Source organism: uncultured Thiothrix sp., assembly GCF_937876535.1.
In the GTDB taxonomy this organism is placed as follows: Bacteria; Pseudomonadota; Gammaproteobacteria; order Thiotrichales; family Thiotrichaceae; genus Thiolinea.
In genome coordinates this window covers 57,672-108,942 of sequence record NZ_CALFHZ010000023.1, presented here as the reverse complement: position 1 = coordinate 108,942, position 51,271 = coordinate 57,672, and the positions used below count along the sequence as shown (strand labels likewise).

General features: G+C 43.7%; 45 protein-coding genes (1 of these 45 running past the window's edge). 29 read left to right on the top strand and 16 right to left on the bottom strand.

All coding sequences use genetic code 11. The features are described 5' to 3' along the window. The 4 genes from xdhB to Q0230_RS18230 form a co-directional block, all read right to left on the bottom strand. The coding region (gene xdhB / locus Q0230_RS18245; protein ID WP_298612731.1) for a xanthine dehydrogenase molybdopterin binding subunit at positions 1–1,799 on the bottom strand (1,799 nt) is incomplete at its 3' end. After that, complete coding sequence (xdhA, locus tag Q0230_RS18240) at positions 1,796–3,268, bottom strand: xanthine dehydrogenase small subunit (RefSeq protein WP_298612726.1); 1,473 nt, start codon at positions 3,266–3,268, stop codon at positions 1,796–1,798. The genes xdhA and xdhB, both read right to left, overlap by 4 nt. Positions 3,269–3,271: 3 nt before the next feature. Beyond that, positions 3,272–3,628 (bottom strand): hydroxyisourate hydrolase, encoded by a 357-nt coding sequence (gene uraH / locus Q0230_RS18235; protein ID WP_298612722.1) that lies wholly within the window; start codon positions 3,626–3,628, stop codon positions 3,272–3,274. A gap of 140 nt (positions 3,629–3,768) precedes the next feature. Next, on the bottom strand, positions 3,769–5,517 hold the full coding sequence (locus Q0230_RS18230) for a hypothetical protein (protein ID WP_298612719.1): 1,749 nt from the start codon (positions 5,515–5,517) through the stop codon (positions 3,769–3,771). Between the two features lie 77 nt (positions 5,518–5,594). Between Q0230_RS18230 and Q0230_RS18225 the strand changes: the two genes are divergently transcribed. Beyond that, positions 5,595–6,521 carry a DMT family transporter gene (locus Q0230_RS18225; protein ID WP_298612716.1) on the top strand — a complete coding sequence of 309 codons (927 nt, stop codon included), beginning with the start codon at positions 5,595–5,597 and terminating at the stop codon, positions 6,519–6,521. A gap of 25 nt (positions 6,522–6,546) precedes the next feature. Beyond that, positions 6,547–7,374, top strand: a complete 828-nt coding sequence (locus Q0230_RS18220) for a dienelactone hydrolase family protein (protein ID WP_298612711.1) — start codon at positions 6,547–6,549, stop codon at positions 7,372–7,374. A gap of 46 nt (positions 7,375–7,420) precedes the next feature. Here Q0230_RS18220 and Q0230_RS18215 read toward each other — a convergent pair whose 3' ends face one another. From Q0230_RS18215 to Q0230_RS18185, 7 genes are all read right to left on the bottom strand, one after another. Then, entirely contained in the window at positions 7,421–7,978 is a 558-nt protein-coding gene (locus Q0230_RS18215; protein WP_298612706.1) for an ankyrin repeat domain-containing protein, read from the bottom strand. A gap of 231 nt (positions 7,979–8,209) precedes the next feature. Beyond that, positions 8,210–9,124, bottom strand: coding sequence for a glutaminase (locus Q0230_RS18210; protein WP_298612699.1), 915 nt, complete (start codon positions 9,122–9,124; stop codon positions 8,210–8,212). Between the two features lie 116 nt (positions 9,125–9,240). Next, entirely contained in the window at positions 9,241–11,433 is a 2,193-nt protein-coding gene (locus Q0230_RS18205; RefSeq protein ID WP_298612692.1) for an exonuclease domain-containing protein, read from the bottom strand. Further along, on the bottom strand, positions 11,430–11,804 hold the full coding sequence (locus Q0230_RS18200) for a response regulator transcription factor (protein WP_298612689.1): 375 nt from the start codon (positions 11,802–11,804) through the stop codon (positions 11,430–11,432). Before Q0230_RS18200 ends, Q0230_RS18205 begins: the two co-directional genes overlap by 4 nt. A 20-nt stretch (positions 11,805–11,824) precedes the next feature. Further along, positions 11,825–14,566: a sensor histidine kinase gene (locus Q0230_RS18195; RefSeq protein WP_298612685.1), complete on the bottom strand. Its 2,742-nt coding sequence runs from the start codon at positions 14,564–14,566 to the stop codon at positions 11,825–11,827. Between the two features lie 11 nt (positions 14,567–14,577). Next, the gene (locus tag Q0230_RS18190) at positions 14,578–14,775 is read right to left on the bottom strand and encodes a hypothetical protein (protein WP_298612681.1); all 198 of its coding nucleotides are present in this window, start codon (positions 14,773–14,775) and stop codon (positions 14,578–14,580) included. Between the two features lie 27 nt (positions 14,776–14,802). Beyond that, positions 14,803–16,254, bottom strand: a complete 1,452-nt coding sequence (locus Q0230_RS18185; RefSeq protein ID WP_298612679.1) for a putative nucleotidyltransferase substrate binding domain-containing protein — start codon at positions 16,252–16,254, stop codon at positions 14,803–14,805. 308 nt (positions 16,255–16,562) lie between these two features. On the opposite strand from Q0230_RS18185, the gene ung reads away from it, so the two are divergent. The 7 genes from ung (at position 16,563) to Q0230_RS18150 (ending at position 25,378) form a co-directional block, all read left to right on the top strand. After that, positions 16,563–17,261 (top strand): uracil-DNA glycosylase, encoded by a 699-nt coding sequence (gene ung, locus Q0230_RS18180; RefSeq protein ID WP_298612747.1) that lies wholly within the window; start codon positions 16,563–16,565, stop codon positions 17,259–17,261. 173 nt (positions 17,262–17,434) lie between these two features. Further along, the gene (locus tag Q0230_RS18175) at positions 17,435–19,075 is read left to right on the top strand and encodes an efflux RND transporter periplasmic adaptor subunit (RefSeq protein WP_298612676.1); all 1,641 of its coding nucleotides are present in this window, start codon (positions 17,435–17,437) and stop codon (positions 19,073–19,075) included. Then, on the top strand, positions 19,072–22,203 hold the full coding sequence (locus tag Q0230_RS18170) for an efflux RND transporter permease subunit (protein ID WP_298612673.1): 3,132 nt from the start codon (positions 19,072–19,074) through the stop codon (positions 22,201–22,203). The genes Q0230_RS18175 and Q0230_RS18170 overlap by 4 nt, the downstream gene beginning before the upstream one ends. Positions 22,204–22,291: 88 nt before the next feature. Beyond that, positions 22,292–23,641, top strand: a complete 1,350-nt coding sequence (locus tag Q0230_RS18165; RefSeq protein WP_298612670.1) for an FAD-dependent oxidoreductase — start codon at positions 22,292–22,294, stop codon at positions 23,639–23,641. 40 nt (positions 23,642–23,681) lie between these two features. Beyond that, complete coding sequence (locus Q0230_RS18160; RefSeq protein ID WP_298612667.1) at positions 23,682–23,996, top strand: hypothetical protein; 315 nt, start codon at positions 23,682–23,684, stop codon at positions 23,994–23,996. Positions 23,997–24,157: 161 nt separating this feature from the next. Next, a complete protein-coding gene (locus Q0230_RS18155; protein WP_367274151.1) occupies positions 24,158–24,463 on the top strand; it encodes a type II toxin-antitoxin system VapC family toxin in 306 nt (101 codons plus the stop codon). A gap of 480 nt (positions 24,464–24,943) precedes the next feature. Next, a complete protein-coding gene (locus Q0230_RS18150) occupies positions 24,944–25,378 on the top strand; it encodes a hypothetical protein (RefSeq protein WP_298612664.1) in 435 nt (144 codons plus the stop codon). Between the two features lie 113 nt (positions 25,379–25,491). Here Q0230_RS18150 and Q0230_RS18145 read toward each other — a convergent pair whose 3' ends face one another. Together Q0230_RS18145 and Q0230_RS18140 are read right to left on the bottom strand one after the other, a co-directional pair. Further along, entirely contained in the window at positions 25,492–25,884 is a 393-nt protein-coding gene (locus Q0230_RS18145) for a PIN domain-containing protein (RefSeq protein WP_298612661.1), read from the bottom strand. Then, positions 25,871–26,113 carry an AbrB/MazE/SpoVT family DNA-binding domain-containing protein gene (locus Q0230_RS18140; RefSeq protein WP_298612658.1) on the bottom strand — a complete coding sequence of 81 codons (243 nt, stop codon included), beginning with the start codon at positions 26,111–26,113 and terminating at the stop codon, positions 25,871–25,873. Before Q0230_RS18140 ends, Q0230_RS18145 begins: the two co-directional genes overlap by 14 nt. Positions 26,114–26,278: 165 nt before the next feature. On the opposite strand from Q0230_RS18140, the gene metH reads away from it, so the two are divergent. From metH to Q0230_RS18120, 4 genes are all read left to right on the top strand, one after another. Next, entirely contained in the window at positions 26,279–30,154 is a 3,876-nt protein-coding gene (metH, locus tag Q0230_RS18135; protein WP_298612654.1) for a methionine synthase, read from the top strand. A gap of 42 nt (positions 30,155–30,196) precedes the next feature. Continuing rightward, positions 30,197–30,673, top strand: coding sequence for a Uma2 family endonuclease (locus tag Q0230_RS18130; protein ID WP_298612650.1), 477 nt, complete (start codon positions 30,197–30,199; stop codon positions 30,671–30,673). 200 nt (positions 30,674–30,873) lie between these two features. After that, entirely contained in the window at positions 30,874–31,896 is a 1,023-nt protein-coding gene (locus tag Q0230_RS18125; protein ID WP_298612647.1) for an MBL fold metallo-hydrolase, read from the top strand. A 1-nt stretch (position 31,897) separates the two neighbouring features. Next, positions 31,898–33,976, top strand: coding sequence for a hypothetical protein (locus Q0230_RS18120; protein WP_298612645.1), 2,079 nt, complete (start codon positions 31,898–31,900; stop codon positions 33,974–33,976). A 24-nt stretch (positions 33,977–34,000) separates the two neighbouring features. On the opposite strand, the gene Q0230_RS18115 is transcribed toward Q0230_RS18120, so the two are convergent. Next, positions 34,001–35,002 (bottom strand): LLM class flavin-dependent oxidoreductase, encoded by a 1,002-nt coding sequence (locus Q0230_RS18115; protein WP_298612643.1) that lies wholly within the window; start codon positions 35,000–35,002, stop codon positions 34,001–34,003. Positions 35,003–35,201: 199 nt separating this feature from the next. Between Q0230_RS18115 and yidD the strand changes: the two genes are divergently transcribed. Next, complete coding sequence (gene yidD / locus Q0230_RS19705; RefSeq protein ID WP_367274150.1) at positions 35,202–35,603, top strand: membrane protein insertion efficiency factor YidD; 402 nt, start codon at positions 35,202–35,204, stop codon at positions 35,601–35,603. Positions 35,604–35,685: 82 nt separating this feature from the next. Next, positions 35,686–36,153 carry a hypothetical protein gene (locus Q0230_RS18110; RefSeq protein ID WP_298612641.1) on the top strand — a complete coding sequence of 156 codons (468 nt, stop codon included), beginning with the start codon at positions 35,686–35,688 and terminating at the stop codon, positions 36,151–36,153. A gap of 85 nt (positions 36,154–36,238) precedes the next feature. Here the strand turns inward: Q0230_RS18110 and hflC are convergent, their stop codons facing one another. Both hflC and hflK read right to left on the bottom strand, forming a co-directional pair. Further along, positions 36,239–37,207 (bottom strand): protease modulator HflC, encoded by a 969-nt coding sequence (gene hflC, locus Q0230_RS18105; protein ID WP_298612639.1) that lies wholly within the window; start codon positions 37,205–37,207, stop codon positions 36,239–36,241. Then, complete coding sequence (gene hflK, locus Q0230_RS18100) at positions 37,204–38,256, bottom strand: FtsH protease activity modulator HflK (RefSeq protein WP_298612638.1); 1,053 nt, start codon at positions 38,254–38,256, stop codon at positions 37,204–37,206. The genes hflC and hflK overlap by 4 nt, the downstream gene beginning before the upstream one ends. A 219-nt stretch (positions 38,257–38,475) precedes the next feature. On the opposite strand from hflK, the gene Q0230_RS18095 reads away from it, so the two are divergent. From Q0230_RS18095 to Q0230_RS18030, 14 genes are all read left to right on the top strand, one after another. Beyond that, on the top strand, positions 38,476–40,179 hold the full coding sequence (locus Q0230_RS18095; protein WP_298612636.1) for a molecular chaperone HscC: 1,704 nt from the start codon (positions 38,476–38,478) through the stop codon (positions 40,177–40,179). 2 nt (positions 40,180–40,181) lie between these two features. Then, positions 40,182–41,474 (top strand): RDD family protein, encoded by a 1,293-nt coding sequence (locus Q0230_RS18090; RefSeq protein ID WP_298612634.1) that lies wholly within the window; start codon positions 40,182–40,184, stop codon positions 41,472–41,474. A gap of 314 nt (positions 41,475–41,788) precedes the next feature. Continuing rightward, positions 41,789–42,664 carry a glucose-1-phosphate thymidylyltransferase RfbA gene (gene rfbA / locus Q0230_RS18085; RefSeq protein ID WP_298612632.1) on the top strand — a complete coding sequence of 292 codons (876 nt, stop codon included), beginning with the start codon at positions 41,789–41,791 and terminating at the stop codon, positions 42,662–42,664. Continuing rightward, positions 42,661–43,209, top strand: coding sequence for a dTDP-4-dehydrorhamnose 3,5-epimerase (gene rfbC / locus Q0230_RS18080; RefSeq protein ID WP_298612630.1), 549 nt, complete (start codon positions 42,661–42,663; stop codon positions 43,207–43,209). The genes rfbA and rfbC overlap by 4 nt, the downstream gene beginning before the upstream one ends. Further along, positions 43,206–44,102 (top strand): dTDP-4-dehydrorhamnose reductase, encoded by an 897-nt coding sequence (gene rfbD, locus Q0230_RS18075; RefSeq protein ID WP_298612628.1) that lies wholly within the window; start codon positions 43,206–43,208, stop codon positions 44,100–44,102. The genes rfbC and rfbD overlap by 4 nt, the downstream gene beginning before the upstream one ends. Before the next feature lie 2 nt (positions 44,103–44,104). Next, positions 44,105–45,178 carry a dTDP-glucose 4,6-dehydratase gene (gene rfbB / locus Q0230_RS18070; protein WP_298612626.1) on the top strand — a complete coding sequence of 358 codons (1,074 nt, stop codon included), beginning with the start codon at positions 44,105–44,107 and terminating at the stop codon, positions 45,176–45,178. Continuing rightward, positions 45,178–46,131, top strand: coding sequence for a class I SAM-dependent methyltransferase (locus Q0230_RS18065; protein WP_298612624.1), 954 nt, complete (start codon positions 45,178–45,180; stop codon positions 46,129–46,131). The genes rfbB and Q0230_RS18065 overlap by 1 nt, the downstream gene beginning before the upstream one ends. Further along, positions 46,128–46,583 (top strand): oligosaccharide biosynthesis protein Alg14, encoded by a 456-nt coding sequence (locus tag Q0230_RS18060; RefSeq protein ID WP_298612622.1) that lies wholly within the window; start codon positions 46,128–46,130, stop codon positions 46,581–46,583. The genes Q0230_RS18065 and Q0230_RS18060 overlap by 4 nt, the downstream gene beginning before the upstream one ends. Further along, on the top strand, positions 46,580–47,053 hold the full coding sequence (locus tag Q0230_RS18055; RefSeq protein ID WP_298612620.1) for a glycosyltransferase: 474 nt from the start codon (positions 46,580–46,582) through the stop codon (positions 47,051–47,053). Before Q0230_RS18060 ends, Q0230_RS18055 begins: the two co-directional genes overlap by 4 nt. Positions 47,054–47,056: 3 nt before the next feature. Then, complete coding sequence (locus tag Q0230_RS18050) at positions 47,057–48,331, top strand: oligosaccharide flippase family protein (RefSeq protein WP_298612618.1); 1,275 nt, start codon at positions 47,057–47,059, stop codon at positions 48,329–48,331. 6 nt (positions 48,332–48,337) lie between these two features. Further along, complete coding sequence (locus tag Q0230_RS18045; RefSeq protein WP_298612616.1) at positions 48,338–49,624, top strand: O-antigen ligase; 1,287 nt, start codon at positions 48,338–48,340, stop codon at positions 49,622–49,624. Beyond that, on the top strand, positions 49,621–50,157 hold the full coding sequence (locus tag Q0230_RS18040; RefSeq protein ID WP_298612614.1) for a DapH/DapD/GlmU-related protein: 537 nt from the start codon (positions 49,621–49,623) through the stop codon (positions 50,155–50,157). Before Q0230_RS18045 ends, Q0230_RS18040 begins: the two co-directional genes overlap by 4 nt. Further along, positions 50,141–51,064, top strand: coding sequence for a glycosyltransferase family 2 protein (locus tag Q0230_RS18035; RefSeq protein WP_298612612.1), 924 nt, complete (start codon positions 50,141–50,143; stop codon positions 51,062–51,064). The genes Q0230_RS18040 and Q0230_RS18035 overlap by 17 nt, the downstream gene beginning before the upstream one ends. Next, positions 51,065–51,271 carry the 5' portion of a glycosyltransferase family 2 protein gene (locus Q0230_RS18030; protein WP_298612611.1) on the top strand. The gene runs 633 nt beyond the window's last position, so only the first 207 of its 840 coding nucleotides appear in the window; its start codon is at positions 51,065–51,067; its stop codon lies off the right edge, out of view. It abuts the gene before it with no gap.

Below are 51,271 nucleotides of genomic sequence, written 5' to 3'. Positions count from 1 at the left end.
GTTTGCGGGTCATAATGAATTTTCGGGGTTTTATAAAAGCCGGTGGCTGACAGCGAAATGCGGTTAAACCAGGCTAAATGTGCCAGCTCCGCAAAACTCATTTCCACTTGATTACCAAGGCGCACCTGCCCTGCTTGGAAGCTAATTTCATTAGCAGGCAGTTGATAGCGTTCAGCCAGAAACTCCACTAACCGTTGCTTTAAAATCTGTGCAGCCGCTTGTGCAGCCATACCGTTCATATCCGAACCCGCAGAAGCAGCTGTTGCAGAAGCATTTGGGACTTTTTCAGTACTGGAAGCGGTACAACGAATTTGCTCTATAGGAATCTGCAGCTCTTCAGCAACCACTTGAGCAATTTTTGTGAATAAGCCCTGCCCCATTTCCGTACCGCCATGATTGAGCTGGACAGTACCATCATTATAAATATGTAGCAGTGCACCCGCTTGATTCAGGAAAGTAGCGGTAAAAGAAATTCCGAACTTAACGGGCGTCAGTGCAATGCCTTTTTTCACCCACTGATGCGTTTGATTAAAAGCACGAATCGCCTCACACCTCTGTTGATACTCCGCAGTTGAGGCCAATTCAGCGACTAGCTCATGGATAATATTATCCTCGACTTGCATACCGTATTGGGTGAGATCACGCACACCATCTTTGCCATAGAAATTCGCTTGGCGCACTGTGAGCGGATCGACTTGTAAATAGCGGGCAATTTCATCGATGACATATTCAATGCCCATCATGCCTTGCGGGCCACCAAAACCACGGAAGGCAGTATTTGATTGCGAATTGGTTTTGCAGCGATAAGAGACAATCGCGACATTTTCGAGAAAATAGGCATTATCCGCATGGAACATAGTGCGATCATTCACTGGGCCTGATAAGTCCGCCGAAATGCCACAACGTGAAGCGTAATCTAGCTCAATCCCTTGAATAAGACCTTGCTCATTAAAACCCACTCGATAACCAATATCAAAGCAATGACGCTTGCCGGTGAGCATCATGTCATCATCACGATCCACCCGATATTTAACAGGTTTACCTGTTTTTTGGGCTAATAAACCCGCTATACAGGCAAAGAAACTCGCCTGGCTTTCCTTACCGCCAAAACCGCCCCCCATACGCCGACATTCGATCACAATATCTTTTTGCGTACATTTAAGCACCGTCGCAACCACTTCCTGTACATGATGCGGATGCTGAGTGCTGCTATGAATTAAAAAATGCCCATCTTCTTGCGGTAAAGCAAAAGCGATTTGCCCCTCTAAATAAAATTGCTCCTGCCCACCTAAAGCAAAACGTCCCTTTAATTCATGGGCTGCCTGCTCGATGGCTGTCTTTGCCGCACCCCGCTCTAAACGTTTAGTAGGGAGTACAAATTGCTCAGCTGCAACCGCCGCACGAATATCCAGATTATGCGGCAGAACGTCATAGTCAATATCCGCAAACAGCACCGCACGACGTGCAGCTTCGACAGAAGTCGCTGCAACTGCAAAGATGGCTTGACCAATATATTCAACCTTGTCTACCGCTAAAACCGGCTCGTCCTTTAGCGAACCACCCAGATGATTTTCACCTGGAATATCTTTAGCAGTGATAACCGCAACTACGCCAGGGGCTTGGCACACTCGTGTTAAATCGACTTGTTTTAAAATGGCATGAGCCTGTTTACTAAGTCCAACAGCAGCATAGATCGTGCCTTTCGGCTCAGGTAAATCATCAATGTAACGCGCTTCGCCACTGACATGCAGATGGGCGCTTTCATGTGGCTGATCTTTACCAACATAGTGAGGACTCATAACATAGCCCCCACTTCTAGGAACAACTTGCGTAGTAAATTCGCTGCTACTACAGAACGATACTCAGCACTAGCGCGCATATCGGTTAATGGCTGAAAATCTTGCTGTAAGGCTTGAACGGCCTGCTCAATAGTACTTTCACTCCAAACCTGCCCTAATAAAGCCTGCTCAGTTTGCAGTGCACGCTTAGGTGTAGCGGCCATTCCACCAAACGCTATCCGCACTGAACTGACTTGGTTTTGCTCTAACTCCACAGCAAAAGCAGCACAAACCGCTGAAATATCCTGCCCAAAGCGTTTGGAAATTTTCCAAGTTCGGAAAATTTGTTTGGACTTAGCCAAAGGTAGACGTACTGCATGGACAAACTCACCGGCCTGCAAATCTTTCTTTTGATAGCCTAGATAAAAATCCTCTAAAGCTAGGCTTCGGGTTTGCGCTCCCTGCTGTAAAACGACTTGCGCACCTAAAGCTATCAAGGCTGGCATGGAATCACCAATCGGCGAACCATTCGCCACATTGCCAACCAAAGTACCCGCATTGCGAATCGGTAATGAGGCAAAGCGCTCGTATAAATCGCGTAGTTCTGGATACTCCACGACTAAGGCTTGATAAGCATTCTCAAGACTGACTGCCGCACCAAGCTCTAAATAAGTGCTTGTTTTGCAGAGCTTATGCAGCTCTGCAACGGCACCAAGATACACCAATTGTTTTAAATCGCAATGCTGCTTAGTAACCCATAAGCCTATATCGGTGCCACCGGCCAGAAGGCGTGCTTGTGGATTAGTCATTAAATAATCGGCTAGTGCTTGCAGAGTTTTCGGCGCGTAAAAACTAGCATCTTGATCAGTCAAATAAAGGCTTTGGTTTGAAGCTAAGGTTTGTAACTGCTGAATTAATTCAGCCTCTCCTAGCGTATTGCCAAAAGCTGCTGACACTACTGTTTGCTGCTCACTAGGGATTTGCTCCGCGTAGGCATGCATCTTTTGCCCTGCCTCTAAAATCGGACGGTAGCCTGTACAGCGGCATAAATTCCCAGAAAGTGCCATGCATAAACGTTCCCGACTTGGCTGTGCTTCGGTTTTATACAGAGCAAACAAAGACATGACAAAACCGGGAGTGCAAAACCCACATTGAGAGGCATGGCAAGCCACCATTGCTTGTTGGATAGGATGTAAACCGTACTGCGTTTTGAGGCTTTCGACGGTATATAAAACTTTACCATCTAGCACTGGCAAAAATTGTACACAGGCATTCACCGCGCGATAACGTAATTGCCCCTGCTGCAAATCAGCAACTACCACCGTACAAGCACCACAATCCCCTTCGGCACAGCCTTCTTTCGTACCCGTTCGATTTAAGTGTTCACGCAAAAAATTCAGTACAGTCGTAGTCGGTGGAATATTCGTAAGATCAATACGCTCACCATCAAGGATAAAGCTTAAAGTATTTCGAGTCGTATCTGCTTGCATCCTTTAGCTCCCTCGATAAGTTGAATAACTCCACGGTGAAGCTAGCAGTGGCACATGGTAATGCGCATGCGGATCAGCAATCCCAAAACGCAGTGGAATCACATCTAAAAAGGGTGGATCTATTAGTGTGCCCGTTTTAGACCAGAAATAATTGCCCATTTGGAACTCCAATTCCCAAATACCCACTTCTAGTTCTGCATCGACCAATAAGGGCTGATCACAACGGCCATCGTGATTGGTCATTACGGTTTTAATCAGGGTGCGTGAGCCATCAGTGGCACAACGATATAAGTGGATTTGAACACCAGCTGCCGGACAACCGTTCGCAGTGTCCAAAATATGAGTCGTTAGTTTGCCCATGCAGAGACTCCCTATCGTATTGAGGTGCTTTGCAGTATACCGTGTATTTTTGCTTTACCACTATTGGGCGAGAATTACTTAGGCTTTTATAGACAGCTTAAAAACTAAGAGCGCCCTAGAGCGCTCTTAAGCTTGATGACTTAATTCGTTGGTGAGATTGTGAAGGTATATTCAGTCGGCTGATCGGGCGAGATATTGATCACTTCAGTACCACTCATACTTTGATAATTAATACGTACTTGCACTGGTTGGGGCGGTACGCGAATCTCTGCCGAGGAGACATTAGTAAAGGACTGAATCGGTTGGCCTTGCAGGGTCATCACTGTGAAATTCACACGCATTGGCTTACGATCAATGCCGGAAATCGCATACAGATTCAAGCGTCCACCATTCTGCTGAGCGGGGGCTTGTTGAGGGGATTCTTGTTGTGGCACTTGCCCCCCTTGTTGAACAGGCTCCACTAGGGGAGGAACTGGTAAGGGCATCGAATTTTGGCCAATAATCTCGGTCGCATCAAAAGAAATCTCACTCACACGCCCATTGCCAATTTCAATCATCCGACTTTGACGTAAACCTTGAATCCCCGCAGTGACCTCATAAGTACCCGCTGGCAAATTGATTTCACCATTCGGTGCTGGCCCTACCGTCGCTACTCGTTCACCCGCACGATTGCGAATCACAAAGCGCGCTTGATCAGGCAAACCCTCACCGGTATTTAAGCGCAAGCGTAACAGACCTTGTTGTACTTGTTGCTGAGGTGGAGGCTGTACTTGGACGGTTTGCTGAGCTTGTTGAGGCGGAACTGGTACATTGCCGACCGCATTCAAGACAATATTCTCCCGCACAATACCATTGGCAGAAACTTGAATATTTCGCGTTGCCTCTTGGCGACCTTCTGATTTAACCGTAATTTTGTAAGAACCCGGCTCTAACGAAAACTCGGCACCATCGACATAATTACTTTTAGCCACATGCTGGCCGTTTTGTTTTTGCACATAAATATTTGAGCGAATGGAACGATTACCTTCCGCAGCACGTACTGAAATAAAAATTTGCCCATTAGCATTGCTAGCCACAGGATTAGTCTGGGCTTGCTGTTGTGGTGTGGTCGTTGTACTGGCGGACGATGTAGGCATTTCAAAGCGTGCATTGGTTAACTTATCTGCATAGACCTCTAATAGCCGTGAAGCCTCTTTGCCATTCGCTTTCACCTTAGCTAAATACTTACCCGGTGGCAGCGAGAAATTGGTGGTTTCACTGCCCGAATAAGATGCAACTTGTACACCGTCCGTGTCATAAACTAAAAACTCACCATCAATTTCACCATTAGGGCTGGACAGATCGACTATCGTTAAGCCTAACTTACCAAAAGCAGTCGGGGTAGGCTCTGTCATCGTCGTGGTCGTGGTGCTATCCGCTGGAACCGTCGTTGTGGTAGAGGTAGGCGTATTAGTTGGCGTTGGCGTGCCAGTTGTAGCCGTTACATTAGTGCTAGTACCTGTCGATGAGGCAGTTGTACCAGCGTTCAATTGACCTGCAGGGGCTTGGGTAGTTGACGTATTCGGATTCGTTGGTGTTTCTTGCTGCTCACCCTCTAGAGTAATCGTCTCAGAAGGGTTGGTAGTATTCCCCGGTAAGGCAATATCCTGAGTCGTTAAATTAGGGTTAGTTGAAGGCGAAGTGGTATTAGGCAAAGTGCCTGTACCTGTGGCTGTGTCAGCTCCAGTGCCTGTAATGGGTGTACCAGTTCCTTCTGGCAAAATTGGGGCATAGCCAGTATCTTGAGTCACCAATTTACGGTCACCCAACATGCTTTTCACCCCAATGAAAGCAAAAATCGCCAGTATTCCAAATACTACCCCTACTATGAGCAGTTTGCCTTTACCCATGTTCCTAATCACTCCTGAAATTTTGTTTATTCGGCTATGATAGCCGAAATTCGTAGCCACACACAGAATGTCCCCTCATGAATAATAGTTTTCTCGACCGCTTTTCACCCTATCTCTTATTAATACTTGCTGCGAGCTTCTGGGGGGGCAACTTCAATATTGCGCGTGCGTTTAATATGGAAATCCCCCCTATGGGCTTATCCTTCTGGCGTTGGACAGTAGCTGGTTTAGTATTACTCCCCTTTGTTTGGCATCCTATGCGCGCACAATGGCCTGTTTTTAAGCAGCATCTTGGCTTAGTACTGGCTCTAGGTATTTTGGGGGTAACAGGGTTTAATACCCTAGTTTATTTAGGTTTACAGACGACGACTGCAACTAATGGCGTGTTAATGCAGTCGGTTAATCCTATCTTTATTATTGCTTTATCCAGCTTGCTCTTAGGCGAATTTGCTACTAAGCGCCAATGGCTTGGCATTATTCTATCTTTGCTCGGTGTTTTGGTTATTCTGGTTCAAGGGCAAATAGCGAACTTACTAAAGCTGGATTTTCATGCAGGCGATTTAATTATCTTACTCGCCGTCTTGGACTGGGGCTTATATACCGTCCTCTTGCGCAAGTTGCCGAATGACCTCAAAGGTTTGCCAATTTTAGGTTATACCATCGCGATTGGTGTCTTAGGTATCCTACCCTTGTACCTAGCAGAAATTTTCTTAACTAGTCGTGTTATGCCTGTTAATTGGATCAGCATTAGCAGCGTGCTTTATGTGGCGATTTTCCCTTCGGTGCTGTCTTATCTATTCTGGAATCATGGTACTCAACGAATCGGTGCCAATCGAGCGGGTCAATTTGCGCATGTGGTGCCGATTTCAGGGATTTTAATCGCGGTTTTATTGCTTGGCGAACAACTTCATCTTTACCACTTACTAGGCATTGCTTTAGTAGCCGCTGGGATTGTACTTGCCAACTACCGGCAAAAAACCACTAAACTAGTTAAATCAGCCTAATGCTTATCAAGCGAGGAGAAACCCCATGTGTGATTTAAAAGGTTGCGGAACTCAAACCGACTTGCCCCCCATTCAGCTCGATTCCCAACAGCGCCGCTTGTTTTTACAAGGTTTAGCCTGTTTACCTTTAGCCACAGTCTTATCCTATCCAGAGCTAGCCAAAGCAGCCGCTGCTAAAACTGAAGAGGTCTCGATCACGCTAGAGATGGATAACAAAGTTAACGCCTCGCTTGCCTTACCAGCGGCTGATAAAGCACCTGCGGTCATTCTGATTCACGAATGGTGGGGATTAAATGATCAGATCAAAGCCGTCGCTGCTGAGCTAGCCAATTTGGGCTATGTGGCTTTAGCAGTCGATTTATACGCTGGCAAAGTCGCCAAAACACCCGAAGAGGCCAAAACCCTCATGGGTGACTTAGACCCTGAAATTGCTAAAGAAACCATGGTCGGCTGGGTCGATTATTTGAAAAAGCATGAGCGTGCTAATGGCAAAGTCGCCACACTAGGCTGGTGCTTTGGAGGGGGTTGGTCATTGAATACCTCAATCGCCGCACCCGTAGATGCCACCATCATCTACTATGGCAATGTTGCAAAAGGTGCTGAAGACCTTAAAACCTTAAAAGGCCCAGTCCAAGGTCATTTTGGCAAGCTAGATAAAAATATTAATCAAGCAATGGTCAGTGGTTTTGAGCAAGCGATGGAACAAGCCGGCAAGAAAGATAGCCTCACTGTGTATTGGTATGAAGCTGACCATGCCTTTGCCAATCCTACCGGTGCTCGCTATGACGAAGCAAATGCCAAACTTGCTTGGGAACGCACCACAGAATTCTTAAAGAAAAATCTAGCAGGTTAAATGTTTAAACTGGCCTGCAAGCTATTGAGTTTGCAGGCTAGGCGTTTTAATCCTTTTCAGCCTGTTTCAGCACACTACTAATCGCTTCAAGTAATTGGATACCTTGTTGGGCTAAATCACGCGGGGTTTGTCCATCTTCATTTTTAATTTTTGGATCAGCACCACGTGCCACTAATAATTCAGTTACATCCACATAACCTGAGCGTACTGCCAAATGCAATAAAGTATCTTGAGTTTCACCTGTCAGTAAATCTGGACTTTTCCCACGATCTAAAAACATTGCCGCAATTTCGGCATGACCATTTGCCACAGCACTGATCAAACAACTATCCAAGAGTTTAGCACCATGCTCAATCAAGACTTTTACCGCATTCTCTTTCCCTAACATACTGGCTGCACACAGGATAGTTTGCCCTGTTCCAGTCACTTGATTGACATTAGCACCTTTTTTTAAAAACTCCAGAATCGGCTCTGTTTGATCATCTAAAACTATTCTGATAAAGGCTTCTTCTTGTGCTCTTTGCTCATCAGCAACGGACTGAGGGAAAGCAGGCTCACAGAGAACTAATATTAGCACTAGCGCTGAACGTATGGATGGCATCATCTTTACAAACCTATTCCCTAAACCTTTCTTGCTTAAAAAACTTCCTTATCTGCTCTAAGCATAGATGGCTAACCCTAAAATACAGGGGTTTATTCAGTTAAAAAGCAGGAAAAGCAGGATAAAAGGAAACTGCTCTTGACCACTTAGAGCTGTGCTTGACAAGAAAAGAAAAATAAGATAAGCGACTGATTTTCAATACATAAAACTATAATTTTCTATTGATCGCTATTATTAAAAAATAGAATCACCTAATTGAGTGGTGATTTTCTCCAGCACACTTAAACCACGAACTGAATTTCCTTTTGCATTTAGCGGGGGACTCCAAACAACCACTGCAAACTTACCCGGATAGACAGCAACCATCCCACCACCTACCCCACTTTTTCCGGGTAAGCCCACTCGAAACGCAAAATCACCCGATTCATCATAAAAGCCACAAACCTGCATTAAGGCGTTAATTCGTTTGACTTGTCTGGCTGACAAAATATTCTGCTTAGTTGTTATATCTCTGCCGCCATTACTAAAAACCAAAAAGGCGCGAGCCAATTCTCGACAAGTCATTTCTACTGAACACAGATGAAAGTAGACATCCAAGACGCTAAAAAAGTCATTGTTAATATTACCGAAAGACTTCATTAGGGCAACTGAAGCCCCATTCCGATAGCCTGTGGTGGCCTCTGAACTAGCAACAGCTTCGTTAAAACCGATTTGGGGTTCATTCGCTAATTTGCGAATAAAAGCTAAGACTGCTTGTTTAGGGTCTTCCCACTTCGAAATTAAAATATCGGTTAGAACTAAAGCACCGGCATTAATAAAAGGATTACGAGGAATGCCCTGCTCAAACTCTAATAAAGCCAAAGAATTGAAGGGTCCACCAGAAGGTTCGACGCCTACTCGTGTCCATAAGAGTTCATCAACCTTTTGATACACCATTGCTAAAGCAAATACTTTAACAATACTTTGAATGGAAAATTTGGTGCTGGCATCCCCCACATAATACTCTTTACCATCGACTGTCGCTAAACAGATACCGAATTGCGAGCCATCGACTTTGGCTAGCTCAGGGATATAACTGGCAACTTTACCCTCATCCGCTTCGCGTTGGCATTGTTTATAGACATTATGAATTAAGGCGGAATAGTCCAAAAAAAGCTCCCAAATAACGAAAACTGAGTCAATTACTCAAGCATTTTTAATAGCTAGAGAATACCGCCTAACAGAAGCGTAACAGAGGTGTTAGGCGATAGTTTTGCAAGAATTTTTTAATACTTTAAACGCGCATAGAAAGTTTTTTGGGCAGCAGCACGTGCTTCCCCAAGCGTATGAATCCCTTTCTCGGCTAATAGGGGAATCATTTTCATGAAGATTTCTGCTGTCACCATCGCATCACCCATCGCTGTATGCCGCCCAATAATATTCACATTAAACCGCTCAGCAATCGCTTCTAAGCGATGTGATTCTTGATTAGGGTGAACCACTGCTGAGAGCAACAAAGTATCTAAAACCGGATGGTCAAAGACCACACCCGTCGCTTGCTCTTTGACTTGAAAACAACGCATATCAAAAGCTGCATTATGCGCGACCAAGACAGTTTCCTGCGCAAAGGTGTGGAAAGCAGGTAACACCGACTCAATCGTCGGTTGCCCTTTGACCATTTCTGGGGTGATGCCATGAATTGGAATGGTTTCGGGGGGTATAGGTCGCTTGGGATCAATCAACTGCTCGAAAAACTCATTATGCAGCAACTTATTATTGACAATTCGCACTGCCCCAATTTGAATGGTTTCATCGCCTCCAGCAGGATTAAGCCCGGTAGCTTCGGTGTCAAACACCGTATAAGTCAACTCAGTCAGGCGGCTATCGTCTAAAGAACGTGAATGCTCAGAGCTTTTGAATAAGTCAAAATCATAATATTCCGGACGGCTTTCACTACGCAAATAAGTACCAGAAGATAATTCTTCCTGCGGTGCTGCTAAAGGCAGCAATAAGCGGAAGAAAGCACGCCCCGTTTCGGCCTCACGTTCAACCCACGAGTCACCACTATGCCGAGTTAAGACATCTTGCACTGTAAGCGACATGGTTTCAGCACCCACTTTAATCTGCTCCATCTCCCAGCCAATGACTGCTTTAGTACCCTCGCCTAAAGGTGACCACAGCATATCTAAACAAGCCCGTTGTCCACTGGTTTGTAGGCGTAACTGCACCGCTTGTACTTGGCATTCTGCTTGTAATTTACCAGCTAAATGCACCAAAGCTTGTAATAGAGAAAAACTTTCTACTTTCAACCATAAACTAGCATCCACATTATCTGAGCTAGCCTTCACGGGTAAAGATGCTTCGATCCGACGCATAGCCGCCTCAATTAAGTCAGCACCATGCATTTCTTCTAAAGGCCAGCGCGAACGCAAGGTATTTGCTGAAGAGGTTTGCATTTCCTCAATACGTTTACCAAGGCTATGGATTTCATCGCGTACCACGCTCAATAAACGCTCGCGCATATCTGGCTCTAAATCCGGATACTCCAAAACCTCTACAGCGGCTTGGGCATTGGCAATCGCCGCACGACTCCCCTCTGTTAAGGAGTACAGCACACGATCTTTTTCTGAGTCATCCTCAAAATCACGGGTGATATTGTCCAGCATGAGCACAAAACCCGTTAATTCATTGGTTTGAGTAGGTGCCTCATCTGAACCTGCTGCGGGCATTTGCACTGCTCGCACTGGTGTCATTTGTACGCGTAATAACTGACCTGCTTGTGTCGTCGTCACGAATTGCGCAGACGGCATCGCTGCTCCACGCTGTAAACGATGCTGAATATTCTCTAGTGCATGTGCCACTAATTTGCGATCAAACACACTGTAAATCGAACGCCCTAAGCCAATTAATTCAACCCCTCCTGCAACCGAAGGAGCTTTCGATAAAGCACGGAATTGAGTACGAGCACGGTTGTTATATAGCAAAATCCGCCCATCTAAATTACATACCACTACGCTTTGAGTGAGCTCAGACATTAAAGCTGCTAAACGATTCTTTTCTAATTCTGTATTGCGACTTGCTTCTTGTACGCGCTGATCCATTTCCTCGCGTAGGCTTTCACGTTGATCCACTAGCTGATTAATTAACTCGGTCAATTTCTTATTTTCTGGGCTACCATCGGGTACTAATTTGCGTTTAACATCAGTACCTAATAATACTTGGGCATTTTCTAATAAACGTGCTGGGGCAGTCATAAAGTAACGGACTAAATAGCCCAGCACCACCCATACCGCAATTAAAGAAGCCGCCCACATTAGAAATAAAAGAGCAATACGTGGCCCAATCGCTGCTACTGCAGCAGCACGTTCATTTTCCTCTAAAGCAGCCCAAATCAGACCACCTGAAACAAATAACCAAATCAAACAGACTAAACCAACAATGGCTGTACCCGCTATAATCCGCCAATCTGTTTTTCTCATGCCGCAGCACCTAATAATTCCCGAACTTTCTGTGCTAATTCTTTAGTAGAAAAGGGTTTGACCATATAAGCATTCGCGCCCAAAGCCATACCTTTAGCCATATCAGTATCACGGCCTTTAGCGGTGAGCATTAAAATAATAATGTCAGCATTTTCGGGATTAGCGCGAATCTCCTGGCAAACTTCAAAACCAGTTTTCTTCGGCATCATGGCATCTAACAGCATTAAATTTGGCTTTTCTTGCGCCACTGCATCCACCGCTTCTTGTCCATCATGGGCGACACGCACTTGATAGCCTTCACGCTTCATTAAAAACTCTAGGGAAATTAAAATATTCTGCTCATCATCGGCAATTAATACCTTTGCACTCATGCATGCTCCTCCTCTGTTAACTATAAGGTTTGAGCCTCATTTAAACGTGGCAAGAAAAAGCTAAACCGCGCCCCTGCCCCCAAATCAGACTCTAACCACATTCGTCCACCAAAATGTTCAACAATTTGGCGACTAATCGGCAAACCTAAACCCGTCCCTTGCGGACGATCCGAAAATTCACCCGCTTGCCGAAACTTTTCAAACACCTGCTCTTGTTCATGCTGGGCAATACCTTTGCCATTATCTTGCACCGCTACCGTTACTCCATCTGGTGCATCTGTGATATATACATCCACTTGTCCCCCCGGATGCGGAACAAATTTCGCAGCATTGGATAATAAATTCAGCATTACTTGCATTAAACGATCCGGATCAGCCCGAATTGGGGCGATCACTTCATGGCTCTCATGCAAATTTAAACTCAACCCGTTCTCTAAATACATGCCTGAAATACTATTGACGGCTTGTTTCACTACGGCCTGAATATCTACATCACTGTTATGCCATTCAGCATGTCCTGCTTCAATCTTAGCCATGTCTAAGACCTGATTGACTAAGCGCCCTAAGCGTTCCGCTTCGCCCACTACAATTTCTAAGAATTGCCGACGTTGATCAGTTTCCATTTCATCATCGTCCAGCATCATTTCAGTGAAAGCGCGAATCGAAGTTAAGGGAGTACGTAATTCGTGAGTGACGGAAGACATGAAATCGTCTTTAAGTTTACCAAGACTTTTTAGTTGCTCATTGGCGGCACGTAATTCACTGGTAGCCTTTTCTAAAGATAAAGACTTTTCTTCTAAAGCTTTGGAGTAAGCACGCAGTTGTGAGGCCTCTTCCAAAATGCGCATGACATCATCTAAGTCGAGCTGTTCTTCTTCAACTACTGAAGCGACCATCATACGCGCAGAACCAGTACCAATCGCCCCTGCTAATTGCGTTTCTACATATTGCACCAGTTGCGCATTCGCCGGAATGTCTTTGGTCTGACTTAAGCCTAAGCGCCGCGCATAATCAGTAAATAACCGTTCCGCTTTATCTATTCCTAAAAAGCGTTCCGTCAGATTGCGCAAATCGGCCAGCTTAGCACGCCCTTGCCAAAAGACAGGGTGGCTGCTCGCAGTGCGCTCAAATACATCAACAAACAATAAAGCTTGGCTAGCTTCGCGTGCTTCCGGCTTCGTCCACAAAGACACTAAAACATAAGCACTAATATTCGCAAATAAGCTCCAAAACAAAGCATGGGTGAGATTATCCAAGCCCTCTAAACCGAATAGTTGCTCTGGGCGTAGCCAAGCTAAGCCAAATAAACCTTCGTGCATAAAGCCAGCATCAATCCAGCCAGATTTAACTAAAGAGGGTAAAAGTAAGGTGTAAATCCATAAAGCAAAGCCCAGTATTAACCCCACTAAAGCACCTTGGCGATTGCCAACTTTCCAATACATGCCGCCCAACATTGCCGGAGCAAATTGTGCCACAGCAGCAAAGCTAATTAGCCCAATACTGACTAAAGCATAAGCCTCACCTGCCATGCGGAAATACAAATAACCGAGCAGCAGAATCCCTAAGATAGCCACCCGCCGAATCATTAACAGTAAACCTGTTAAATCCCCACTCGAACGACTCCCAAAGCGTTCCGTGCGCAATAAAAAGGGCATGACTAAGTCATTGCAGACCATCGTCGAAACTGCGATGGCCTCAACAATCACCATACCAGTCGCCGCGGAAAGTCCACCCACAAACACAAATAAAGCCAGCCACTCATAGCCATAGGCTAGCGGCAAAGACAACACAAAATAATCTGGATCAGCTTGACCTTGACCAAAAAACAGCAAGCCACCAATAGCAATCGGCAAAACAAAAATATTAATCAGCAATAAATAGAGCGGAAATACCCAACTGGCACGTTTAATATGGCGCTCGTCGACATTCTCTACCACCATGACTTGAAATTGCCGTGGTAAAAAAATTACTGACAACATAGCGAGTAAAATTAAGGCAAACCATTGTGGATAAGCAAACGCATATTCGCCTTGCCCCAGCATCAATAGCGGTTTGAGTTTTTCATCGGCTAAGGCTTGGGCAAATAAATCACCCATGCCATTAAATACACCGTAAACAACAAAAATACCTACTGCTAAAAAGGCGACTAATTTCACAATCGACTCAAAGGCAATGGCAGCCACCATGCCTTCATGGCGCTCCGTGGTATCTAAATGCCGAGTACCAAAGACAATCGTGAAACCAGCAAGGGCTAGAGCAATATACAAAGTACTATCTCCCAGCCATAAACCCATTTCTGGGCGGGGTTGGCCTAAGGGAGTCGTCAGGATCGCATAGCCACTGGAAATTGCTTTTAGCTGTAAAGCAATATAAGGCACAATTCCAACCACAGTAATGAGGGTAACTAAACTAGCCAGTGTGCGACTTTTGCCATAGCGACTGGCAATAAAGTCAGCGATAGAAGTAATCCGGTAGGTTTTAGCAATGCGGATCATTTTACGCAAAACAATCCAGGCTAGAATCATGGCAAGCATCGGGCCTAAATAAATGGGTAAAAACCACATTCCTGTATTCGCGGCGCGCCCAACACTGCCGAAATAAGTCCAAGCAGTACAATAAACGGCCATTGACAAAGCATAAACCCAAGGGCTAGCAATAATGGAGCGACCTTCAGCGGCACGCTTATCCCCAAACCAGGCCACCGCAAATAAAATTAAGACATAAAGGAAGGAAGCTGCAATCACAAGACTATTTGAAATCACCCTACCCCTCCTTATCTTTCATCGGTTTCCATGAGCCAAGCTAAGACTGCAATCATCCCCGCCCAGATAATAAATAAAGCCGCAGGGAATAAAGGCACGCCTAGCACAGTTGCATCTTTATCCCAAAGTGCCAACAATGGAAAGTTTAATAAGGCACAGCCAAAGGCAAATAGAGCAGTTAATCGTGCTGATGTCATTCCACGTAACATAAAACCTTCCTCCATTTAGGCGCTGTTTTAGCGTAGCGCATTGGCTTGATAACGCTGGGCGAGTGCTTCTTGAAAGTGGCTAGCCACTTCAAAAGCATTTTTTAAGTGCCGCTGTTCGAAATCGGATAGTTCATCAGGCGCTACTTGGTTATCCGCTAATTGCCCTGCCTCAATCTGGCGTGCTTGATGGCGTAAACGGGTTAAACTAATAAACTCAAAGGCATCCAAGACATTAGCTAACACCTCATTACTGACCTGATTTGCCTGCCCTAAAGCTTGCAGACGCTCACGCGTATTCGTGACCGGTAAACCGGCTGCCAAGGTATAAACCCGTGCTACATCAATCACCGGTACCACCCCACGCTTTTTCATATCTAAGGTTTTTTCCCCATTGGCCTGCTTTTCTAGCACAAAGCCTTTGAAAAAACCTAACGGTGGACGGAAATTTAAAGCATTCGCTGCCATATGCGTCAAGAATAAGGTGCTTTTTTGCGTGCGGCGTAAAATGCTCTGATGCAAATCCTCAAATAAAGCCGCCTCACCATATAAACAGCGTAAATCAAAGAAAATCGTCGAATACAACAAAGCTTGCGGGTCAGGCGTTTCAATCCATTTAGCAAAATAATGACGCCAGACTGATAAAGGCTGCCGCCATTGGGGATTGGAGGCCATAATGCCGCCTTTGCAATATTCATAACCGCAAGCATCTAAACCATCACAAACAAAATCAGCGAGCTTCCGAAAATACTCGCCATGCTCCGCTTCTTGATAATCATCAGAGAGAATTAAGCCATTATCCTGATCAGAATAAGCGGTTTGCTCAAAACGAGCTAACGAGCCAGCGACTAAAAAAGCATAAGGGACAGGGGGAGCACCCAGTTGGTGTTCGGCTAATTGTAGCAGACGACGAGTCAGCGCTTGTCCAATCGAACTAATCGCATGCGAGACATGATAACTGGTGAGGCTTTTTACCATACTAACCAAGGCTTTAGGGCGATGTAGACTGAGTTGCTTTAAAGTCTCCACATCTTTAGCTAGATAAATATCGCCGATTAAATAAATGGCATTATGGCTATGACTACGCAGTAAATCAGTACCAGCTACTACACCCAAAATTGTTTGCTTATGTGGATCGACCACTGGGATATGTCGAATATTATGATGAGCCATTAAGAGCATCGCTTCAGTAGCCGGTGCTTGCGGCGGCAGTGTCATGGGTTGCGGACTCATAATGCTGGCAATTCGATCTTGGGGGTCATGTTGACTCGCTACCACCCGAACTCGAAAATTTTGATCAGTCACAATACCCGTTAATTTTGCATCACGCACGACCAGAGCGGTGTGGCTATTAGCTGCTGTCATTTGTGCAGCGGTAACTTGAATACTAGTCTCCTCATCCACAGTGACAGCGGGACGCACCAAATCCTTTACTTGCACTGTTAATAAAGAATAATCAGCTGCACGCTTTTCAGCCTCCATCCTCTCCTCCTCAGATGTCTGCTTATCGAAATAGGTTTTTGCTGTGGTGCTTTCGCGCTGCTTCAGGCGCTCTGCTAAAATAAAAAAGCGTGGCTTAACTTGACTAATTTACTCTGACTAAACACACGCTTGCCTTGACGTTTAGCAAAAGACACTCTATCAGCAACTCTTTGTTGTCTAGATAGTTTCGCTAAAATTCAATGCTTTTAGTCGCTGTTATTAAGTTTAGCAGTATAGTCTTTTTTAATAGTGAATACTGCCCCAGTGGGCAGGAGTTTGTTCTAAATATTTGAGGTTAATTTATGTCAATGGCTTTTAATGTGCAATTCCAAACCCTTGATCCTTCTTGGCAAACTGCATTAGCAGCTGAGTTTAATAAACCCTATTTAAGCACATTAGAGACCTTTCTGCAGGCTGAAACCGCAGCAGGCAAAACAATTTTACCACCTGCCGAAGTCCGTTTTTTAGCATTAGAAGCTACGCCTTTACAGGCAGTTAAAGTCGTCATTCTCGGTCAAGACCCTTATCCGACGTTAGGGCATGCACACGGGCTATCTTTCTCTGTTTTGCCAAGCGTTAAACCTTTACCACGCTCTTTAAATAATATTCATAAAGAAATGCTCACAGATTTAGGCATTGATAATAAAAATGCGGGTTATTTATTAGCGTGGGCACAGCAAGGCGTTTTACTTCTCAATAGCGTATTAACAGTGGAAGCAGGGAATGCGGGTAGTCACCAGAAAAAAGGCTGGGAGCCATTCACCGATGCAGTGATTCAAGCAGTTAATCAGCAGGCACAACCCGTAGTATTTATTCTTTGGGGTGCACATGCACAGAAGAAAGCTGCTTTAATTGATCAATCTAAGCATCATATTCTCAGCAGCGCACACCCGTCGCCCCTATCAGCCAAACAAGGTTTCTTTGGGAGCCAACCTTTTTCCCAAGCCAATAATTTCTTACAACAGCAGGGGCGTTCAAGTATTAATTGGGAGCTGCCTAAAAACTAAAAGTTACTTAGCAAACGATGCAGTGGGTTAGAAGTCAAGTTTGTAGGGTTAAAACGTAAATTTTTGTAAGGAAACTACCGCTAAGCAGAGGCTTCCGTTATTCTACTGACCCATAGTCATTTTGATAGTAGCAACTACCATCATTAATTAATTTTTGAGCCAACAGAATTATTATGAAATCAGTCAGACGCACACTTCGGACTACAATCTGCAGTCTTCTTGGGCTAGCTGTAGCACTGAATCCGATCCTGATTAGTCAGGCACAAACTACTCCGAGCCAAGCCCCGGCTGGTTCTACCCCTGTAGCTACTACTGAAGCAGCACCTACTGCCGCTCCAGCCAGTGGAGAGGCTAAACCTGTAGCAACGCAAGGTGGCAAACCAGCCGGTGGCGCTTCAAAACCTGCGCTCACGGTCACCAGTGTTAGCCCACAAAAAGATTCTTGGGATACCACTATTCAAGCGGATGGTGTGATCAATCCTTGGCAGGAAGCGATTATTGCCGCAGAAATTGGCGGTTTGCGCATTACCGAAGTGTTGGTCGATGTGGGAGAAACGGTAAAGAAAGGCCAGCCTTTAGCTAAACTTTCGCAAGAAACTGTGCAAGCAGATATTGCACAACAACAAGCCGTCATTAATCAAGCCAAAGCAGAAGTCTTAAAAGCTCAAGCGGGTGTTGCGCAATCTGAGGCGGGTGTTGTGCAAGCTCAAGCAGGCGTTACCCAAGCAGAAGCAGGTTTAGTTCAAGCCAATGCATCCATTAGCCAAGCTCAAGCCGCGTTAGGTCAAGCAGAAGCCGGTGTATCACAAGCCAATGCCGGCCTAGTGCAAGCGAATGCTAGTTTTACTGAAGCTAAAGCTAATGCAGACCGCGCACGCCAATTGAAAACCAGCGGTGCCTTGCCGATGCAACAAGTCGATCAATATATTACTGGTGAGGCCACTGCACGTGCGGGTATTGATAGCCAAAAAGCCACTATTTCTGCGCAAAAAGCCGCATTAGATGCACAAAAAGCCGGTGTAACTGCACAAAAAGCTGGGTTATCTGCAAAGCAAGCAGAAGTGAAATCGCAAGAGGCTGCTGTTGAATCAAGTCGCTTAGCGGTGAAAGCTCAGGAAGCAGTTTTAGAAGCACAAAATGCTGCTCTCAAAGTTCAACAAGCGGCGTTAAAGAGCCAAGAAATTCGCCTTGGTCAAACCACGATTGTAGCCGCTGATGACGGTGTGATTAGCTCACGCACGGCTGCTTTAGGTAGCGTCGTACAAACCGGTGCTGAACTATTTCGTATTATTCGCCAAAACAAACTGGAGTGGCGCGCCGAAGTGTCGAGTAATGATCTAGGGCAAATTCGCGAAGATCAAACCGCTAGCGTCACCATTAATACGGGTGAAGTAATTGAAGGCCAAGTGCGTTTGATTTCACCACAGTTAGATGCGAATACCCGACGTGCTTTAGTCTATGTGACCTTACCTTCCGGCAGCAGTGCACGGGCTGGTATGTTCGTCCAAGGCACGATTCGCCAAGGCCAAACCGAAGCTCTCACCGTGCCACAAGCAGTAGTGATTTTGCGTGATGGTCGCCATATTGTATTTGAAATTGGTGCTGATAATCGTGTGATTCAGCATGAGGTAAAAATTGGTCGGCGTGTACAAGATCGGGTTGAAATCCTCAGTGACTTACCGGCTGAGATTAAACTAGTCGCTACCGGTGGGGCTTTCCTCAATGATGGCGATTTAGTGCAAATTGCAGGTGCAGGTGCAGGTGCAGGTGCAGGTGCAGGTGCAGGTGCAGGTGCAGGTGAGAAGAAACCATGAATATTTCCGCGTGGTCAATACGCAACCCTGTCCCTGCTCTCTTACTCTTTATGGTGCTGAGTATTCTCGGCATTCATGGCTTCCGCTCGCTTACTATTCAGCAATTCCCTGATATTGAATTACCAGTTATTACCGTCAGTGCGGGTCTTGAAGGTGCTTCCCCTTCGCAATTAGAGACTGAAGTCACGCGTAAAGTTGAAGATGCGGTCGCATCTTTAGATGGGATTAAGCATATTCAATCCACCCTCACGGATGGCTCTTCGGTGACTGCGATTGAATTTATTATCGATAAGAATATCGAGACTGCGTTAAGCGAAGTGCGTAATGCGGTAGATGGCATTCGTGCAGATTTGCCAGGGAGTATGTCTGACCCCGTTGTTGGCAAAGTCACTACCTCTGGTAATCCGATTGTAACCTTTACAGTAGCCTCAGACCGGATGGATGAAGAAGCTCTGTCATGGTTTGTGGACAATGAAGTTTCTAAAGCGATGATGGCTGTACCCGGAGTGGGTAAAAGTAGCCGCATTGGTGGGGTTGATCGTGAAGTTCAAGTGAACCTCAATCCTGCTTTAATGGCAGGACTAGGCATTACTGCTGATGCTGTTTCACAAGCTCTTGGGCAAATGCAAAAAGACGCTTCTGGTGGACGCGGGGATGTAGGTGGTTCTGTCCAATCGGTACGAACTTTGGGCGCAGTAAAAACTGCCGATGATTTAGCGGCTCTACCCATTCCACTAGCAGGTGGGCGTTATGTGCGCTTAGATCAAATCGCTAAAGTGCAAGATACCTACTCTGAACGCTCTATGTATGCGCTTTGGGATGGCACTCCGGTAGTTGGCTTCCAGATTACCCGTGTCAAAGGTGCGGGTGAAGTGGATACGGCAGATCGTGTGCGGGCGGCTGTCCAAAAGCTCAATGAACAGCATCCGCAAGTACAAATCGTTGAGGCCTTTGACCGCGTTACTCCAGTTAAAGATAACTATGAAGGCTCGATGCTCCTGATGTATGAGGGGGCTGCTTTAGCGATTTTAGTCGTTTGGTTATTTTTGAGAGACTTCCGCTCTACTTTAGTTTCAGCTATTGCACTCCCTTTAGCCATTCTACCAACCTTTGCCGCTTTATATTACATGGGTTACACCATGAATATTCTGACGTTATTGGCTTTGGCTTTGGTGGTCGGGGTCTTGGTCGACGATGCGATTGTGGAAGTAGAAAATATTGTTCGCCACTTGAATATGGGTAAAACACCCTTTCAAGCAGCGATGGAAGCAGCCGATGAAATTGGCTTGGCCGTTATTGCAACAACCGCTACTTTGATTGCTGTTTTCCTACCTACCGCCTTTATGGGTGGCATTGTTGGTAAGTTCTTTGAGCCTTTTGGAATGACTGCTGCTATTTCGGTGTTCTTCTCACTGGTGGTCGCACGGATGCTCACGCCGATGATGGCTGCTTATATTCTCAAAGCGCCTAAAGAACATAAGCAAGAAGATGGTTGGATTATGACCAACTATCTGCGTTTGATGAAATGGTGTTTGCGGCATCGATTTATCACTATCATTTTGGCTATTGCCTTCTTTATTGGCTCAATCATGTTGATCCCCTTACTACCTAAAGGCTTTATTCCAGCCGGTGACGAGGGGGTTACGGGTGTGACGGTTGAATTGCAACCCGGCAGTACCTTAGAGGAAACCCGCGTAGTTGCAGAAGAAGCACGCCAGAAGCTGACCTCCGTTCCCCACATTCAACATGTGTTTTCTATTGTGGGTTATGAAGCGAGTCAACAAGGTCCCTTTGGTGGTGGTGGTGGTACAGATGCACGTAAAGCGACTTTAACCATTGTTCTAACTCACCGTACCGAGCGTTCACTCACTCAGCAAGACATCGAGAACTTGATCCGTAAAGCGGTTCAGGATTTACCAGGTGCTCGAATTAAGGTGGGTTTAGGTGGCAATGGTGAGCAATTACAAGTCACCCTAGCTAGTGACGACGCGAATGCGCTTAATTCCAGTGTCACCGCGGTAGAAAAAGATCTGCGTACCCTCAAAGGTCTGGGCAATATCACCTCGAATGCTAGTTTGCAACGTCCGGAAATTCATATTACGCCGAATTTTGCGCGTGCTGCAGAGTTGGGTGTGAGTACTCAAGCCTTAGCTTCGGTAGTTCAAATTGCTACAACGGGCGATTTTGAGAGTCGTTTACCCAAGCTCAATCTGCCACAACGGCAAATTCCAGTGCGTGTCCGTTTGGATAAACAGGTACGGACTGATCTGCAAGCGATTCAGCAGTTACGTATCCCTGGGCGCAATGGTGAGGTACCGTTATCAGCAGTAGCCGATGTAGAGCTTAGTAGTGGCCCGACGCAAATCCAACGCTTAGAGCGGAGACGAAATGTAACTATTGATGTGGAATTGAATGGGCGTGGTTTAGGAGATGTCGCTGCTGAAGTCGAACAACTACCCAGTATCCAAACTTTACCGCCAAGCGTTTCTCGTCCACCTGCAGGTGATGTGGAAAATATGCAGGAGTTATTTGGTAGTTTTGGTGGCGCCATGTTAATTGGGGTGATGATTATCTATGTTGTCTTAGTCCTGCTATTCCATGACTTCATGCAACCCATCACCATTTTAATGGCTCTACCCTTGTCTTTGGGCGGTGCCTTTGTGGCCTTATTGGTCACACACAGTAGCTTCTCGATGCCTTCAGTCATTGGTTTTATTATGTTGATGGGGATTGTGACGAAAAACTCGATCCTCTTGGTTGAATACGCGATTGTGGATATTCACGAGCGCGGCATGAAACGCTTCGAAGCCTTAGTAGATGCTTGTCATAAGCGGGCACGCCCCATTGTGATGACTACCATAGCAATGGGCGCAGGGATGTTACCAACTGCTTTAGGTTTAGGGGTTGATCCAAGCTTCCGCTCGCCGATGGCAATTGTGGTGATTGGTGGTTTACTTGCCTCGACCTTGCTGAGCTTGCTAGTAATTCCGGTAGTCTTTACCTTTATTGATGATCTGCGGCGTGGTTTACGCTGGATTTTCATGCGTGGCAAACCAGAAGTATATGGATCCCATCAAGAACCAGTACCAGAACTCCCTGTGATTACCGCTCCTCCTGTAAATCATTAGTCTAAATAATAAGAGGCCAGTATCAACTGGCCTCTCTGTTATTCTACGTTTAGAATTTCCTCTACTTACTACTACCACAGGCTTTGCTATGAGTCTTTCACGCCGCCGTTTTCTTACAGGTTTAGCCGCTTCATCTTTAATCATGCATACCCCACTCTCCGCTACTAATCCACCGACTATCCTAGTCATTGGGGCAGGGATAGCTGGCCTGGCTGCTGCTCGTAGTTTAAGTAAGCAAGGCTTGAAAGTGACCCTTATTGAGGGGCGTCAACGCTTGGGTGGGCGGATTCATACTAGTCAGGTCTGGCCTGAGTTACCGATGGATTTAGGTGCTTCATGGATTCATGGTCAAAAACAAAACCCCATCACTGAACTCGCAAACGCAGCTCAAGCCAAGCGTATTGCTACCAGTTATGATAGTGCTGAGTTATACATTGATGCTCGTCTTAAGCAGTTAGGGGTACAGGGCACCAATGAAGCTACACTTGAAAAATTAGTCCATAAAGCACTCAAGCAAGCCGCTAATTTGGATACTGATATTTCCTTACAAGCCGCTGTTGATCGTGTGGTCAACAAGCCGCTGAGTGCTGCTTATCAAGCACAATTAAATTTTTACCTGAATAGTACTTATGAACAAGAATACTCCGGTGCAAGCCATGAATTATCTGCACAAACGCTGGATGACAATGAGGAATTCGATGGAGCTGATGTTCTTTTCCCTCAAGGCTATGCACAAATCCCTAATTATCTGGCACAAGGTTTAGATCTACGTTTAGGGCAAATTGTCTCTAAAATAACTTACACCAATACAGGTGTCACCGTTAAAGCTCAAGATCAAACATACCAAGCTGACTATGTGATTATCACGGTGCCTTTGGGTGTTTTAAAACGCAAAACTATTCAATTTAATCCGCCTTTGCCCGCTAATAAACAAGCTGCTATTCAGCGTTTGGGCATGGGTTTACTAAACAAAGCCTATTTAAGATTCGATAAAGTGTTCTGGCCAAAAGATATTGATTGGTTGGAGTACCTGTCACCTGATGCTGGACACTGGGCGGAATGGGTCAGTTTGGCCAAAATCGGTGCTCCTGTTTTGTTAGGATTTAATGCAGCAGATCGCGCACGTGAATTAGAAGCTTGGAATGATCAAGCGCTAATTGCTGATGCGACGCAAGCACTCAAAGCCATGTTTGGAAACCATATTCCGCAACCTGTGAGTACACAAATTACCCGTTGGGCACAAGATCCTTTTGCTTATGGCTCTTACTCATTCAATGCGGTGGGCAGTACTAACAATGACCGTGCAGCTTTAGCAAAAACCACCAATGGTCGTTTATTCTGGGCAGGTGAAGCAACTCATAGCAACTATCCGGGTACCGTACACGGTGCTTATTTAAGCGGCACACGTGCGGCTAAATCTTTATTAGCAATACTTTGAAAAAATGATTATGGCTGACAACAATACCAAAGATACTTCAATGAACCACGACATCCGCGATTTTCGCCAACCGATGGTTACCTCGATTGGCATTATGCTGGGTTTCTTAATGAATTTTTTAGCACAGTGGGCAATTTCGGATGATGAGCACCCCGCAATTCAAAGCCTAGCGGATGGCTTAGTCGCCGGTACTTTATTAATCGGCATTGGTTTAATGATTTTCGTGCTATTTAAACTACTCACCAACCGCTACGACACTGCCAATGCAGGGCTTTATTATCAAAGTATTTTTAAGTGGTATATGGCAGCGATTATTGTGTCGTTTGGCGGCTTGGCGGCAGCTTTGTTTGTTTAACCTCTAAGCTTGTGAAGCACAATCAACCCTCCTGGAAGGATAGCACTGCTATCATTTTAGGAGCCAAACATGGCTAATCTCATCGCTCGCACTCTCGAACCCGAACTCATTGATGCTCTAAAACAACCTGCAGCATGTCATGGAAGCAGTGCTGATCTGTTATTACTATTGGCGAGCTAAGACGCGGTATTGAACGTGTAAGCCACCGCCATGACCTTACCCAAGCCGAACAATTAGAACATTGGCTTCAAAGTATTTTGCAAGATTACCAAGACAATATTCTTACGATTGATTCTGATACAGCTCAAATCTGGGGAAAGCTTAGAGTTCCTTATCCAGAAAATGAGCTAGATAAACTGATTTCTGCAACTGCTCTTATTTATGATTTAATCTTAGTCACTCGCAATATAAGCGATTTTCAAAAGACAGGCGTGAAACTACTAAGCCCTTTTCAGAATACCTTTTAGCTTTTTACTAATTTCCTCTCTGGCTTGAGTATTGATCTGCTTGGTACTCTTAATCTTTTTATTTTTACCAATCATAATCCAAGTTGCGTGATTCGACTGAGCAATAATTTGAAACTAAGCGCTAACATAAAGGATATAAGCTTAATCTCAAAGCATCTTCCTATAGAGGTGTGAGTAGATATGAGCATGCTCTATCGCGAGGACCGAGGTGATTTAACAGATCGTCACATACGCAATAGTGCGTTATGATAGTCGTGTTCATAAATATCCTCATTTAAAGTGTTTGCTTTGGTTAACTACACCTTAAATATTCCTCTTGGGATTCGCTTTAGCTCGTACAACTTGGGTTAATTATAGAAAATCGTTAAGAAACCCTATTAAAAACACCCTTAAGTATTGATCACCATCAATCCTAGATGGTATTTTCAGCAATTATTTATTTTTTAATGATTCCTAAATGAATAGCTAGGGTTTATCCAAGTGGCACGAAAGAAAAAAGACGACTCGTTGGGGCTTATCATCATTGGTGCTTTAATTGCTGCATGGCAGTGGTTTGTACACAACATCAACCTTGCGCTTATGATTGCTGGTGGATTTTTAGCTCTTTTCATTGCCTTTAAAGTCATTACAGCCTTGCTAAAAAAGAAACGCTATAACGAACGTCGCGCCTATCTAATGCAAAAATACCGAAATAACACCGAGTTAGTGGACATGATCATGGATGGCCAGTTTTGGAAGCAACAAACGGCTGACCAATTATTAGATTCATTAGGTACTCCTGTTGCTGTTGATAAGGAGGTTCAGAGGAATAAAAGGCGCGAGGTATGGAAGTATGATCATGTGAGAACTGATCAGTACCTTTTACGTATTACGCTGGATAATGACTTAGTAACAGGGTGGACGCAGCGCACATGAATTTATTTCAATCTCTTAAGCAAGGTGTTTTAATAGGAATAATGGTCGCGATTATTGCTTATTACAGTAGCCTCACTTGCAGCGCTTTTAGTGTGTTTTACTCACCCTACCCCCTACAACAACCTAAACAAACTCCCCTTACCTGCTTTCTGATCTAAAGTTGCTGTATAATTTGCTCCCGCTTGATGGTGTACACGCGCTAATAAATAATCCGAATAATCCGCATTGCCTTGTTGATAATCTTGCAGCGCTAAAATGGCTAATTCTGGATATTGAATCATAAACTCGCGACAACTTAATAAAGCATTGATAACCCCAGTAATTTGCTCGCGTGAATACTTATAAGCTCGGGTCAAAACCCAAACCACTTCCACTAAAACAATTTGACTAATATAAGCTGGCTTATCAGTAGAAAGGCTCTCTATCAACTTATTTACTTTGGCGCTTTGCAGCTCATCATCTTGAATGAGATAGCGTACCAATACATTGGTATCAAGTCCGATCACGAGCCGCTCCTGTCGCAATAGCTTGATCCATTTCCTCCAAACTAACTGCTTTTTTAGGTTTAGGCAGCATACCTTTTAAACTTTTTACCGAACGAGTCACAGGCAATAAAAACAAGCGGCCATCATCGCCAAATACAAACTCAATCCTATCACCCACATTGAGTTGCAAAGCATCGCGTGCTTGTTTAGGGATAGTGACCTGACCTTTTGCAGTGAGGGTTGCTAACATTATTCCTTACTCCAAATAATATTTCTTACTTAACTTTAGTCGTTAATTTGGTAAGAATCCATTTAACTTTATTGAATTATATTCAATTTTCAATTGAAAAACTTGAAATTGCTTTAATCTTGCAGTGCAGCAACAATAACTAGTTTTGTATTCTGGACGCTGCTCATGCCTACTTCACTGCAAACCGCCCTAACCCAACGCATTCTGATTCTGGATGGTGCAATGGGGACGATGATTCAAACTTATTACTTACAAGAATCAGATTATCGGGGTGAGCGTTTTAAGGATTGGCATAAGGAAGTCAAAGGCAATAATGATTTATTGGTGCTGACGAATCCGAGTGTGATTCGCGAGATTCATGGACAATATCTCGCTGCGGGTGCGGATATTTTAGAAACCTGTACCTTCAATGCCACACGTGTGTCCATGCACGATTATGATATGCAGGACTATGCGTATGAGATCAATGTCGAAGCGGCCAAGTTAGCTAAATCAGTTGCGCAAGAATACAGCACAGCGGATAAACCGCGTTATGTGGCTGGCGTTCTAGGCCCTACTTCGCGTACTTGCTCGATTTCACCGGATGTGAATGATCCGGGCTTCCGTAATATTACTTTTGATGAATTGGTCGATAACTATAAAGAATCAACACGCGGTTTAATTGCTGGTGGCGCGGATATTCTTCTGATTGAAACCATCTTCGACACGCTCAATGCTAAAGCCGCTGTGTTTGCGGTCAAGCAAGTATTTGACGAAGATGGTATCACGCTGCCGATTATGATTTCCGGCACGATTACTGATGAATCAGGGCGTACCTTAACAGGGCAAACTACCGAAGCGTTTTATAACTCTTTAGCGCATGCCGATGCCTTGAGCTTTGGTTTGAACTGTGCGCTTGGGCCTGACAAATTACGTCAATATGTGGAAGAAATGGCGCGTGTTTCTGCGACTTTCGTCTCAGCACATCCGAATGCAGGTTTGCCGAATGAGATGGGCGCGTATGATATGACGCCTGCGGAAATGGCTGCCTTAATTAAGGAATGGGCAGAACAGGGTTTTGTCAATATTGTGGGCGGTTGCTGTGGTTCTTCGCCTGCGCACATTAAAGCCATTGCTGAAGCAGTCAAGGGTATTGCACCTCGCCCATTGCCTACACTCAATGCCGAATTACGTCTGTCTGGCTTAGAACCCTTCAATGTGGGCAAAGATAGCCTATTCGTGAATGTGGGCGAGCGTACCAATGTCACTGGTTCAGCCAAATTCAAGCGTTTAATCAAAGATGGTCAATATACTGAAGCCTTAGCCGTGGCACTCGAACAGGTCGAAGGCGGCGCACAAGTCATCGACGTGAATATGGACGAAGGCTTGCTGGATGCGGAAAAAGAAATGCACCGCTTCCTGAATTTGATAGCCTCTGAACCGGATATTGCACGCGTACCGGTGATGGTCGATTCGTCCAAATGGGAGGTGATCGAAGCAGGCTTGAAGTGCATTCAAGGCAAAGGCATTGTCAACTCGATCTCGATGAAAGAAGGCGAAGACAAGTTCATTCAACAAGCCAAATTAGTACGTCGCTACGGTGCAGCCGTGATTGTGATGGCCTTTGATGAACAAGGTCAGGCAGATACTAAAGCGCGTAAAATCGAAATTTGTAGCCGCGCGTATAAGATTCTTACCGAACAAGTCGGTTTCCCACCCGAAGACATTATCTTCGACCCGAATATCTTCGCGGTGGCAACAGGCATTGATGAGCACAATAATTATGCGGTGGATTTCATTGAAGCCACGCGCTGGATTCGCCAAAACCTACCCCACGCACATGTTTCCGGTGGAGTCTCCAACGTATCCTTCTCCTTCCGTGGCAATAATCCGGTGCGGGAAGCGATTCACAGCGTATTCCTGTATCACGCCATTCAAGCGGGTATGGACATGGGGATTGTTAATGCTTCACAAATGGAAGTGTATGACGACATCCCCAAAGAATTACGCGATGCGGTCGAAGATGTGATCCTCAATCGCGATGCGGGTGCGACCGAACGCTTATTAGACATCGCCCCCAGATACAAAGGCGATGGCAAGGCGGAAGAGAAAAAAGAAGATTTGGAATGGCGTTCGTGGGCGGTGGAAAAACGTCTGGAACATGCTTTGGTAAAAGGTATTGACGCTTATGTGGATCAAGACACCGAAGAAGCGCGCGTCAAATTAGGTCGCCCGCTGTTAGTAATCGAAGGTCCACTCATGGACGGCATGAATGTGGTTGGCGACTTGTTCGGCGCGGGCAAAATGTTCCTGCCACAAGTGGTCAAATCCGCGCGCGTGATGAAAAAAGCCGTGGCTTATCTCGATCCGTTCATGGCTGCCGAAAAAGAAGGGGCAGACGTACAAGCCAATGGCAAAATCCTGATGGCAACCGTGAAAGGCGATGTGCATGACATTGGTAAGAATATTGTCGGCGTGGTGCTGCAATGTAATAACTATGAAGTCATCGACTTAGGCGTGATGGTTTCGGCTGAAAAAATCCTGCAAGTCGCACGCGAACAGAACGTGGACATTATTGGTTTATCAGGTTTGATAACGCCCTCCTTGGATGAAATGGTACACGTCGCTAAAGAAATGCAGCGTCAGGATTTCCATATTCCACTGCTAATTGGTGGTGCAACCACGTCCAAAATTCATACTGCTGTCAAGATCGAACCGCAGTATCAAAATGATGTAGTAGTTTATGTGCCGGATGCGTCGCGCGCGGTGGGCGTGGCAAGTGCTTTATTATCCAAAGAACAAAAGCCAGCCTATGTGCAAAGTATTCGTGAGGAATATCAGCAAGTGCGCATTAAACGTGCAGCAAATCAAACCGAGCGCAAATTGATTTCGATTGCCGATGCGCGCGCGAATAGCTTTAAGGCGGATTGGGCAAACTATACACCACCGAAACCAAAGTTAATTGAAGCCGCTACCCTCACCCCTAACCCCTCTCCCATAAAAGGAGAGGGGAATAAACAATATTGCTGTACGGCACACAAGCTGCAAGCCGAGCGTAATGCGCAAAAAACCGCGCAAATTATTCCTGAGAATGCCGAGCTGATTCACAGTGGCGCAGGCTTGATTCTCAATTTTGCGGATTATCCGCTGGCTGAATTAGTCGAGCGCATTGACTGGACTCCGTTCTTCCGTAGCTGGGAATTGGCAGGTCATTTCCCTGATATTTTGAGTGATGAAGTGGTCGGGACTGAGGCGAAAAAATTATTCGCTGATGCAGAAACCCTATTGCAGAAACTGGTAAGCGAACGCTGGATTAAAGCCAAGGCTATTGTCGGTTTCTTCCCTGCTAATAGCGTGGGGGATGATATTGAATTGTATCAAGATGCGGCACGCACACAGGTGCAAACCACCTTGCATCATTTGCGCATGCAGATGGATAGGAATGGACAGCAACCGAATTATTGTTTAAGCGATTTCATCGCTCCTAAAAACCCCTCTCATTCTCCCCTTATCAGGGGAGAAGCAAATGCGCCAGCGCCAGCTGACTGGTTGGGCGCATTTGCGGTCAGCGCAGGTTTTGGTATTGAATCACACTTGCAAGCCTTCCGTGCCGCCAATGATGACTACAGCGCGATTATGTTAGAAGCCTTGTGTGATCGTTTAGCCGAAGCTTTGGCAGAACGGATTCATGAACGGGTGCGCAAAGAGTTTTGGGCGTATGCGAGCCATGAAGTCTTGGAAAACAATGATTTAATCGCGGAAAAATACCAAGGCATCCGCCCTGCCCCTGGTTATCCCGCCTGCCCTGATCACACCGAAAAAGGCACACTGTGGCAATTGTTGGAGGTGGAAAAACATACGGGCATGATTATCACCGAATCCTATGCCATGTACCCTGCTGCCTCCGTATCAGGCTGGTATTTCAGTCACCCTGACTCGCGCTATTTCGGTATTGGGCGCGTGGCACGCGATCAGGTGGAGGATTTTGCAGCGCGGAAGGGAATGAGTGTGGTTGAGGCGGAAAAGTGGCTGGCTCCGGTGTTGGGGTATGAGGTGGGTTAGCTGCTATACTATGCCTAAAGCCATTAACAGTAAGGTGTCAGTATGGAATGGGCAGAAGTTATTAATAACCCTGTTTTACAAAATCTCCCTTTCAAAATTGAGCTAAATAAATTTGGCAAGCTCCTGATGAGTCCAGCGTCCAATAGTCATGGGCGCTATCAGGGGCGGATTGCAGGTGCTTTGTCCCAACACCAGCCTGAAGGTGAAGTCATTACTGAATGCTCCATTCAAACCTCAGATGGTGTAAAAGTTGCTGATGTTGCTTGGGCATCGGCGGCTTTTATTGCTGAATTTGGTTATGCCACTCCCTATCCCAAAGCGCCCGAACTCTGCGTTGAGATTGTTTCACCTTCTAATTCTAAGCAAGAAATTAGTGAAAAGGTTGAGCTTTATTTAGCGAAGGGGGCACAAGAAGTTTGGGTGGTTTATGAAAATAATCGACTGGAAATGTTTACGCATGTGGGTGCGATTGAGCAAAGCCAGTTTGCACCGGATATTAGATTGAGAGTTTTTAGATAACTTGAATAATTAGTATTCACTCAGTTGTACTTGTATAGAGCTAAGCTCAGACCATCTTTTATTTTTATTAGCATCTATTCTATAAGCTTTTGATTTTATATTTGCATATAAAACCAATCAACGCTTGCACAAAAAGCAATCAATTGTTATAAAATATATTCATTATTCTCAATGCCTCATAGCTTATGAGTAGTTAATTAATGTCTATCAAATTTAGCTTTTTACCTGCAGGAAGTGGCGATTGTATCTTAGTTCAATCAGATGATTTTACTATGCTTATAGATAGTGGTGATGCTGAAGAGGCTTTTAATATAAGAGAAAAACTAGAAGAAGCTTTAAAAGATCAAAAAATAGATCTAGTTATTCTGACACATATAGATGATGATCATATAGGAGGAATAAAAATCCTTCTTAATGATCCGATATTTTTAACCATGCTTCATAGTAAGTCTCAAATATGGATGAACTACCCAAATGGGCAAGAAGTAGTTTTTGAGTCTTTCAATGAAAATAGCTATATTAGTTATAAGGGTGGAGATTTATTAAAAAAACTTGCGAATGAAAAGAGAATTATACTTAAGGACTATATTTCTATAGAAAATACACCCCCACTAATATCGTTAGGTGAATTTATCAAAATAGAATTATTATCTCCTAATCTAAAAAAACTAAATACTCTATACAAAAAATGGAATCCTTCTTTATTCCAAGGTAATATTAATGACCATATCAATCAAACAGACTATAGGCACTCATTAAAGGCTCTTGGAAACATGAAAGAGAGCCTTTGCACTTCAGTGCCTAACGGTTCAAGTCTAGCTTTCATCTTACATTATAAAAATTATAAGTTTCTTTTTCTAGCTGATGCTCACACGGGTATTATTAGAAAATCCCTACAAAACTTAGGTTATAGTTCAATCTCACCTATAGAGGTAGATTTTGTGAAGGTATCTCATCACGGATCAAAATACAATATAAGTAAAAAACTATTAGATTTAATTAAGTCTAATAGCTTTGTATTTTTAACTAACTCTGAGTATTTTCTACCACATAAGCAAACATTAGAGCGAATTTTAAATAGAAGGCATTATTTTAACAATGTTAATTTAAATCGTCTTATTTTTAATTACGAAGAACCTATTGCTAAAATACAGCAAGATCTTTGCATAAAATGCTATAACACAGAGCTTATTCATCAACAAACTATATCTTATGGTGATTAGTATGGACTTTGCAGAAAAGGAAAAAGAAAGCTTAATTTTAGAACAAATTAGAAAAATTACAGTACATATTGCATATGAGGAACAAAGAGGAACAGGTTTTATTTTAAGGCAAAATGATGAAGATAAAGTTGCTTATCTTTTTACAGCTAAGCACGTACTTTTTGGTGAGGGCTTTCAGCAAAAAAATACTTACAATGAAAACTATCAAATAAATATTAACTCAGATAAATTATCTTTAACATTAAAACACCCCATAATTAGAAATTTAATTGTAACCGGAATAGTTTATCATATAAAAACACATGATGATTTCTGCTTTTTTTCTCTAGATCTGGAAAGTAATAAAATATTAGACGTACCTAGTCTCAAGATTTCAGAATATATTACTGCTTTTGATAGAGGGTATGATTTTTATACTTTTGGCTATCCAAAAATATCCACTATTGAGGGGGATAATTTTGGAGAGTATTTTAAGGTAATAAACCCCTCAAAATCACTCAAAAAGATAAATTTAGGCGATCAAGAGCCATTCGAGCAGAAAACAATCTCATTCAATGCAAAAAATATACATGGAGTCGTTAATCAGAAAGGAGAAAGTAGCTTACCTACAAGTTTGAGAGGGTTATCTGGGTCTGGAATTTTTTATTTTGATAATAGCATTTTGTATATAACTGCCATAGTCATAAGAGCGCATTCAATCAATAGCATACATACTATTGATTTATATAACAATATTGATTTAATTAATGAATGTATTAGAAATCAAGAAAATATTAATCTTTCAGAAATAAAAGGCAATACATATTTTAGCTTTGATAAAAACCTAATAGATTTAGAAAATATAAATTATAATAAGCTTTTGGAGCATATAGGATCAGTAGATGAAGATGATTGCAAAAACTATGAAAAGAATAGAGACATAAAACTCAAGAGAGAAGCAATAGAGCGGGATATAGTAAAAATAGCTCAATATTGTGCTTATTGGGGTGTAAAGGTTAATCAAGAAAATCAATATGATAAAGCAAGAATGTACTTCCGGCATGCAATTGCGCTCGATTCAAGGTATAAGCAGTTTTTTCTACTTGTGAAAAGTGAAAGGCGATCAAAAGCTGAGAATAATCAAATTATTGCCACTAGTGAAGAAATTATATCTAATCCTAATTCAACTTCAGAAAGGCAGTATGAAGCCTTAAAGCAGAAAATACAAATTTTACAAGAAGAAAGTAATAATTCTGAATTATATAATACGCTTTATGACCTCTTAAAAATCTCTAAAAATATAGAAAAAACTGAAAGTACGATTACTGAAATCGGAGCTTATATAGACCAGTTGCTTCAATTAACCAACTTGGAAACAGAAGCAGCTCTAAAAAAAGGTGAAAGCATTAGTGCGACTAAATATATTGATATAAATGAGTTAGCTATAGAAAACAACCAAATTAATATTGCACAAAATTCTATAGAAACCTTGAAAAATTACCTTAACCGTGAAGCAGAGGTTCTTTTAAATAGCGGCAAACAAGTAAACGTTAACAGATATATTGAGATAAGCGATATTGCTATTTCTAACAAACAACCTGAAACTGCAATTTATCTACTTTACTGTGCAAAAGAACTCAGTAAATTATCTCTTTCAAGACGAGATAGTTTAGAAACTAATAAGGATATCAATAATAAGATTAGCACAATAGTGAATGATTTTGATCTAGAAAGGAATATTGTATTTCAGACACAGTCATCAGCTGAGTCTCTAGGTAGTAGTTTAGAGAAAATAAAAGAACAAGCTGATGTCCAGCTTTTTTCAGATGTCAAATCTATTCTGGCAAAAATTAATGATATTTATGACAAATCAAATAATTCTGGGATTTTAAATGAAATAGAAAACAATATTAAAAACCTTAATTCAAGATTCACTTCTAATAACACAGATACTTTAGAAGAGCCTAAAGCATCAAGCTATCCAGCTAATAGCAACCTCTCCACCAATATAAAATCCTCTATTCATGGTTTTTTCATCAATATTATCCTGTTTAGTGCCGTTTCAGTATTTATTTCAGGAAGTAGTATAAGCAATCTTTGAGGAATAATATTCATTAATACAAAGCTAAGCCCCCTTCCTCAACTCATTCACCAACGTAAACGAACGCTTACGCAGTTCGCTATCATAAATATCGCAGACAAAAATCAGTTCATTGGCTTGGGTAGCTTCCAGAAATGCTTCCAGTTTAGTGCGCACGGTTTGCGGTGAACCAATAATCGCAGCAGCTAAAAATGCATCGACGGCTTGTTTTTCTTGCGGCGAATGCCAGACCTGCGCCATATTTTCTACGGGCGGTTTTAAGCGCACACTTTGACCATTAAATAGCGCTTGAATGCGTTGTTGGCTAGTGGTGGCTAAATAGCGTGCTTCCTCATCGGTGGGGGCGACAATCAGCGGCACACCTAAGGAGAAATAAGGCTCGGCTAAACTAGTGCTGGGCTTAAAATGACTGCGATAGGTATGAATCGCTTCAAACAATAAGCGCGGCGCGAAATGGGAGGCAAACGAATAGCGCAAACCGAGCTGCCCTGCCAATTGAGCGCTAAACAAGCTAGAGCCTAGTAACCAGATCGGTATAGGGCTGACCATACCGGAGTTGGCAATTACTTGTTGATGAGAGCTAGGGTTTAGATAATGTTGTAATTCTTGCAACTGTTGGGGAAAGTTTTCAGCACCATCCAAACCGCGTCTCAAGGCGCGCATCGTGGCTTGATCCGTCCCCGGCGCACGCCCAATGCCTAAGTCAATTCGATTAGGATACAGTGCTTCCAAGGTGCCAAAGTTTTCCGCCACGATTAAAGGGGCATGATTAGGCAGCATAATGCCGCCTGAGCCTACACGAATTTTGCTCGTTTTACCGGCGATATGCCCAATCAAAACCGAAGTAGCCGCACTGGCAATCCCATCAATATTGTGGTGTTCTGCCAGCCAATAGCGCGTAAAGTCTAATGCATCTAAATGTTGAGCTAAATCCACGGCATTATTAAAGGCTTGAGCCAAAGTGCCTTGGTCATGCACAGGCACTAAATCGAGCATGGAAAAAGCGGTTGTAGCAAGTCTACTCATGTTTCATCTGCTTATTAGGTTGAAGCGTATCACTCCATTAAACGCTGCTGAGGCCAGAAAAGTACAGTACACCTATTCTCTAAACGTATTCAGCAAGCGCTGACTCAAACTAGTAAAGCGTAAGCTCAGTTGTTTAAGCCAAGTTAACTAAACAACAGGTAAACTCAAAGCTAAGCTCATCACTTTAATAACACCATCTATGTCCATCAGCTCGCAAACTGTTATTTTCGGTATCACTATCTACCAACGTTTTATATCACCACACAAAGGCTACCACTGTGCTCATGCAGCTTTGCACCAAGGCAAGTCCTGTTCACAAGCGGTCAAGTTCATTATTGCTGAACAAGGTGTATTGAATAGCTGGACAGCTATCAGACAACGTTTTGCGGAATGCCGTGCTGCTTCTTTAGTATTAAGGCAAGGTTGTAAATCTGCTGAGCACCCATGCAATGACGCCCAAAAACGCAAGGATAAACGTTGTAGAGATACTTGTTTGGATAACTGTAATTTATCTTGCGACTGTTTTGACTTTAAACGCTCTAAGAGTGACTGCGATCTACCTTGCGATTGTTTTGACTTTGATTGCAATCCATTTAACTAAGCCACAATAAAAAATTACTTTTCTTTAAACTTTGATTGAGGGACTGGTCTAAATTAAGTCTCGTAAAAAATACAGGTCTGAAATGCAAATTAAACCTCCAATTCCCATGTTAAGCCTCCTCTTGTTAACTAGCACCTGTACTGCCAATGAGCTGATTGGTCAAACCACTCCTCCTTATCCCAATCATTGGCAAGAAGAAGGCGGTTCTTGTCTGTTGGATTGTAATTACAGTCTTGGTGTGCTCATCAAGGGGCAACAGCGTTTATTGTATTTAGGCAAAAAATCACCGCAATCAACTGCCAATAAACCACGCTGGCAGATACTAGATACTATGCCTTACCCTGAACCACCTGAGGGCTATGAGCTAACTTATTCGACTTGTGAAAACCAAGGTACTCCTGATCCTAGCTTGATTGCTCTCGTGAAAACTGCGGATACGGAATGGCTAGATCAAGTACGCTTTGTGTATAAAGCGAATATCGCTAAAGGTAGTTTTGAAACTATTTCTACTGAAGGGATTCGTTGCGAGAATATAGCCGCAGGTTTATAAGCGCGTCCTGCGCTTTGATGGCTTTACACAGGTTGATTCTCGGCTATTGCTGCTGAAAAGCAGCAACTCCAAGCGCGACTCAAGCCTACTGCGGCTTAGCAGGTGTTATATCGGTGTGTTTCAAAAACTTATACAGATCGCTATTGGTTGATAGCAGCAAAGTCGAATCCGCAGTCACTACCGAGCGATAGGTGTCTAAAGTACGAGTAAATTGATAGAAGCTCGATGCGTCAGGGCTTTGATTGAAGGCATTCGCGTAAATTTCCGCTGCTTTCGCATCGCCTTCCCCGCGTGTTTGCTCAACCTGTTTATACGCTTCGGATTGAATACGGTCTTGATCACGCATTAAATTACCGCGAATCCGTGCTGCTTCGCCATTGCCTTCCGAGCGGAAACGCTCAGCAATTTGGCGCCGCTCACTAATCATGCGCTCGAAGATTTTTGGCTGAACCGTTTCAGTGTAGTTAATGCGCTTGAAACGAATATCCAATAACTCAATGCCGAACACTTTGACCTTTTCCGCGGCCGCTTTATAAATCGCCATTTCTACCGATTCGCGCCCATTTTTAATCGGTAGCAAATTACCAATCCCCGATTCGTTTTGATTATCAGTAAGTATCGCATCCTGTGATGGCTTGCGATCTTTAGTGGTACGGACAATTTCAATCAGCTCATTACGCGCCACCATATTACGAGTTTCACTACCCAAAATATCGTCCAAGCGGGATTGAGCACTACGCTCATCACGTAAACGTAGGAAATAAGCCATGGGGTCGGTAATGCGCCAGCGTGCGAACAAATCCACCGAAATATACAGTTTATCTTTGGTTGGCATATCGCTCGGACTGCCATCCCATTCCAGAATGCGCTTATCGATGCGATTCACGGTTTGAATAAATGGAATTTTGAATTTTAAACCAGCGCTAGTAATGGGTTCGCCAATCGGTTTACCAAATTGGGTAATAATCACTTGCTGCGCTTCACCCACGGTATAAAGGCTATTGAATAAGACAAAGCCACCGACCAAGGCTAACGGAATAAGCCATTTTTTCATTGCGCTGCTCCTTGGTTCGGCATCGGTGGGGCGCTTGGCTCTACTCGATTCACGGGCGTTTTCGTTAAATTCAGCAAAGGTAATAAACCTTGCATCTCGCTATCCACAATGATTTTGTTCTGCACACCGGGTAGCACAGCTTGCATAGTCTCCAAATACAGGCGTTGCTTGGTTACAGCAGGTGCTTTTTGATATTGCGCGAACACCGCATTAAAGCGCGCCACATCGCCTTCCGCCTCATTGACACGCTTTAATTTATAACCCTCCGCCTCCCGAATGCGTTGATCTTTTTGACCTTCGACGAGGGGAATTACTTTGTTGTAATCGCGCCGCGCTTCATTGATTAAACGTTCTTTTTCCTGTTGGGCTTGGTTCACTTCATTGAAGGATTCGCGCACCGGTGCGGGCGGATTGACATTTTTCAATTGCACTTGATCAATGCCAACCCCGAGATCATAACGTTTAGCCAAGGCTTGCATCCGGCGTAATGCTTCCACCTCAATCTCTTGGCGACCAATCGTAATCACTTCATCCACAGTCCGATCCCCGACCACTTCGCGCATTACTGACTCCGACACATCGCGTAAGGTTGAACCTGGCTCACGAATCTGGAATAAATACTGCTGCGGTTCGGTAATACGATATTGCACTACCCACTCCACCGACGCCGCATTCAAATCCCCCGTGACCATTGCTGATTCATTTTGCGGTTCATCAGAATATTGATCGGCATTCGTCGCACCGCCTGTACCGAAACCAAACTCCTGTTTGAGCTGGCGCTTCACCGGCAGAATCGTCACCACATCGACACCAAACGGAATTTTGAAATGCAAACCGGAAGGCACTTCTGAGATATATTTGCCGAACCGCTGCACCATACCCACGGAATCACTAGGGATGGTGTACCAGCTCATCCACAAGCCTATACCTATGATTACTACGATAAAAAGACTCCCACTCGCTAAAGAGCGTATCTGCTGACTCAAACGGTCAACTAGATTGGGTGCTTTATTAGTCGTTGTGTTTAGTGGAGGATCAAATAGACTCATAAGCTTGCCTATCATTATTTTTATGAAAAATTCAATCTAAACTACCTAAAAATCAATGCAACCCTTTAATCTCAAAATCAACCAGAGCATGTTTTCAGTTTAGTGCAACTAGCTTAGAACACTTAGATCTAGTTGTATTAGATTTCAGCCAATCGGCTTTCCCTAGTTTCTAAATTTCTGGCGTTGTACGATTAGACTATATGCCCAAAGCAGAGCGAAATGATGAAAATTATAGGAATTGATTTAGGCACCACCAATAGTGCGGCAGCCATTTGGCAAAATGGTCAAGTGGAACTGATTCCCAATCGGTTAAAAGAATACTTGACACCCTCTGTGGTACACATTGGTCAAGATGGTACTGTATTAGTCGGCAAGGCTGCACAAGAGCGTTTATTGACTCACCCCAATGCGACTGCCTCGGTGTTTAAACGGTACATGGGCACAGATCGCAAACTAACCCTCGCGAAAAAATCCTACTCTGCCCCTGAGCTATCTGCCTTCGTTTTAAAGAGCCTGAAAGAAGATGCTGAAAATTATTTAGGCGAAGCAGTCACTGAAGCGGTTATTAGTGTCCCTGCTTATTTTAATAATACTCAACGCAAAGCAACCATTCTGGCAGGTGAGTTAGCAGGTTTAAAAGTAGAACGCTTAGTGAATGAGCCAACTGCAGCAGCCATTGCTTATGGCTTGCATGAAAAACCTGAGCATACCCAATTTATTGTGGTGGATTTAGGCGGTGGTACCTTTGACGTATCGATTATGGAGTATTTTGAAGGGGTACTCGAAGTACATGCTTCTGCGGGTGATAACTTCCTAGGTGGCGAAGATTTCACTGAGATTTTGGTGAATAAATTTCTCAGTAGTTTAAATCTCAATAAAACCAGCCTTAATCCCAACGAGCTGCAATTAGTGCAAGCACAAATGGAACTAGCCAAGCGCCAACTCAATCAAGCTGATTTGATTCATGTTGAGCCATTTATTAAAGCGCAGAAACAACCGATTAGCTTATATAAAGAAGATTTCCTGAAACTAAGCGAACCACTATGGCAACGTTTACAACGTCCAATTGAAACCGCTTTGCGCGATGCGAAATTGAAGCCCTCTGATTTGGATGAGGTCATTTTGGTCGGTGGTGCAACCCGTATGCAATATTTCCGCTCGCTGATTGCAAAAATGTTTCGACGCATGCCATCCGCCAATCTTGACCCCGATTTAGTGGTAGCAATGGGTGCTTCGATTCAAGCAGGTCTAAAAGCCCGCGATGCAGCGCTGGAAGATTTAGTTTTGACCGATGTATGCCCTTATTCACTTGGTATAGGTATTCACAATGAGAACGATCATCTAGGCACGCAAGGGAATTTATTTAGCCCGATTATTGAACGCAATACGGTCATTCCTTGTAGCCGAATCAGTGCTTATAACACAATAACCGATTATCAAACCGCAATGACTTTGGAGTTCTTTCAAGGTGAGCATCGCTTAGTAAAAAATAATATTAGTCTTGGAAAACTCGAAGTACGCTTACCCAAAGCGCGCAAAGGTGAAGAAAGCGTCACTGTGCGCTTAAGCTATGATATTAATGGCGTATTAGAGGTCGATGTGGAAGTGGTTTCTACCGGCGAAAAGCATTACAAAATGATTTTGAATACGCCCAGCCAAATCACCGATAAAGAAATTGCTGCCAGTAAAGAAAAACTTAGTGCTTTAAAATTTCATCCACGTGAGCAGGAAGTTAATATCACACTGCTGGCGCGTGCTGAACGCTTATATGAAGGTCGCTTAGGTCAAGAGCGTGAGGAAATTTTAAATGCACTACGTTGGTTCGAATCGGTTCTAGAAAAGCAAAATAACAGCGAAATTGCCGAGGCACAGACACGTTTTGGCGAATTTCTTGATCAAGTTGAGCAGGATCGGTTGTTTTAAGCATGTGGTGGGAAATTTTAGAACTGACTGCAGAAGCCGATCAAAAAGCGATTAAACTTGCCTATGCCAAAAAACTAAAAAAAACACGTCCGGATGATGATCCAGAGGGTTTTAAGGCTTTACATGAAGCTTATCAACAGGCCTTAGCTTGGCATGCGAATAAGGACTTATACGCTGCTGAAGACGAAGTATGGGAAGAAGATAATGAAGCTACACTGGAAACAAGTTCTCCAGTAGATCATTCTGCCCCTGAATCTGCCGTACCTTTTTCTGAACTGTTTCTATCGTTTAGCGCTAAACAGACTGGCGAACAAACAGCCCCCCCGTTGCAAGTTGCATATTTAGCTGAATCACAAACTTTGATTGAGCAGGAACCTCTTCAGTTACACAGTACTACCCTGAAAGCACCTGAACTCAATCTTGAACTGAATCATCAAACACTCAAAGCGGCAACACTTACTAGTAGTGACTTACTAAAACCCGCTACCCCTGTTTTTGAAGAAGACCAGTCGACAACAGATGAGGAACAATTCGCCGCGGATTGGCGCAGTTTTCAACAACAGTTCTCAATTAATATCCACAACGAAACCTATCGAAAAGATCCAACTGCTTGGCATTTCCTAGAAAAACTGCCCTCTTTTATAGATTTGGAGTTTCGCGATCGCTTAAGCCACGAGATGTTTGGTTTTATTTCTGAAGCCAATCTCAAAGCTGCTGAGCATAAGTCATTATTTATCAAACCAGCCGTTTTACAGTATCTCAATCAGCTCTTTGCTTGGGATCAACAATGGCGCTACCTGACTGAGCAGTTTGGTGAGCAGCAAACTGATGCCATTTTGACACATCTTGAATTAGCCACCCCTAATAAGCATATTGCTCTGCGTGTTCAGCCTGAAGCCTTGTACTACTACCCTCGCTTGCTGGCTTTTGTCATTGATCTAGCTTTTTTATTTATTGTTGTGTTTGGCTTAAGTCTTATCCTAGAAAAGCCCCAAGATCTCACTAACTTTGAGTCAAAAGTTTTCTTAGGCGCATTAATTTGGTTTACTATTTACCCACTAGTAGAAGCGAGTGCTTTGCAGGCTAGCCTTGGTAAAAAGCTCATGAAACTTAAAGTGGTTAATAAGCACGGCCAACATCTCAGCATAGCTCACAGTTATATCCGCCATCTTGTCACTAATGCTTGTATTATTGGCTTTAAAATCGTCATTTGGATCAATATGTTGCTAGCCTATAAGCGCAGCATGCTTTTACAAGATTGGCTCACCCAATCGTATGTGATCAAAAGAGATTAAAATGCACTTTTTAAAGCACTTACTTATTATTATGCTAGTGACTAGACCTTGACTCCCTTATAATGCGCGCGTTTTTAGCAAACCTATTGTTCTGACATGCAAATTGCTCAGTCTTCTGCTACAGCGACTACCAACCAATTAGAGCTTGTTGGCCAAGACCTTCATCTTATTAACACAAAGAAGACTACCACCGATGGATTGCCGCTTAAGTCAACATACCGCCCTTACTCAACCATTCGACAGATAGAATTAATGCATTACCCAGCAATTCAACTACAATTTCACTCTAGTTTGGTCAATTAATGAAAAAATCTATGAGCATACAACGTAAGGGCATTATTTTAGCGGGCGGCAGTGGCACGCGCTTGTATCCATTGACCCAAGCGGTCAGCAAGCAATTAATGCCTATTTATGATAAGCCAATGATTTATTATCCACTGACTGTCTTGATGCTGTCAGGGATTCGCGACATTTTAATTATTACCACACCTCAGGACTCTAGCCAGTTTCAAGCCCTACTAGGGGATGGTTCTCAATGGGGGGTGAATTTGCACTATGCGATTCAACCTAAACCCGAGGGCTTAGCTCAAGCCTTTTTGATTGGTGCAGAATTCCTAGGTAACTCCCCGTGCACGCTGATCTTAGGCGATAATATTTACTATGGTGAAGGCCTCTCCCAACGCTTACAAGCTGCTTACAATCAGACCCAAGGCGCTACTGTTTTTGCCTATTATGTGCGTGATCCTGAGCGCTATGGGGTAGTGGATTTTGATGAGCACGGTCGAGCCTTAAGTATTGAAGAAAAACCACTTAAACCGCGCTCTAACTATGCGGTCACTGGTTTGTACTTCTATGACAATCAAGTTGTGGATGTCGCTAAAGCGGTTAAGCCTTCTGAGCGTGGTGAACTTGAAATTACCACTGTGAATCAAATCTATTTGGAAAAAGAGCAACTGCAAGTGGAGATTCTCAAGCGTGGTACGGCTTGGCTTGATACGGGTACGCATGCTTCCTTGCTTGATGCATCGAACTATATACGTGTCATCGAAGAACGCCAAGGCTTGAAGATTGCTTGCCCTGAAGAGGTCGCGTGGCGGATGCGCTATATCGATACTGAACAATTACTACGCTTAGCAGAGCCTTTGAAGAAAAGTGGCTATGGTCATTATCTGATTGGGGTAGCGAAATGAAGATTATTCCAACCGCTATTCCTGATGTACTGATCATTGAACCCAACGTCTTTGGGGATGAACGTGGTTTCTTCATGGAAACGTGGAATCAACACACTTTTGCTGAAGCAGGTTTAGACCTTAAGTTTGTCCAAGATAATCACAGTCGTTCGCGCCAAGGTATCTTACGCGGATTACATTATCAGATTAAAAACCCTCAAGGTAAGCTAGTTCGTGTGACCCAAGGCTGCGTCTATGATGTAGCGGTTGATCTACGTCGTTCTTCACCCACGTTCGGGCAATGGACGGCGGTTGAACTTTCAGCCGAAAATCATCGATTGTTTTGGGTGCCACCTGGCTTTGCACATGGCTTCTATGTGATGAGCGAATCGGCAGACTTCCAATACAAATGCACCAATTTATACTCACCTGAGCATGAGCGCTGTGTACGTTGGAATGATCCTAACTTGAATATTCCTTGGCCACTGGTGCAAGGGGAAGCGCCACAACTATCTGCGAAAGATGCCATAGGTAATTTATTGCCAGAGGCCGAGGTATTCGTATGAAACTGCACAAAGTCTTGGTAACGGGTGCGAATGGTCAACTAGGTTACGAGCTACAACGTACCGTAGTACCAGGTGTTGAACTCATTGCCACGGATTACCAAACCCTTGATATTACTAGTTCTGCGCAAATCACGGCGGCTTTAGAACAGTATCAGCCTGAGCTAGTGATTAATGCAGCCGCTTATACGGCGGTGGATAAAGCAGAAAGCGATCAAGTCAATGCTCAACGCTTAAATGGAGATGCTGCAGGGCTTATTGCACAAGCGGTTGCAAGAGCCAATCAGTATAAACCAACTCAGCTAGTCCATATTTCCACGGACTTTGTATTTGATGGGGCACAATCCCTACCGTATTTACCTGCAGCAGCACCTAAGCCTTTGGGTGTGTATGGGGCTACTAAGCTCAGTGGTGAACAGCAAGTTCAAGCCTATTTACCTACTGCTTTAATTATTCGTACATCTTGGCTCTATTCCACACATGGAAATAACTTTGTAAAAAGCATGTTGCGCTTTATGCAAGAGCGTGAGCAATTAGGCGTGGTGTATGATCAAGTAGGCTCGCCCACATGGGCACGCACCCTAGCCAATAGTATTTGGGCTTTAGTAGAAAACAATGCACAAGGTATTCTGCATTGCTCAGATAATGGCGTAGCCAGTTGGTACGACTTTGCTGTGACTATCCAAGAAGAAGCGTATCGCTTAGGATTACTCAAGCAGCGTATTCCTATTCATCCGATTCGTAGTAGCGCTTACCCTACCCCAGCTGAACGGCCTGCTTTTAGCGTCATGGATAAAAGCCGCACTGAAGAATATCTCGGTTATCGTCTGCCCTATTGGCGTACTAGTTTGCAAGCCATGCTCACCGAATTAACTGAATCGAATCACCAAGCCTAATTATGACCTATCAACCTAAAAATCTACTGGTAACGGGTGGCGCTGGCTTTATCGGCACCAATTTTGTTCATTATTGGTTAGCTAGCTATCCAGATACACATATCACCGTATTAGATGCACTGACTTATGCGGGTCGCTATAGCAATTTAGAAAGTTTAGAAGGACAGCCGAATTTTCGCTTTGTAAAAGGTGATATTCTTGATCAGTCTTTAGTCGAGCATTTGTTACGCGAAGGTAACATTGAGACCCTCGTGCATTTTGCGGCGGAATCACATGTAGATCGTTCGATTTATGGCCCCGATGCCTTCTTACGAACTAATATTGATGGCACCCACAGTTTATTAAAAGCAGCCAAAAAAGTTTGGCTTGATGAGAATAAAGGCGGTGAACATCGTTTCCATCATGTCTCTACGGATGAAGTCTATGGTACTTTGTCAGCGACTGATCCTGCTTTTACTGAAACGACGCCTTATGCACCCAACTCGCCTTATGCCGCAAGTAAAGCCGCTTCGGATCATATTGTCCGTGCGTATCAACATACTTATGGTTTAAATACCACTACCAGTAATTGCTCCAACAATTATGGTCCTTACCAATATCCTGAAAAGCTAATTCCACTAGCGATTTCCAGTTTATTACGCGGTAAGGCTGTGCCAATCTATGGCGATGGTCAGCAAATTCGTGATTGGTTGTATGTGGATGATCATAATCGGGGGATTGATTTGATAATCCGCACGGGTCGGGTGGGTGAAACGTATAATATTGGTGGGAATAATGAACAGACCAACTTAAACCTGATTCACACCCTCTGTGCCTTATTAGATGAGCGTTTCCCTACTTCGCCGCATGTTCCACATCAACACTTGATTACTTATGTGACAGACCGTCCTGGACATGATCGACGTTACGCGATTGATAATCGCAAGATTTGTCAGGAGCTGGGCTATAATCCAGCCGAAACTTTCCAATCAGGTTTAGCTAAGACCTTAGACTGGTATTTAATTCATACCCATTTCTGGCAAGCGGATGAGATTCAATTATTTGGTAGTCATGCAGCGGTTAAGGAGCCAGCTTAATGCAATGTCGGATTTGCGGTAGCACGGGTGAACATACAGTCTACACCGCTAAAGAAATGATGCTTGGTCTACGGGATGAACATCGTTATTTCCAATGCGTTGATTGCGGCTGCTTACAGATTGAAGCCATTCCAGACAATCTGGCGGCTTATTATCCTAGCAACTATTACTCCTACTCTGTTCCCAATGCTGCTAGCAAGCTTAAGAAACAGCTGTTACGTCAGCGTGACTATTATGCAGTCACCGGCAAATCCTTACTTGGACATGTTTTAAGTTTAGCTTCACCGAATAGCAAACTCAGCACGCTGCGTCCTATCCAATTGAAGCAAGATTCACGGATTTTAGATGTGGGTTGTGGGGCTGGCTTATTGTTGAATTCTTTGCGGGAAGCGGGTTTCACCCAACTGTTAGGCATTGATCCCTTTAATGCTGATACCATCCATTACCCTAACGGGCTAGTCATTGAAAAGCGCGATATTTTTAGTGAAACGGGTGAATGGGATTTAATTATGTTCCACCACTCTTTTGAGCATTTGGTGGAACAACAGAAAACCTTAGTGCAAGCTCAGAAGTTGCTGGCTAAACATGGCACTGTGTTATTACGTGTCCCAACGGTTTCCTCTTATGCTTGGCAGCATTATGGAGTGAATTGGTCACAACTAGATGCGCCGCGCCATTTGTTCTTGCATTCAGTCGATAGCATTAAAAAATTAGCCGAGCAAACTGGCTTTACGGTTAGCCAAGTTCAATATGACTCTAATGCTTTCCAATTTTGGGGTAGCGAGCAATATGAACAAGATATTGCCTTACGTTCAGAGCGCTCTTGGGCAGAAAACCCAGCCAACTCGCCGTTTACTGATGAGCAAATTAAACAATTTGAACATCGGGCACGCGAATTAAATGCTCTGAATAAAGGCGATCAAGCTGCTTTCTATTTGCGTAAAGCCTCATGACTGCTAAACGTAAAGTCTTCGCCATCTCATCACCGGGTGGTCATTGGATTCAGCTGACGCGCTTATGTGCAGGCTTAGAGGCAGAGCATGAAATTGTCTATGCCTTACCCGATAAGCTATTTAAGCCTAAACGTGATCAGAAAATTTATTCTGTAATAGATGTGAGCGCGGATGATAAGTGGAAGTTAATTCCTTGTGCGTTTCAGGTTGGCTATATTCTATTAAAAGAACGTCCACAGGTAATTTTATCGACTGGAGCAGCTCCTGGTGTAGTGGCTATCTTACTTGGCAAACTACTTAGGATTCGTACTATTTGGATTGATAGCATTGCTAATGTACAAAAAATTTCCCGGTCTGGTGAGTTAGTAAAAAATCGAGCTGATGTATTCCTGACCCAGTGGGAACATTTAAGCGATCAGCAACACGTCTTATTTAAAGGCTCAGTGTTATGATTTTTGTGGCAGTAGGCACTCAATTTCCTTTTGATCGTTTGATTCGCTGCGTGGACGAATGGGCACTGGCACAGGGTGTTGAAGTCGTAGCTCAGATTGCTACAGGCGAATATCTACCTACTCATGCACGTTATGAACGCTTTATGACAACTGAAGTGTTCAATCAGACCTTGTATACTGCTAGTTTGATTATTTCACATGCGGGGATGGGCAATATCATTACTGCAATTGAAAGCAGTAAACCTATTATTGTCATGAACCGTCAATATGAACTGGGTGAACACCGAAATAACCATCAAGCAGATGGTTTGGAATGGATGGCAAAATTGCCAGGCGTCTATACCGCCAAAACCTGTGAAGATTTAACCGCTTTGCTTGATCAGCATGAAACTTTACAAGCTGGTGGGCAAGTAGGTATTGAGCGCCGACAGAATCTGATTAACTTCATTGACCAAGCCATTCGAGCTTAAAACATGAAGTTAAATAACCGCTCTTTACTCTGGCAAACGGCATTCTCGATTATCGCGCGCTTTGCAGGAGTGGGCTTAAACTTTGCGGTCGCAATTATTATTACCCGCACTTTACCGATGAATGAAGCGGGCATGTTATTTATGCTGATGACTTTAGTAACCGGTATTTCACTGTTTAGTCGTGTGGGTGTAGAACAATGGTTAGTCCGTGAAGTGGCAGGGCTACCCGAGCAAGGTTTGGCTGAAGCGCAGTTACGTCACTTATATAGTGCGTTTAGATTATTACTCATCACCAGCTTCATTTTTATGTTGCTTTGGCTGGCGATTAGTCCTGTCGTTAAACGGGATTTATTTGATGGGGATATTCACCTAGGTTTGTTATGGATCGCTGGTTTAGGTATTTTCTTTTTTAACCTAGTCATGACCAACTCTGCTTTTATGAAAGCAGCACATCACATTTCTGAGTCCTTATTGATTCAAAATGCGCTTCCTGCTGTGTGTATGATGTTGGTTATTTTACTACTCTGGCCCTTCTTCCCAGTTAATCAAAACTACTTGTGGATTTATACACTATCTGTCGTATTAGCGGGGTTAGTCTCGTTTTATTGGCTACGTGCTTGGTTGCCTTCATTAAAATCGCGTGGTGAGCCAATCACTCGTCAATCTGTCTTTCAAAGCTCTATACCACTAGCCCCAGTCTCCTATTTTGCCTTCATGATGCTATGGGCAGATACCTTAATGACTGGTTGGTTATTAAATAATGAAGATGTTGCTTTATTTACAGTAGCTGCACGTTTGTCATTTGTAAGTGGATTCTTTTTAGGCGCTTTGGATGCCACCATTTATCCACGTCTCTTACGCATGCATAAGCAAAACCCAGACAGACTGCGTAAATTTTTCTGGCAAGCCACACTGTTAGTTGCAGCGGTTTTAAGTGTAGTCACTTTAATCATTGCTATGGTAGGCAAACCCGTTTTAGCCGTCTTTAATGAAGGCTACGTACAAGCTGCAACCACTTTAGTTATCCTCTTGTTAGGACAGTTAGTCCGCGGTTTAGGGATTACTTTCTCGTTTATGTTCATCATTCGCGAGCAAGTGCGCTATCTTAATAGCTTATTATTGGTTGCCTTGCTCGCCAATCTGTTAGCGAATTGGTTGTTGATTCCCCAATACGGGATTGAAGGCGCTGCAATGGCAACTTTAGCTGCGAACTTACTTTTAACGGGTGGAGTTATCGTGTTTTTCTTCAAAAACCGCTTGTTAAGTGGCTATGCTTAGACAATTATGCTAAGAATTCTTGCCGTTTTGTTTGTTATTTCGATTTTTATTCCAGTTGAATTCTTTGTAATGGCTGGAACCGTGCGCATCGAAACCTATCGCGTCATTCTAGCGCTGACTTTAATTTATGCTTTCTTTAATTTCCGCACCGTATTAAAACGCGCAGACCTAACCGATGTGCTTTTACTAGGCTTAATTGTATTGGCTTTTGCTAGTTTCTGGGTCAACCATAGTTTACAAAAAGCTATCGAATCCACTGGCCTCTACTCCTTGGAAACCTTAGGGGCTTTCTATCTAGCTAAACTATTTATTACTACCCCTGAACGTTTCTATCGAATCAACCTAGCCTTTATTTGGGCTTTAGTAGCGCTAACCTTACCCGCCATTTATGAAGCCTTTTCGCATCATCGGATTTTGCATGAATGGGCTGAACGTCTTACAGGACACTTATCAATTGATTACCGCTTATATACCGAATACTACATACGCGGCAGCATCATGCGTACAACCAGTGTATTTGCTCATCCAATTTTGTATGGAACTTTAGCTGCCCTATTCTTCCCCTTTGCTATTTTACTGTTCTGGCGTCAACAAAAAATTAGGCAGTTTGCCATGATTCTGGGGTTGAGCGTTTCTATGCTCACAACTTTATCATCAGCTCCGTTACTGTCTTTAATTTTCCAAGGTTTTACTGTCCTATTGGTCAAATTCTGGCATACAGCACGGCGTTTTTGGGTTGCACTTTTCTTTAGTGGTTTAGCCGCTGCTATGTTAATTCAAGCTTTATCCAATCGTGGATTCTTTGGAATTTTAATTTCTTATCTAACCTTTAATCCAAATACGGGTTATTTCCGCATGTTGCAGTGGGAATACAGTATGGACGATATTTTAGATCATCCTATTTTGGGGATTGCGCATAATGACTGGACGCGTCCTTATTGGAAGGATTGGATGGGTGATAGTATTGACAGTTTCTGGTTACTTGTTACCCTACAGCACGGTATTTTTGCCTTTGTGCTCTTAATAACGGCCTGTTTCTATGCAGTTTTTAGCGTTTTAAACCAAGTACATCGGCAACACGAAAACGTAAAGTGGATGGTTACAGCATGGATTTTGTCCTTTATGTCACTGATTTTAATCGGCTTTACGGTTGACTACTTCGACAAATTGCAACCGATGTTCTTCTTCACTTTAGGCGCTATGTCTTGGGCAAAATATTATCTAATGCCAGAAACACCCAGCCTGTCTAGTGAGGCACTATCAACTAGGGAGCAGGGGAAAACAGTAAAATGAAGCCACGCTTCGTTAGTCAAAAAGTATTCATGTGGATACTGCATTTTCGGCACAGCCTACTCTATGCCTATAACTGGTATTTGCGCTCTTTCTATGGCATGAAGTTACATCCTAGCGTGCGTATCTCTTTAAAAGCCCGGGTCGATAAGACCAATCCGACTGGTTTAGCGATTGGCGAAGAAACAATGGTGACTTTTGATAGCATCATTCTTTCCCATGACTATGCGACCGAACGCCATGCGGGTGCTTATCAACAAATGACTAAAATTGGTAAACGTTGCTTCATTGGTTGTGGCTCTATCGTAATGCCAGGCATCAGTATTGGTGATGAATGTATTATTGCTGCAGGTAGTGTAGTGACCAAAGATGTTCCGGCTGGCTCAATCGTGGCTGGGAATCCTGCCAATGTAATCCGTAGCGGCATCCACACTAAAGCTTATGGGCGTTTGATTAATAACGAGACTCCAGTTAAACCTCAAATACCAACTCACTCAACTCTGTCTAGCGCTGCCTTAAATGAAACCGCTAGTTAGTATCATTTTAGTCTCTTACAACACCGCTGAACACACGCTCAAAGCCTTACAGTCGGTGCAAGCGCAGACTAAACAGCCCTATGAAATTATTGTCGTAGATAATAAGTCTAATGATCATTCAGTTGCGCTCATTCGTGAGGCTTTTCCAAGTATCCACTTGATTGAAAGCGCTGAAAACTTAGGCTTTGCAGGTGGCGTGCGTAAAGGTGTTGAATTAGCACAAGGTAGTTACCTACTTTTGTTGAATCCAGATACCTTGGTTCTGGAGGGTGCAATTGATAAGCTGTTAAACTTTGCTGAGCAGCATCCGAAGAATGGTATTTGGGGTGGTGTTACCTTAAATAATGATCTTAGCTTAAATACTCAACATGCTTGGTCCAAACCAGACTTTGCCTCGCTTTTGTTCAGTGCCTTAGGCTTGAGTAAGCTTTTCAGTTCTAGTTGTTTGTTTAATCATGCCAACTACGGCTGCTGGCAGCGAAATACAGTTAAGGAAGTTGATATTCTTTCCGGCTGTTTTTTTCTAATCAAACGGCAGGTTTGGGATGAATTGGGTGGTTTAGATCCTACCTTTTTTATGTATGCCGAAGAAGCTGACTTGTGCTTACGCGCGAAAACCCAAGGTTATCAACCTATTGTTACCCCTGATGCACGCATCATCCATCATGGGGGTGTGAGTCATGCGCGCTTTTCTGGAAAACTAATCAAACTACTCAAAGGCAAAGTAGAGCTGATTAATCGACATATTAGTGAATGGAAACGCCCAATTTTCAAAGCGTTGCTCTGGTTATATGTCTTCAACAAATATGCTATGCATCGCTTGCTAAAACCACGCTCGGAACAAGCTCAAGAGTGGCAAACCGTTTATCAAGCCCGTGATAATTGGCTCAAAGGATATTCAGCATAAATGCCTAGTGTTATCGTTCCTGCACATAATGAGGCTACTGTCATTCGTGCTTGCTTAGACAGCCTTTTAAACCAGACTGGAGTGAATCGGATTATTGTGGCTTGTAATGGTTGCACCGATACAACAGCAGCGATTGTGCAACAAGAATATCCTCAAGTGATTTGCCTTGATATTGCTAAACCCTCCAAAGTGAACGCACTCAACGAA

What these genes read in the sequence shown, in the direction of transcription:
- xdhA (WP_298612726.1), bottom strand. Translation starts at nt 3,268, where the DNA reads ATGCAAGCAGATACGACTCGAAATACTTTAAGCTTTATCCTTGATGGT.
- uraH (WP_298612722.1), bottom strand. Translation starts at nt 3,628, where the DNA reads ATGGGCAAACTAACGACTCATATTTTGGACACTGCGAACGGTTGTCCG.
- Q0230_RS18230 (WP_298612719.1), bottom strand. Translation starts at nt 5,517, where the DNA reads ATGGGTAAAGGCAAACTGCTCATAGTAGGGGTAGTATTTGGAATACTG.
- Q0230_RS18225 (WP_298612716.1), top strand. Translation starts at nt 5,595, where the DNA reads ATGAATAATAGTTTTCTCGACCGCTTTTCACCCTATCTCTTATTAATA.
- Q0230_RS18220 (WP_298612711.1), top strand. Translation starts at nt 6,547, where the DNA reads ATGTGTGATTTAAAAGGTTGCGGAACTCAAACCGACTTGCCCCCCATT.
- Q0230_RS18215 (WP_298612706.1), bottom strand. Translation starts at nt 7,978, where the DNA reads ATGATGCCATCCATACGTTCAGCGCTAGTGCTAATATTAGTTCTCTGT.
- Q0230_RS18205 (WP_298612692.1), bottom strand. Translation starts at nt 11,433, where the DNA reads ATGAGAAAAACAGATTGGCGGATTATAGCGGGTACAGCCATTGTTGGT.
- Q0230_RS18200 (WP_298612689.1), bottom strand. Translation starts at nt 11,804, where the DNA reads ATGAGTGCAAAGGTATTAATTGCCGATGATGAGCAGAATATTTTAATT.
- Q0230_RS18190 (WP_298612681.1), bottom strand. Translation starts at nt 14,775, where the DNA reads ATGTTACGTGGAATGACATCAGCACGATTAACTGCTCTATTTGCCTTT.
- Q0230_RS18185 (WP_298612679.1), bottom strand. Translation starts at nt 16,254, where the DNA reads ATGGAGGCTGAAAAGCGTGCAGCTGATTATTCTTTATTAACAGTGCAA.
- ung (WP_298612747.1), top strand. Translation starts at nt 16,563, where the DNA reads ATGGCTTTTAATGTGCAATTCCAAACCCTTGATCCTTCTTGGCAAACT.
- Q0230_RS18175 (WP_298612676.1), top strand. Translation starts at nt 17,435, where the DNA reads ATGAAATCAGTCAGACGCACACTTCGGACTACAATCTGCAGTCTTCTT.
- Q0230_RS18170 (WP_298612673.1), top strand. Translation starts at nt 19,072, where the DNA reads ATGAATATTTCCGCGTGGTCAATACGCAACCCTGTCCCTGCTCTCTTA.
- Q0230_RS18165 (WP_298612670.1), top strand. Translation starts at nt 22,292, where the DNA reads ATGAGTCTTTCACGCCGCCGTTTTCTTACAGGTTTAGCCGCTTCATCT.
- Q0230_RS18160 (WP_298612667.1), top strand. Translation starts at nt 23,682, where the DNA reads ATGAACCACGACATCCGCGATTTTCGCCAACCGATGGTTACCTCGATT.
- Q0230_RS18140 (WP_298612658.1), bottom strand. Translation starts at nt 26,113, where the DNA reads ATGTTAGCAACCCTCACTGCAAAAGGTCAGGTCACTATCCCTAAACAA.
- metH (WP_298612654.1), top strand. Translation starts at nt 26,279, where the DNA reads ATGCCTACTTCACTGCAAACCGCCCTAACCCAACGCATTCTGATTCTG.
- Q0230_RS18130 (WP_298612650.1), top strand. Translation starts at nt 30,197, where the DNA reads ATGGAATGGGCAGAAGTTATTAATAACCCTGTTTTACAAAATCTCCCT.
- Q0230_RS18125 (WP_298612647.1), top strand. Translation starts at nt 30,874, where the DNA reads ATGTCTATCAAATTTAGCTTTTTACCTGCAGGAAGTGGCGATTGTATC.
- Q0230_RS18120 (WP_298612645.1), top strand. Translation starts at nt 31,898, where the DNA reads ATGGACTTTGCAGAAAAGGAAAAAGAAAGCTTAATTTTAGAACAAATT.
- Q0230_RS18115 (WP_298612643.1), bottom strand. Translation starts at nt 35,002, where the DNA reads ATGAGTAGACTTGCTACAACCGCTTTTTCCATGCTCGATTTAGTGCCT.
- yidD (WP_367274150.1), top strand. Translation starts at nt 35,202, where the DNA reads ATGTCCATCAGCTCGCAAACTGTTATTTTCGGTATCACTATCTACCAA.
- Q0230_RS18110 (WP_298612641.1), top strand. Translation starts at nt 35,686, where the DNA reads ATGCAAATTAAACCTCCAATTCCCATGTTAAGCCTCCTCTTGTTAACT.
- hflC (WP_298612639.1), bottom strand. Translation starts at nt 37,207, where the DNA reads ATGAAAAAATGGCTTATTCCGTTAGCCTTGGTCGGTGGCTTTGTCTTA.
- hflK (WP_298612638.1), bottom strand. Translation starts at nt 38,256, where the DNA reads ATGAGTCTATTTGATCCTCCACTAAACACAACGACTAATAAAGCACCC.
- Q0230_RS18095 (WP_298612636.1), top strand. Translation starts at nt 38,476, where the DNA reads ATGATGAAAATTATAGGAATTGATTTAGGCACCACCAATAGTGCGGCA.
- Q0230_RS18090 (WP_298612634.1), top strand. Translation starts at nt 40,182, where the DNA reads ATGTGGTGGGAAATTTTAGAACTGACTGCAGAAGCCGATCAAAAAGCG.
- rfbA (WP_298612632.1), top strand. Translation starts at nt 41,789, where the DNA reads ATGAGCATACAACGTAAGGGCATTATTTTAGCGGGCGGCAGTGGCACG.
- rfbC (WP_298612630.1), top strand. Translation starts at nt 42,661, where the DNA reads ATGAAGATTATTCCAACCGCTATTCCTGATGTACTGATCATTGAACCC.
- rfbD (WP_298612628.1), top strand. Translation starts at nt 43,206, where the DNA reads ATGAAACTGCACAAAGTCTTGGTAACGGGTGCGAATGGTCAACTAGGT.
- rfbB (WP_298612626.1), top strand. Translation starts at nt 44,105, where the DNA reads ATGACCTATCAACCTAAAAATCTACTGGTAACGGGTGGCGCTGGCTTT.
- Q0230_RS18065 (WP_298612624.1), top strand. Translation starts at nt 45,178, where the DNA reads ATGCAATGTCGGATTTGCGGTAGCACGGGTGAACATACAGTCTACACC.
- Q0230_RS18060 (WP_298612622.1), top strand. Translation starts at nt 46,128, where the DNA reads ATGACTGCTAAACGTAAAGTCTTCGCCATCTCATCACCGGGTGGTCAT.
- Q0230_RS18055 (WP_298612620.1), top strand. Translation starts at nt 46,580, where the DNA reads ATGATTTTTGTGGCAGTAGGCACTCAATTTCCTTTTGATCGTTTGATT.
- Q0230_RS18050 (WP_298612618.1), top strand. Translation starts at nt 47,057, where the DNA reads ATGAAGTTAAATAACCGCTCTTTACTCTGGCAAACGGCATTCTCGATT.
- Q0230_RS18045 (WP_298612616.1), top strand. Translation starts at nt 48,338, where the DNA reads ATGCTAAGAATTCTTGCCGTTTTGTTTGTTATTTCGATTTTTATTCCA.
- Q0230_RS18040 (WP_298612614.1), top strand. Translation starts at nt 49,621, where the DNA reads ATGAAGCCACGCTTCGTTAGTCAAAAAGTATTCATGTGGATACTGCAT.
- Q0230_RS18035 (WP_298612612.1), top strand. Translation starts at nt 50,141, where the DNA reads ATGAAACCGCTAGTTAGTATCATTTTAGTCTCTTACAACACCGCTGAA.